The following is a 49,682-nucleotide window of genomic DNA, read 5'->3' as shown; positions in this document are numbered from 1 at the left end:
TTCGTGACCGTGACTTGGGGAGTACTATTGCTGATGCACAGAAAAAAGTGGCTACCATTGAGCTTCCGGATGGATACTCTGTAGGGTGGACCGGGCAGTTTGAGAATCAGCAGCGTGCTTCACACAGATTGGCCCAGGTAGTTCCGGTAAGTATTCTGATGATCTTTTTCCTTTTGTTTATTCTGTTTGGAAATATGAAGGATTCTCTCCTTGTATTGGCGAATGTTCCCTTTGCGTTGATCGGAGGTATTATAGCCTTACATGTTACCGGTATCAATTTCGGGATCTCTGCAGGGGTAGGAATGATCGCTCTTCTGGGAATCTGTATACAGAACGGGGTTATCCTTATTACTGAATTTCACCAGAATGTTAAAAACGGGCTGGATCTAGATAATGCTATACTAAACGGAGTAAAATCAAGGACCAGACCTGTAATTATGACTGCTCTTATGGCCTCTATAGGATTGATGCCGGCTGCATTGTCTACGGGAATTGGATCTGAGTCCCAAAAGCCTTTAGCCATTGTAATTATTGGAGGCCTTATAACTGCTACCGTACTTACATTGCTTATTTTTCCCATCATTTTCTGGATTTTTAACAGAACTAAAAGGCTAAGCCAAGCCTGATTATCTTTCATTTTATATATTAATTGAGCCTGAAATATTCTGTATTTCAGGCTTTTCTGTAAATGGAGCTGTAAAAGGTTTCACAAAGATTTTTTCAATCCGGAAAATTGTGTAAATTTGCAGTCTCAATGCATCGAAATATAAGGTTTGTCCTTCATCGGATGAGAATATTGAAAGTTTTTTTAATAAAAAGTTTTTGGTATTTAAAAATTCATTATATTTGCACACCGAAAATTTGAAAAACAATAAATAAATAATTTTAAATCATGGCAAAGGAAACGTTTAATCGTAACAAACCACACTTGAACATTGGTACTATTGGTCACGTTGACCATGGTAAAACTACTCTTACAGCTGCTATTTCTGCTGTATTAGCTAGCAAAGGTCTTGCTGAGAAAAAAGACTTCTCTTCAATTGACTCTGCTCCAGAAGAAAAAGAAAGAGGGATCACTATCAATACTGCTCACATCGAGTATGAAACTGAAAAAAGACACTATGCTCACGTTGACTGTCCAGGTCACGCCGACTATGTTAAGAACATGGTAACTGGTGCTGCTCAGATGGATGGAGCTATCGTAGTATGTGCTGCAACTGATGGTCCAATGCCTCAAACTAGAGAACATATCCTACTTTGCCGTCAGGTAAACGTACCTAAGATCGTTGTTTTCATGAACAAAGTTGACATGGTGGATGATCCAGAATTGTTAGAGCTTGTTGAAATGGAACTTAGAGATCTATTAGCTACTTATGACTTTGATGGAGATAACTCTCCAGTAATCCAAGGTTCAGCTCTTGGAGCACTTACTGCAGCTACTGAAGGTAACTCAGATGATAAGTGGTTCAAAACTGTTGAAGCATTAATGGATGCAGTTGATGAGTGGATTGACGAGCCAGTAAGAGATACTGAGAAGCCATTCTTGATGCCAATCGAAGACGTATTCTCTATTACAGGTAGAGGTACTGTAGCAACAGGTAGAATCGAGTCTGGTGTTATCAATACTGGTGATCCAGTTGATATCGTTGGTATGGGTGAAGAAAAATTAACTTCTACTATTACAGGAGTTGAGATGTTCAGAAAAATCCTAGACAGAGGTGAAGCTGGTGATAACGTAGGTCTATTGTTGAGAGGTATTGAAAAAACTGACATCAAGAGAGGTATGGTTATCGCTAAGAAAGATTCTGTGAAGCCACACAAAAAATTCAAAGCATCTGTTTATATCCTTTCTAAAGAAGAAGGTGGACGTCACACTCCATTCCACAACAAATACCGTCCTCAGTTCTACGTAAGAACTACTGACGTTACAGGTGAGATCTTCTTACCAGAAGGTGTAGAAATGGTAATGCCTGGTGATAACTTAGAGATCACTGTAGAATTGTTACAACCAATCGCTCTTAACGAGGGTCTTAGATTCGCGATCAGAGAAGGTGGTAGAACAGTTGGTTCAGGTCAGGTTACTGAAATCTTAGACTAATCATCTTAAAATAAATAAGCTTCCGAAAGGAAACTATCGGAAGCTTTTTAACTACGGGCATCGTCCAATGGTAGGATACCGGTCTCCAAAACCGTTGATCAGGGTTCGAATCCTTGTGCCCGTGCAAATATAAATTATGAGTTCATTTGTCGATTTTTTAAAAGGTTCTTATAACGAATTCAGACATAAAGTTGAATGGCCAAAATGGGCTGACCTTCAGTCGTCTACAATTGTAGTGACTATTGCGACAGTGATTCTGGCATTATTTACTTTTGGAGTTGATGAATTGTTTTCCAAAGCAATCAGCAACATCATTGGAATGCTAATCAACTTGTTCAATTAATTAAAAGTATTTTCCCATAATGAGCGAATTGAAATGGTATGTGCTGAAAGCAATCAGCGGACAGGAAAATAAAGTGAAAAACTATATTGAGACAGAAATCAAACGTCTAGGGTTTGAGCAGTACGTTACTCAGGTGGTTATTCCTATGGAAAAGGTAATCCAAATTAGAAACGGTAAAAAAGTTCCTAAAGAAAGACCTTATTATCCTGGATACTTAATGATTGAAGCTGACCTGATGGGAGAGATTCCTCACGTAATCAAAAACATCCCTGGAGTTATTTCTTTCTTAAGTTTAACAAAAGGTGGAGATCCTGTTCCAATGAGAAAATCAGAAGTGAACAGAATGCTTGGAAGAATGGATGAACTTTCAGAATTTGCAAGCGATGTTGAGATCCCATATGTAGTAGGTGAAAACGTAAAAGTGATCGATGGTCCTTTCAACGGATTCAACGGTACAGTTGAGAAGATTCTTGAAGACAAAAAGAAAATTGAAGTTTCAGTATTGATCTTCGGTAGAAAAACTCCAATGGAGCTAAGCTACATGCAAGTAGAAAAAGTATAATAATTACTTACATAATATAAAAAGACTGCTATTAAGCAGTCTTTTTTTGTTTACTACTGCTACTATTAAAGTTGCGATAAGTTAGTTCGCAGGATATAATAAGTACATAATTTATCCTATATTCCCTTTGAGAATAATTCATTATTATTAAAAAAAGCATTGTTTTTCTCTTTTTAATTTAATTTTTGATAAAATTTATGTAATTATTTTATTAAAAATAGAATAAATAGATCGTGGTTAACCGCTTCTATATGGTGCTTTGCCTGGATTTAATTTTCACTTTCGGGGGATAAGCGTTTGTTTAAGGTTTTTTAAGGATTAATCTACTTTTGCTGGCATAATTCTTGTAACTTATTCGGCAATTACCCATAAAACTTATTGTTTTTCTCATTAAGTGCACTTTTACAGATGCACAGCAGATCTTTTGTGTTTTTAATTAAAAACCTGAGTCGTGAATAATGAGATGTGGTGAATAAAGACCTATAGCAAACACATAACCGAAAAATGACAAAAACTATTTCGATGATCCTTTCATTGGGTTCAGCAGTATTGATTAATGCCCAAGTGGGAATTAATACTGCCAAACCCGAGAAGGAACTAACAGTGAACGGAACAATGAAAACATCCGGTATTGTTTTCAAAAAACCAATGGAAAAACTGGGGGCAGATGAAAATTATACTTTTATTATTAAATCCCCGGCACCGGAAAATAAAATTACGGCTTACAATGATTCTTTTGTACCGAATTCTCCTGCTCCCATCAATATCATTCAGTTTAAAATAACCTGTGACCCTTCCAATAAGGACTGGGTTAGGGAGTTTGATACAAAAATCAATGCTAGTAAATTCTTAGTGGTAATTTCTTCTTTCGGATTTACTCAGCCTGTAAGAACAAATACAGCAGACTGGCTGACACCTGTTCCACAAATCTTTGCATATTCTACAAATGGAACCTGGAAATTAAAAGCGGATTATGAAGGATTCTCTCCAACTTCAAATTTGCCTACCGGAGAATGGACCTTGAACCTGTTGGTGTATGACAGATCCTATGCAAAAGAATTCAATTCCACTCAGGATCTTAGATCTTCTACAACCGGTGCTGCTGCAGCTCCTTTAATTCAATAAAAACACTAAAATGAAAAAAATTATATCGCTATTCTTTGTAGCTGCTGCCACTTTAGGTTTGAAAGCCCAGATAGGAATTAATACAGCTAATCCAAAAGGAACTCTTGATGTAGAAGGAGAAACTCTTGTAGAATCTTATTTAATTGATACCGAAAATACAACAGCAAGAGGAAATTATTTATTGCTTACCCGCTCAAAAGATTCTTCTCCTGTAGGAAAAGTAAAGCTTCTTGATATTACACTTCGAAATGTGGCACCGGTAAATATGTATACTGTAGTGTTGAAAAATGCAAAACAGGATGAAGTAGTAAACCTGAATACAGGTTTAGATGCTGATAAATATGTTGTAGCAATTACAGGGGCTGTTTTTAGTGATGCCGTTTCTGCTACAACAACATCCACTTCAAGACTGTATGGAGCTTATTCTACTGAGGTAACAAAAGTACAACAAGGAGGAAAGAATTATCAGGCCATTAACTTAAGTTTTAAAGGTGCAGGGACAGTAAATGCACAAAACGGAACCTGGACATTGACATTAAATGTATTTGAAAAATCACTCGTAAAAGACTGGGGAACATTTGAAGGTTCAGTCTCAGCTGCGGCTTCTTATTCCGGAGTATCAACCAATACGCCTCCTGGGCTTCAATAATAAAAACATGATAAGAAAAATTTATATTACAATGATGATAGGATTGGGTGTACTTTTGAACGCTCAAACCGGGAAAGTAGGAATCAAAACAGATACACCTACAGAAACGCTTGATGTAAACGGAAAGACATATACCAATTCTCTATATCTTAGAAATCCGGGAGAGCCTACCATGACAGGAGGTAGCTTTCTGGCGACATCTGAAAATGCATTACAGCTTTATGATCCGAATTTAGAAAGCAGCGGGCTATTCAATTACATCAAACTTAGCTTAACCAATGTATCGGGAGATGGAGTTACAGATTATGATACTAAAATAGATGCCAATAATTTCCTGGTTGTGCTTCATAATTATTCCTTCAAACTTAGTAATGGAAATACTAACGTAATGCTTGATTATGGAAATAATGGAGTGAATGACAATAAACAGGGATCTCCGGATGTGGTTGCATTTAAAAGTAATGGAACCTGGCATGTAAAAGCCAAATTTACAGACAGCAGGATTATTGCTAATACCTCTACGGGGCTGGCAAGAGATTATAATAATTTTACGTTAGACCTTTATCTAATGGCCTACAAAAGGCTTATCACAAAGCATAATATCAGTGATGTTAATGCGGATTTAGGAGGAACTACCGGTTCTACACAAACAATTAATAAGCCATCAGGGTTTTAATGTAGCAAAGAAATATTTGATTTTAAGGGGCCAGACTATTGAAAAATGATAGTCTGGTTTTTTATTTTGATGATCTTTAAGGATACTATCTTACCAGATTATTAGCTTTGGTGGTGATTTGTTTCTGTTTTTTCAAATGATTTTATAATTTTATATGGAATTATATTTGAAATGGGAAAAAGACTACCTTTTACATGGTTGCTATTGCTTTCATTTGTACTGTACTTCGGACAGGAGAAAAAAGAATATGAGCAATATTTGAATGCTGCCAACCAATTAAAGTTTAAGGACTGGAAAAAGGCAGAAGCTAATATACAACAGGCAAGAAAAAGTGTTGGTGATAATGATCTGGGAGACTTTTACCTTGAAACAGCGAAAATCTATAGCGATGTCAATTATTTTGATCTGGCCCTGGATTATGCCAATAAAGCATACCATATATTCTGGGGAAAAGATGAAGGAAAAACGGCAAAGATAGATGGTGTTTTTGCCTATACCTATTCGCAGCTTAACGATACCAGAAAAGCCATTACTTATTACAGGAAATTATTGAATTTTTATCAGAAAAAAAAGCAGCAGACAGAAACCGTCAAGGCTCTTAATAATTTAGGGAACGCTTATCTGGTTTTGTCAAAACTGGACTCATCAAGATATTATTTTGAAGAAGGATTAAAAGCTATTGAAACGTATGATAATCCTGTTTTAAAAGCATTCGTCTTTTCAAATTTTGGTAAGCTCAATTTTCTCGAAGGAAACCATATCAAGGCCGAAGATTATCTGTTGGAAGCCAATACCATTTTAGAAAAAAATGGTATTGAAGATCACAAATCAAATTATCAGGTGAATTACAACCTTGCTAATTTTTATATCGAAACACAAAATCCGGAAAAAGCTTTGCTCTATGCCCAAAATGTGGGAAAATATATAACCTCTGATGGAGTGAATTTTGATAATACCAATTATTTAAGAACCCTTTATAAAGCCTATCAGCTGAATAAGGATTATAAACATTCTGCAGAAACCTTTAAAAAATATGACTCTATCCGGGATTTGCTGAATATAGAAGAAAAAGCAGTTAATGTAGAGCGTCTCAAAGTGCAGCATGACTATGAACTGCAAAAAAAACTTGATAAAATAGAACAGGATAAAAAGAACATGCTGTATGTGGTAATGTTTATTATTCTCGTTTTGGTTATAGTAATCAGTATTTTATTACTTATTAATTTCAGGAACAAGGCAGAAAAGCTCCGTCTTGAGAAAAAGTTAATAGAAAACCGTGAAAAGCAACTGGGAATAGATAACCAGATGAAAGAAAAAATGCTGGTTTATAAGTCTATGGAGCAATCTAAAATTGAGGAGATCTTTAAATCATTACTGGAGCAGGTAAATGTTTTGAAATCTAAGCTTAAAGACAGCGAGCTGAATGAAGTCTCAAGAATTATTAACGAAATTAAACTGAATACTAAAAATGATTCATGGGGAGATTTTGAATACCATTTCCTGAATATTCATGAATCTTTTTACGAAAATCTGGATAAGAAACATCCCGGATTAACCAATTATGATAAACGGCTTGCAGCCATGCTGAAGCTCAAATTATCCACAAAAGAAATTTCAAACCTGCTGAATGTAACTCCCAAAACCATTGAAAATTCAAGAACACGGTTAAGAAAAAAAATGAATCTTACCAATACAAAAGAAGATCTTGCTCAATATTTGAATGAATTATAATTAGTTGTATTGTAATGGTTTATGTTTTGGTGTGTGGAAATAATGTGGTACTTTTTTTCTGTTATGTGGTAATTGTGTGGGGTATTTTTAATAAGGTTAAAGGACATTGTATTCCTTTGTTTCCTATTTAAAACAATACCACAATGAAAAAATTACTTACTCTTTTTATAGGGCTTTCCATAGGTTTTATGGGAAAAGCACAATGGAATCCTGCACTGGATCAGAATCTTCTGGTAACAACGGCACAAGGAAGCTCTTTTGCTGAAACAATGAGTGATGGGAAAACATATATTGGATTCTGGAAAAGTGTACCGGCACCCGTGAATTTTGAGCTTTGGGTTCAGATTCTGGATCAGGCTGGAAATAAACAATTAGGGCCTAATGGAATTAAAGTTTCCGATCAGATTCCTATGGGAACTTATACCGTTATGGAAAAAACGGCTGTAGATGCATCAGACAATCTTTATATTGGGGTTACGGGAACAGGTGCCGGCACTCCCGGATTTGTTTTTAAAATTACCCCTCAGGGAGCATCAGTTTGGCCTAATGGAATTAGTTTGGGTGAAGCTTATCTGCCTGCAATTCTTCCATTATCTGATGGAAATATTGTGGTAGCCTATTTTCCTCCAAGCCAAAAATATACTAAAGTTCAGAAGTTCAGTACAACCGGTCAGGCATTATGGACAACACCAGTTCAGATGATTTCTGATGATGCTACTAAAAATACAATTCCTGCCGATCTCTTTAAACTGGATGGAGATGAGTGCGAACTTATTTTCCATAAACAAGTCTCTTTTGGTACTACAAGCTATTTGTTTGCTCAGAAGCTCAATCTGAACAACGGAGGATTGATTTGGGAGAGAGCCCGGCAGATTACCACTAAATCTACCGCTTATAATGCGAAATATACTGGAGCAGTGGATGGAAGTGTAGTGTATTACGGATACAGTACCGGTGAAAATATGAGATTTGACGGCTACCTTCAAAGAGTGAATACAGATGGTACTCTTCCATGGGGTGTTTACGGAGTAGATTTTGATACCAATCAAACCTTTTTTGAAAAAGATATGAAGATTGCTTTTGCTCCTGGCTCTTCTTATGTATGGTCTATTGCTAACTACAGCTCTTCATCTCAGGGAGAAAATGGCGAGTTTGTGCAGAAATTTGATAAGAATACCGGGGCCAGATTATTTACAGATCATGCCAAACAGGTATTTCCGGTAGATAATATATCGATGTACCATTACAGCAACCTGCAGTTGGTAAATGACAAACCCTATTTTGTGGTACAGAAAAAAGAAGGTACTGCGTTGAATGTATCTCTGAATGCCGTTCTGTTAAAAGATAACGGTGATTTTGAATGGCCTCAGCAATATCTTCCTATGGCAACCTTTCCTGCATCTAAAGCATATACAACGGTTTTAAGACCTACCAATGGACAGGGGGTGATTGTATTTCAGGAAGCCAAAAATACAGAAGGCGTACCTATGGGAGTTTATGCACAGAATCTGATTTTGCCTAATGGTACAATGGGGACAGATGATATTTCAGTAAAAAAAGCCAATGTTAGGGTGTATCCGAATCCTGCTGTAGATGTTATTCATATAGATGGATTGAAAGATCAGGATTTTAAAATTTATAATATAGCAGCACAATTGGTGAAATCCGGACTGATGAAACAAGGAGTAATTGATGTTAAAGATCTGATTAAAGGAACTTATATTATAAAGATAAAAGAAGAAAGTATAAAGTTTATCATAAAGTAATTTCATAATAGTAATAGTTCAATGAGGAAGAAGGGGAGCAGATATCTGTTCTCCTTTTTTATTGCAGGACAGGAAAATGCATTCATCAGCCTGAAAATATGAAATCTGAATTTATGAATATCAATTATTTTTTTAAAACTTTTTAAAAATCAGTGATATCCGTTTGTAGTTTCAAAAATATTTTATACTTTTGCAGTCCAAAAAGTAGGCTTATCATAGGTGAGTGCGATAACCTGCTGAATAATAAATGCTTCCAAACTCATTAATTATTCAAATTTAAAAAACAAACAATGGCTAAGAAAGTCTTTAAAATGGTAAAGCTTCAGGTGAAAGGTGGCGCAGCTAACCCTTCTCCACCAGTAGGTCCAGCATTGGGTTCTGCAGGTGTGAACATCATGGAGTTTTGTAAGCAATTTAACGGAAGAACCCAAGATAAGCCAGGGCAAGTTTTACCTGTAGTAATTACAGTATACGAAGACAAATCTTTTGAATTCGTTATTAAAACTCCACCTGCAGCAATTCAGTTAATGGATGCGGCTAAGATCAAGGGAGGTTCTGGTGAACCAAACAGAAACAAAGTAGGTTCTGTAACTTGGGAACAAGTAAAGAAAATCGCTGAAGATAAAATGGCGGATCTTAACTGTTTTACAATGGACTCTGCAGTTTCTATGGTTGCAGGTACTGCTAGATCTATGGGATTAAGAGTAACAGGAACTAAACCAACTTTTAACGCTTAAAACTATTAGAAATGGCAAAATTGACTAAAAAGCAAAAGGAAGCTTTAAGCAAAGTAGAAAAAGGAAGATTCTATAACCTTGAAGAAGGTTCAGCTCTTGTAAAAGAAGTGAACACTGCAAAGTTTGATGCTTCTGTAGATATCGCTGTAAGATTAGGTGTAGACCCAAGAAAAGCAAACCAAATGGTAAGAGGTGTTGTATCTCTTCCTCATGGTACTGGTAAAGATGTTAAAGTTTTAGCTTTAGTAACTCCAGATAAAGAAGCAGAAGCTAAAGCTGCTGGTGCTGACTATGTAGGTCTTGACGAATATTTACAAAAAATTAAAGAAGGTTGGACAGACGTTGACGTTATCGTAACGATGCCAGCTGTAATGGGTAAATTAGGTCCATTAGGTAGAGTATTAGGTCCAAGAGGTTTAATGCCAAACCCTAAATCAGGAACTGTAACTATGGAAATTGGTAAAGCAGTAACTGAAGTAAAAGCAGGTAAAATTGATTTCAAAGTAGATAAGTATGGTATCATCCATGCTGGTATTGGTAAAGTATCTTTCGATGCTGCTAAGATCAAAGAAAATGCTCAGGAATTAATCCAGACATTGATCAAAATGAAACCAACTGCTGCTAAAGGAACTTATGTGAAGTCTATCTATTTGTCTTCTACAATGAGCCCAGGTATTGCAATTGATACTAAATCTGTTAACTAATATTTAATCCTAAGACAATGACAAAAGACCAAAAAGTTGTAGCGATACAAGAGATCAAAGATTTGCTTCAGGATGCAAAAGTAGTATACGTAGCAGATCTAGAAGGTTTGAACGCTGGTAAATCTTCAGATTTCAGAAGACAGGCTTTCAAACAAAATATCAAAGTAAAAGTTGTAAAAAATACACTTTTACAAAAAGCAATGGAGCAAATTGAAGGAGTAGATTACTCTGAAATGTTCCCATCTTTCAAAGGAAATTCAGCATTAATGATTGCTGATACAGCTAACGCTCCTGCGAAACTTATCCAAGGATTCAGAAAGAAAGAAGAAAAGCCAGCTTTAAAGTCTGCTTTTGTTCAAGAAACTTTCTATATTGGTGACAACAACCTAGATATGTTGGCTAACATCAAGTCTAGAGAAGAAATGATCGGTGAAATCATCGGATTACTTCAGTCTCCAATCCAAAGAGTTGTTTCTGCTCTTCAAAACAAACCTGAAACTGTAGAAGCTAAAGCTGAAGAAGCTGCTCCTGCGGTAGAAGAAACTCCTGCTGAAGCTCCAGAAGCTGCTGCAGAAAGCACTGAAGAAACAAGTGCTGAATAATTATACTCAAAAAATTAAATAAATAATCAACAAAAACATTACAACAATGTCAGATTTAAAAAATTTAGCTGAAACGCTAGTAAACCTAACTGTAAAAGACGTAAACGAATTAGCTGCTATCCTTAAGGATGAGTACGGAATTGAGCCAGCTGCTGCTGCTGTAGTAGTTGCAGGTGGAGCTGCAGGTGAAGCTGCTGAAGAAAAGACTGAATTCGATGTAATTCTTAAGTCTGCAGGTGCTTCTAAATTAGCTATCGTTAAATTAGTAAAAGATTTAACTGGTGCTGGTCTTAAAGAAGCTAAAGATATCGTAGACGGTGCTCCTGCTCCATTGAAGCAAGGTGTATCTAAAGACGAAGCTGAAGCTCTTAAGAAGCAATTAGAAGAAGCTGGTGCTGAAGTAGAATTGAAATAATTTCAATTTTATTATAAATATAAGAAGCCTGAGCATTTGCTCAGGCTTTTTTGTTACTCTTTGTAATTAAACGTAAATTTTTATCTATAAATGTATTTGAATATTTTTGCATTGTATCATATTATATTTTGTTATAATTATTTATTATTCATATTTTAATATGTTTTATTGTTCTTATTTTTATTGTTGAATATTTTTATTTGTTTTTTTTTATTAAAATATTGTTTTGTTTGAAAAATTGTTATATTTGTATTAATAAAAAACACAACAATTGGATAGAAATTATTTTCTTTCCTATGGCCAAATAGTATTTCTTCTATTACTGTCGGCTATAGGAAAACTAAACGCTAGCATTATATCTGCAACGGTAAATGAGCCTGAGTTGCTCTGCCATAATGATGCAGCTGATACCGATCTTTACCCGTATTTATCTGGTATATTTTCACAGAAACTTGTCAGTTCACTGGATTACATGAATTCTCATCATATAAACTATAGTGATCATGTTCCTTATGTCGCTTTTGAAAATTCTTTACAAAGTAGTTTACCAGTTGTCAATGACAAGGATTTCTTTCTTTTGCCTATGAAGGATTTAGAATCTATTCCTACCTGGCATAAATGGAGGTCCCTAAGTTTTGCTGGTCATATTGATATATTAAGTATTATCAGGCAAATAAAAAGATTTTACATCAGTTCCGTTAAACTTATTGATGGGTTTAAGTTCATCATTAAGATCCCTGATAAACTAACCATTTTCCCTATATACTAATTTTCTGATTTTTTCGATCCTGGTAGAGTTTCATTTACAATTTTAAATGAAATAGTCATCGGATTATCCTATCTAAAAAACAAACACAACAAATATCAACTAAAGAATGAAAAACAAATTATTCACATTGGCACTTTTATCTGTCGGATTTTCTTTGTCTGCACAGGTTGGGATTAATACAGGACAACCCCAGGCTACATTTGATGTGGTGGGTTTCCCATCAGATGCTGCTAAACTTGACGGAGTTATTGCTCCAAGGCTTACGGGAGTGCAGTTGAAAGCTAAGAACTATACTGTTGCTCAAACCGGAGCTATAGTGTACGTTACCGTTGCTGAGGCGTCGCCTACCGGGCAAACTGTAGATGTTATAACTCCTGGGTATTATTATTTTGATGGTACTAAATGGGGAAATTTGAATGCAGATTGGCGTACAGTAGGAAACAGCGGTACGGTTGCCACTTCTGCAACGTTAGGTAAAGATATTTCTACAGGAAATTATCTGGGAACCAGTGATGGACAGAATCTGGTTTTGGCTACTCAGAAGAATGTAAAAGGTATACTTGATGTAAATGGAACCCTACAAGGTGGAAATGCTAACGATGCATCAGGTCCTTATGCAGCTTTTTCATGGGGTTCAAACAATATAACCAATTCAACCTCTTCCAATGTTGCCATTGGAAGAAATAATACAGCTACTGCAATTAATGCCAATTTTCCGGCTTTGGCTATTGGTGCCAATAACTCGGCTACAAGTGGCGCAAAGATCATTGGAAATTCCAATACAGCATCAGGAGCTAATCATTTTGTATTTGGAAATTCCAATACAGTGAGTGGAGCAACAGGACTTACATTAGGAAATCTACATAATAACAAGGGAGGGATCGCGATAGGAAGTGGAAATACAGTAGACCCCAATAGTATTGCAGTTGGTTCTGCAAGCTCAGCTGTGGGAGGGAAGGCATTTGTAGTAGGATTTTCCGGAACTGCTAATTCAGGGCAAACAGTATATGCAAACGGGACTCAGGTTTTTTTTGATGAGAATAATGCTGCAACCACTAATGTGGGAATCAATATGGTTCCAAGCTCGGTAAACTTTGCAGATCTTGAAGTAAGTAAAGCCATACAAATTAAAGCTAATGCAAGACCAACCTGTGATGCCTCAAATGCAGGAACTATTATATATGAAGTCTCCTTATCAGTAGGAAACTTTGTGGGATGTAAGCAAACTGGAGCAGGAACTTTTACATGGCAGATCCTTTAACCAAAATTAGAAACACAAACTTTATAAAACAATAAAAAATGACCAAAAAATTATTCGAGAAACTAGCTGTAATGCTTATGACATTAATAATGTCTGCAATAGCATTTGCACAGCAAGGTTATGAACCAATCCGAGGAATGGGGGTAGAAGCAAAACCGGTAAATAATTCCGGGATTTGTCTGGCATGTTATAATGGAAGCATGAATCCGGTGGTGGATGCCAATCTGGATAACAGTGTAAGTATGGGAAATTTTGCTTCTTTAATAAGTGGAAATGGAATCTCTGTAAAGAATAACAATACCATTTATCCGGCAGGGTATATTACCGGATTTAATGTAGATCTGGGAACGAGCTTTATCACGATTGATCTTTTAAGCTCATTAAGAATCAGTACTTATAAAAATGGTGTTCTTCAGGAGACCAGCACAAGCAGTACACTTTTATCAGTACCTGCATTTGGAGGCAGTAAAAACAGAATATTCTTACATTTTAAAACCTCTAAAGAGTTTGATGAAGTAAGATTGTATCAAACCAATGTTCTTTCCGTATTCAGCGCAATGAATGTATATTATGCATTTGCATTTGATCCAACAAGAGTTCCTACAGATAACAATGGGATTTGCGATGATATCATTGCAGGAAGTGGTGTAGATGGTAATGTATCCGGAAGCAGCAGTTTCCTGGCTCCGCTTTCTTATGTTCAGAATAAAGAAAATATTGGTGACGGAAATAAAAATTCTTATGGAAAAATAGTTCTTCCGATAGGATTGTTAGGATCTTATTCGGTAGGTGTTTTAGATAAAAACCAAGTATATCCTGCAGGAAACAGAACAGGGTTTGTTATTGAACCGGACGATCAGGGAAAACTGCTAAGTGCTGAGTTTTTAAAGAATATTACCATTGAAACTTATTTATTTGGTCAGCTTCAGGATTCAAGACAGCTTTCAGATGGTGGTGGGCTAATTAATATTAAGGTTCTTGGATATGGTTCCGGAAAGCAAAAGGTTACTTTAACAACCACTAAGCCTTTCAATGAAGTAAGATTGAAAATTACTCAGACAGTAGGATTCAACCTGGGAGCGCTTAAAGTATATTATGCTTTCGAAGAACCTATTTCTTGTGAATGTGATGATAAAATTCAAACCAGCGGATCAGCGGTACCCGGAAATTTAGTAACTGGATCAAGCTGGACTTCAGGGCCTGGATTCTTAGGTCTTATTTTGGCTAAAATGACAAATCCGGAAGCTATTGTAGATAACAATCCATCCAATTATGCAACAGCAACAGTTCCGGCTGCATCTATCTTCAGTATTTTCTCCGCATTTGCAACAGTAAGCAGTAACACTATGCTTCCTGCTAATACAATGGCTGGATTTACGGTAGAAAAAGCTGGAAATCTTTTGGGAGTAAGTGTTCTGGAAAACATTACAGTAACATTGTACAATGGAAATTATGCAACAGAGACCTTTACAAGTTCAGGAAGTCTTATCAGTGGTAACTTTTTTACCACAAACTCTAATAAATTTTATGTAGGCGGGAAAGCTACTAAACCTTTTAACAGAATGAAAATTACTTTCAATAGTGGTACCGCAGTTCGTATTCCTCAGAGTTACTATATCTATAATGCATTTGCCAGCAAAGATGATGATAATGACGGGGTTCCGAATTGTTTTGACCGTTGCCCGGGAGGTGATGATAGTATTGATAATAATGGTAACGGTATCCCGGATTGTGCAGAAGGATGTACAGTGGTAAATGATAAATCGCCAACATTGGATACAGATGGAGATGGTGTGGTAGATGCCTGTGATTTTGATTCTGATAATGATGGTATTCCGGATTCTATAGAAGATTTTGATAAGAATGCTAAATTTGAAGATGATGACCTGGAAGGTGATATTTTAATTACTCCTATCCTGGGAGATGCTATTCCGAATTATCGTGATCTGGATTCTGATAATGATGGAATTTTAGATCTGTTTGAATCAGGTATTCCTATCTCGGTAATCAACCAAATTGATGCGGATCATAATGGAATTATAGATAACGGGGTTGCTGTAGGTAAGAATGGTTTGGCGGATGTATTGGAAACTTATCCGGATTCCGGAACTCTAAAATATCCAATTAAAAATACAGATGGAGATAATATGCCGGATTTCCTTGATGTAACTTCTAACGGTTCAGATTTTGATCTGTATCAGATAGGAAAAGGCAACTTGGATACATTAGGAGGAGGATTTATCTCTACAATCAATGACAGTGATAAAGATGGTATTCAGGCTGTAGTTGATACGGATCTTGTAAAAAGAGGAGCGCCTAATTCTCCGCTTTCACCATATGCTTCATTGTTGAAAAATGCATTAACAAGTACGGCAAGAAGTACAGGAACTTCAGAAATAACACAAGCTGCCAATGATGTGAAGATCTATCCTAACCCTGTAAAAGCTGGAGAAAACCTTATGGTTACAGCAGCAGAAGAAGGTACTTACACATTGTTCTCTGCAGAAGGAAAAGCTGTAAAATCAGGTAATTTCTCTGCACGTGCAGGTATTGATACCGGTGGATTAGTTACAGGAATTTATATCATTAAGGTAGAAACTAAATCGACTGTGAAGTCTTATAAAGTTATTGTGAAATAATAATAAGGAAACCTAGTGTTAACGAAGGGTTGCTCAGAAATGGGCAATCCTTTTTATTTTTAACTGCCTAAAAATGAGAGAGATTATTTGTAATTATGGATATTTTTTTGTATATTTGCCCCTCTTTTGGCGCGAAAAATTGTTTGTAAATTTATAAAATACTGAAAATCAACTCTTTCATTGTGTAATAGCATGGAAGGGATTTTGTGTTTATAGATATTATGAGTAATACCGTCTCAAAAGTAAGAAAAATATTTTGCATTACGCTGTGAAAAGATATACCAGTGTTGCAGTTAGAAAGAGCCAAGTGCAAAGTTAAAAGCCTTTAAGGTCCTTCGTGAGCGCCAAAAACACTTTTACCTTTTACTTTTACCTTGTTTCTTGCCCTTTTCTGATATTTTTAAATGAATCAAAATATTTTTTAACCCTTTCTTAAAAGTTTTATGAGTAAAACAAAATCAACAACTCAAGGAAATCCGAGAATTAATTTCTCATCAGCGAAAGGAAAAATTGTAACTCCAGACTTCTTGGACATCCAGATCGAGTCTTTCAGAGAATTTTTCCAGCTTGATACACTTCCTGAAGCCAGAAAGAACGAAGCTCTTTACAAGACTTTCCAAGAGAATTTCCCAATTACGGATTCAAGAAACCAATTCGTATTAGAATTCTTAGACTATCTGGTAGATTCTCCACGTTATTCAATTGATGAGTGTGTGGAAAGAGGACTTACTTATTCAGTTCCTCTAAAAGCAAGACTTAAACTGTACTGTACTGACCCGGAACATGAAGATTTCCAAACAGTGGTTCAGGACGTATATTTAGGTCCGGTTCCTTACATGACTCCTTCTGGTTCATTCATTATCAATGGAGCAGAGCGTGTAATCGTAACTCAGTTACACAGATCTCCGGGGGTATTCTTCGGACAGACTTACCACGCTAACGGAACCAAACTTTACTATTCAAGAATTATCCCTTTCAAAGGATCTTGGATGGAATTTACAACTGATATCAACAGCGTAATGTACGCGTATATCGACCGTAAGAAAAAGTTACCATTAACAACTTTATTAAGAGCTATCGGTTACGAATCTGATAAGGATATCCTTCAGATCTTCGACCTTGCTGAAGAAGTAAAAGTTTCTAAAGCTGCCCTTAAAAAAGTAGAAGGGAGAACATTGGCTGCGAGAGTATTGAACACTTGGTTCGAAGATTTCGTAGACGAAGATACAGGTGAAGTAGTTTCTATCGAAAGAAACGAAATCATCTTAGATAGAGAGACTATCCTTGAAAAAGAACACTTAGATCTTATCCTGGATGCTGGTGTGAAATCTATCCTGATTCACAAAGAAAACAGCAATGAATTCTCTATCATTCAGAATACATTACAAAAGGACCCTACAAACTCTGAAAAAGAGGCAGTAGAGTACATCTATCGTCAGTTAAGAAACGCAGATCCGCCAGATGAGGAAACTGCAAGAGGAATCATTGAAAAATTATTCTTCTCTGAGCAGAGATACTCTTTAGGTGAAGTAGGACGTTACAGACTAAACAAAAAGTTAGGTCTTAACATCCCTACTACAACTGAGGTGCTTACAAAAGAAGATATCATTGCGATTGTAAGACACTTAATTGAGCTTGTAAACTCTAAAGCAGAGGTGGATGACATCGACCACTTATCTAACAGAAGAATTAAAACTGTTGGTGAGCAATTAGCAGGACAGTTCGGAGTAGGTCTTTCAAGAATTGCAAGAACAATCAAGGAGAGAATGAACGTTAGAGATAACGAAATCTTTACTCCACTTGACCTTGTTAACGCTAAGACTTTAACATCTGTAATCAACTCATTCTTCGGTACCAACCAGCTATCTCAGTTCATGGACCAAACCAACCCACTATCAGAGATCACTCACAAGAGAAGATTATCTGCACTAGGGCCTGGTGGTTTATCAAGAGAAAGAGCAGGTTTCGAGGTTCGAGACGTTCACCATACCCACTACGGAAGAATCTGTCCGATTGAAACTCCGGAAGGACCAAACATCGGTTTGATTTCATCTTTAGGTATTTATGCGAAAATCAACAACCTTGGTTTCATCGAAACTCCATATAGAAAAGTAGAAAACGGTAAGATTGATCTTAACGCTGCTCCTATTTATCTTAATGCAGAAGACGAAGAAGCTAAAGTAATTGCTCAGGCAAACGTTGAATTGAGTGATAATGGTGAATTCGAAACAGACAGAATTATTGCAAGACTAGATGGTGATTATCCGGTAGTAGAACCTAACCAGGTTGACCTTATCGATGTAGCACCAAACCAGATTTCCGGTATTTCCGCTTCGTTAATTCCATTCCTGGAGCATGATGATGCGAACCGTGCATTGATGGGATCTAACATGATGCGTCAGGCCGTTCCTTTATTGAAGCCACAGGCTCCAATTGTTGGTACAGGGCTTGAGCAGCAAGTTGCAAGAGATTCAAGAATTTTAATTAACGCTGAAGGTACAGGTACTGTAGAGTACGTAGATGCTGACAAAATCGTTATTAAATATGAAAGAAGTGAAGACGAAGATTTAGTACAATTCGAGTCTGCTACTAAAACATACAACCTTACTAAGTTCAGAAAAACTAACCAGAGTACAACCATTACCCTAAGACCAAACGTAAGAGTAGGTGATGTAGTGGAAAAAGGACAGGTACTTTGCGACGGTTATGCTACTGAAAAAGGAGAATTAGCTCTTGGTAGAAACTTAGTGGTAGCGTTCATGCCTTGGAAAGGATACAACTTCGAGGATGCGATCGTAATCAACGAAAAAGTTGTACGTGAAGACTGGTTTACTTCAATCCACGTAGATGAATATTCATTAGAAGTTCGTGATACTAAATTAGGTATGGAAGAACTTACAGCTGATATTCCAAACGTTTCTGAAGAAGCTACTAAAGATCTTGACGAGAACGGTATGATCAGAATCGGTGCTGAAGTGAAGCCTGGAGATATCATGATTGGTAAAATTACTCCAAAAGGTGAATCTGACCCGACTCCTGAAGAAAAACTTCTTAGAGCAATCTTCGGTGATAAAGCTGGTGATGTAAAAGATGCATCATTAAAAGCTGACTCTTCATTAAGAGGGGTAGTTATCAACAAGAAATTGTTCTCTAGAAACATTAAAGATAAAAAGAAAAGAACTGAAGAAAAACTTAAACTTGAAGAAATTGAAAACACTTACAAGGCTAAGTTTGACGAGTTGAGAAACACTTTAATTGAAAAATTAAATACACTGGTAAGCGGTAAAACTTCTCAAGGGGTACAAAATGACCTTGATGAAGAGATTATCGGTAAAGGTGTGAAGTTCACTCACAAGCTATTAACTTCAGTTGAAGATTATGTAAACGTTAGCGGTTCAGACTGGACAGTAGACGCTGACAAGAATGAATTGATCAAGCAATTGATTCACAATTACAAAATCAAATATAACGACATCCAGGGAGTTAAAAACCGTGAGAAATTCGCCATTTCAATCGGAGATGAGCTTCCAGCTGGTATCATGAAGTTGGCTAAAGTTTACATCGCTAAGAAACGTAAACTGAACGTAGGGGATAAAATGGCAGGACGTCACGGTAACAAAGGTATCGTATCAAGAATCGTTCGTGAAGAAGATATGCCATTCCTTGAAGACGGAACACCAGTAGATATCGTATTGAATCCACTTGGGGTACCTTCCCGTATGAACATCGGACAGATTTATGAAACAGTTCTTGGATGGGCTGGTCAGAAATTAGGAATGAAGTTCGCTACGCCAATCTTCGATGGTGCTAGCCTTGATCAGATTACTGAGTACACTGAGAAAGCAGGTCTTCCTAAATTCGGCCACACTCACCTTTATGATGGTGGTACCGGAGAAAGATTTACACAGGCAGCTACGGTGGGTGTTATCTACATGCTGAAACTAGGACACATGGTTGATGATAAGATGCACGCACGTTCTATTGGTCCTTACTCATTGATTACTCAGCAGCCGTTAGGAGGTAAAGCTCAGTTCGGAGGTCAGAGATTCGGAGAGATGGAGGTTTGGGCACTTGAAGCATTCGGTGCATCTAACATCCTGAGAGAGATCCTTACTGTGAAGTCGGATGACGTGATTGGTAGAGCAAAAACTTATGAAGCAATTGCAAAAGGTGAATCTATGCCTGAACCAGGTATTCCGGAATCATTCAACGTATTACTTCACGAGTTACAAGGTCTTGGATTAGACGTAAGATTGGAGGAGTAAGATATCAGATGTCAGACACAAGATGTCAGACTATGGCACTCTAAGAATTTTATAATCCTTGAATTTGGAATGATGATTTCGTCTGAAATCTGAAATCTGAAATCTAAAATCTAAAAAAAATTATGTCAAATAAAAATAAATCAAGTAGATTTAATAAAATAACCATCGGTTTAGCTTCACCGGAGTCTATTTTACAGGACTCAAGAGGGGAGGTTTTAAAGCCGGAAACTATTAACTACAGAACTCACAAGCCTGAAAGAGACGGGCTATTTTGTGAGAAAATCTTTGGTCCTGTAAAGGATTACGAATGTGCTTGTGGTAAATACAAGAGAATTCGTTACAAAGGGATCGTTTGTGACCGTTGTGGAGTAGAAGTTACTGAGAAAAAAGTAAGAAGAGAGAGAATCGGGCACATCAACCTTGTAGTTCCAATTGCACACATCTGGTATTTCCGTTCATTACCAAACAAAATCGGATACCTTCTTGGAATTCCTTCTAAGAAATTAGATATGATCATCTACTACGAAAGATATGTAGTGATTCAACAAGGTATTGCTAAGAAATTAGACGGTTCTGATTTCGAGAATATGGAATTCCTTACAGAAGAAGAGTACCTTGATATCATGGAAACTCTTCCAATCGAGAACCAATATCTTGATGATTCTGATCCGAACAAATTCATCGCTAAAATGGGTGCTGAAGCGGTTGAAGAATTATTAAAGAGAATTGACCTTGATGCATTGTCTTTCGACTTGAGACACAAAGCTCACAATGAAGGATCTAAGCAAAGAAGAACTGAAGCTCTTAAGAGATTGAACGTTGTAGAAGCATTAAGAGGTGCTAATACAAGAATGATCAACAGACCAGAGTGGATGATTATGCGTGTTCTTCCAGTTATCCCACCGGAACTAAGACCATTGGTTCCATTGGATGGAGGACGTTTCGCAACTTCTGACTTAAATGACCTTTATAGAAGAGTTATCATCAGAAATAACCGTTTGAAGAGATTATTGGAGATCAAAGCTCCTGAAGTAATCCTGAGAAACGAGAAGCGTATGCTTCAGGAATCAGTAGATTCATTATTCGATAACACAAGAAAATCTTCTGCAGTAAAATCTGAATCAAACAGACCATTGAAATCACTTTCTGATTCATTGAAAGGTAAGCAAGGTCGTTTCCGTCAGAACTTACTAGGGAAAAGGGTTGACTACTCTGCGCGTTCGGTAATTGTTGTAGGTCCAAACTTACAGCTTCACGAATGTGGTATCCCTAAAGATATGGCAGCTGAACTTTACAAACCATTCATCATTAGAAAACTAATCGAGAGAGGAATTGTAAAAACAGTAAAATCTGCGAAGAGAATTATCGATAGAAAAGAACCAGTAGTTTATGATATCCTTGAAAACGTGATGAAAGGTCACCCGGTACTATTGAACAGGGCACCTACTCTTCACAGACTGGGTATTCAGGCTTTCCAACCTAAGATGATCGAAGGTAAGGCAATCCAGCTACACCCGTTAGTAACTACGGCCTTCAATGCCGATTTCGATGGTGACCAGATGGCGGTACACTTGCCGTTAGGACCAGAAGCGATCCTTGAAGCTCAGTTATTAATGCTAGGTTCTCAAAACATCTTGAACCCTGCAAACGGTTCTCCAATTACAGTACCATCTCAGGACATGGTTCTTGGTCTTTATTTCATGACTAAAGAATTAAGTTCTACAGAAGATATGAAAGTAAAAGGGGAAGGTCTTGCATTCTATTCTCCTGAGGAAGCGGAAATCGCTTATGCAGAAGGAAAAGTTTCTCTAAATGCTAAGGTAAGATGTAAATTGCCTGTTAAGGAAAACGGAGAAATCGTAACAAGACTGATTGAAACTACTGTAGGTAGAATCTTATTCAACCAGATTGTACCAAAACAGGTAGGATATATTAATGAGCTTCTTACTAAGAAATCATTAAGAAACGTTATCGGTAAGATTCTTGCTGATACGGATTTCCCTACAACCGTGAAGTTCCTGGATGCAATGAAAGATCTAGGGTATTCAAACGCATTCAAAGGAGGTCTGTCTTTCTCACTTGGAGATATTGTAGTTCCTGTTGAGAAAAAACAGATGATTGCACAATCAATCGAAACTGTAGACGAAATTAGAGCTAACTATAACATGGGTCTAATTACCGATACAGAACGTTATAACCAGGTAATCGACGTTTGGACTAACACCAACGCCGGATTAACTGAAATGATCATGAGCAGAATGAAAACTGACCAAGGTGGTTTCAACTCTGTATACATGATGCTTGACTCTGGGGCGAGGGGTTCTAAGGAACAGATCCGTCAGTTATCAGGGATGAGAGGTTTGATGGCGAAACCGCAAAAAGCTGGTTCTACCGGTGCGGAGATCATCGAAAACCCGATCCTTGCAAACTTTAAGGAAGGTCTTTCCATCTTAGAGTACTTTATCTCTACCCACGGTGCTCGTAAGGGTCTTGCGGATACCGCTCTTAAAACTGCCGATGCTGGTTACCTAACCAGAAGATTGGTAGACGTTGCACAGGACGTTATCGTTACAGAAGATGACTGTGGAACATTAAGAGGAACTGAAGTTACTGCACTTAAGAAAAATGACGAGATCGTTGAAAAAATCTCTGAAAGAATCTTAGGTAGAGTATCTCTTCACAATATCTATGATCCTGAAACTGATGAGTTAATCACTGAAGCAGATCAGGTAATCACTGAGCAATTAGCTAAGAGAATTGAAGAAGCAGGATTAGAAGCAGTTGAAGTACGTTCTCCACTTACTTGTGAAGCTAAGAAAGGTATCTGTGCGAAATGTTACGGTAGAAACTTAGCAACAGGTAAGATGATCCATATGGGTGAAGCGGTAGGTGTAATTGCAGCACAGTCAATTGGGGAGCCAGGTACTCAGCTTACGTTGAGAACCTTCCACCAAGGGGGTACTGCAGGAAACGTATCAGAAAACCCATCTATCGTGGCAAGAAGAGACGGTATCGTTGAAATGGATGAAGTAAGAACAATTACTTCTGAAGATGAAAACGGTAATACAGCTGAGGTTGTGGTTTCCCGTTCAACAGAATTTAGATTAGTTGCTGACAATGATTCCAGAACTCCATTAATGGTAGCTAACGTACCTTACGGATCTATTCTATCTGTGAAACCAGGTGATAAAGTGAAGAAAGGGGATACGATCTGTAGATGGGATCCGTATAACGCGGTAATTATTGCTGAAACTTCAGGTAAGGTAGAATACGAGGATATCATCCAGGGTATTTCATTCCAACTTGAAATTGACGAACAAACAGGATTCGAAGAGAAAGTAATCTCTGAATCAAGAAATAAGAAAGCCGTACCTACCTTGAAGGTGGTAGACTCTAAAGGAGTTGAGCAAAAAGCTTACAACTTACCGGTAGGAGCCCACTTAATGGTAAACGATGGTGAGAAAATTAAGGCTGGTAAAGTCCTAATCAAGATCCCAAGAAAATCTGCAAAAGCAGGGGATATCACCGGAGGTCTTCCGAGAGTTACCGAATTATTCGAAGCAAGAAACCCTTCAAACCCAGCGGTTGTTACTGAAATCGACGGGGTAGTTTCTTACGGAAAAATTAAGAGAGGTAACCGTGAATTGATCGTTGAAGCTAAAACTGGAGAAAGAAAAATTTACTTGGTTAAATTATCCAACCAGATATTAGTACAGGAGAATGACTTCGTGAGAGCTGGTTCGCCACTTTCTGACGGTTCAATCACTCCAGACGATATCTTAAGAATTAAAGGCCCAACAGCTGTTCAGGAATACTTAGTAAATGAGATCCAGGAAGTTTACCGTCTACAGGGGGTAAAAATCGACGACAAGCACTTCGAAATCATTGTAAGACAAATGATGACCAAGGTATCTATCGTGGATGGAGGTGATACTCAATTCCTTGAAGGAGCTCTTGAGCATAAGTATGACTTCTTGGAAGAAAACAACAGAGTATTCGGTCTTAAAGTAGTAGTAGATGCTGGTGATTCTAAAGAATTCAAGCCAGGTCAGATGATTACTGCAAGAGAATTAAGAGACGAAAACTCTAAGTTGAAGCGTGAAGATTTAGCGTTGGTAGAAGTAAGAGAAGCTCTTCCTGCTACAGCAACTCCTGTATTACAAGGTATTACAAGAGCGGCCCTTCAAACGAAATCTTTCATGTCTGCAGCATCATTCCAGGAAACAACTAAAGTTCTTAACGAAGCAGCAGTTGCTGGTAAGATAGACGATCTTAACGGTCTTAAAGAAAATGTAATTGTAGGACACAGAATTCCTGCAGGTACAGGTCTTAAAGAGTATCAGAACGTTATTGTAGGTTCTAAGAAAGAATTCGAGGACCTTAACTAAAATTAATGATTTGAAATTTGGGATTTGAAATTATTTTTATATTTTCACAATCTCAAATTTCGAATTTTAAAAACATAATTTATAACAATGGACAACAATCAAAATCCACAAGACGGAAACATCAACATCGAATTAAACGAAATGGTAGCTGCTGGTATCTATGCTAACTTAGCTTTAGTAAACCACTCTCCATCTGAATTTGTAGTAGACTTTATTCAGTTGATGCCAGGTGTTCAGCAGGCTAAAGTAAGATCAAGAGTAATTCTTGCTCCACTTCACGCTAAAAGAGTTTTAAGCGCTCTTCAACAGAACATCGCTAACTACGAGCAGCAGTTTGGAGAAATCAAAGAAGTTGAGCCTTTCGTATTAGGAGGAAACAACGTACAAGCTTAAGATTTTTCTTACAATAAAATAAGAATGCCCTGGTTTTTATCAGGGCATTTTTTTGTGGTATTTTGTTTACGGAGGAATTGCCAAATAAGGTATAAATAAAATTAATAGATTAATTATTGTTGAAATCAGATGCGTTAATTGATTGAAAGTTTTGGTACTTAGCTTTTTTAAACGAATAATTAATTCACAAAGTTGTTCTTTTTTATGAATGATTGCGTTTTTCATAATTCTACCTCTGATATAGACTTATAAAATATTCAAAATGCAATGCTTTTTAATTTTATTCATTTTAAATATAAATTGAATGAATTAAGTTAATATGGGTTAAAATATTTGATTTTTCTTAATTAAATTTGCGAAAAATTGAAAGGAATGAAACTCTATCCTATTGCAGCTGCTTTACTTTGCATTAATATGTATGCTCAGCAGCAAAATAAGCCTCAGGCTAATCAAAAGCACTTGCAGGAGCTTTATGTTAAATATGAAAAAGACATTAAGAAAGCACATAAGAATGCTAAGTTAATGGGAACTCCTCCGGATTTATATAATGAGGAGGATTATAAAAGAACCATGGATCCTGTTACGGGAAATGTTAATTTTGAAAAACTGGCAAAGGTAAACAAGGATATTTTAACGGGACAGTACAAAGCTGCTCAACCCATGTCTTTTATTTCCGGAAACCAGGGATCGGCTACAGGAAAAATAATTAATGAACCCTGGATTGAGAGAGGGCCTTATAATGTAGGAGGAAGAACAAGAGCAATCATGTATGATCCTAATGATCCTGCAGGTAAAAGAGTTTTTGCAGGTGGAGTGTCAGGAGGCCTTTGGGTAAATCAGGATCCTTCAGTGAGTACAAACGAGTGGCAGCCTTTAAGTACATTCTGGGCAAATACCTCTGTGGTATGCATTACTTATGATCCCAACAATTCCCAGACATTTTATGTAGGTACGGGAGAATCATCAACTACTGATGTTGTAGGCTCAGGAATCTGGAAAACTACAGATGGCGGCGCTACATGGACTCAGATTTTTACCGTTCCGGTTACTTATTCTGCTAATGGAGTAAGAAATGGAAATTTTTACATCAATGATATTAAAGTAAGAAATAATAACGGGGTTTCAGAGATATATGCAGGAGTAAGCGGTTCTTATGTTGGTATATCCTTTAATGATGGATGGCAAGGACTAAGCCAGGCAGGATTGTATAAATCTGTAGACGGCGGGGCAACATTTACCAAAAATACCAACCTGCTGGCAATGAATACAACAACAAATGTAGTAAGTACAACAGGATATTCTATCCAGCAAATAGAAATTGCCGCTGATAATTCTATATGGCTTTCTACAAGGAGTTCCAGATTTACAAATATAGATTCAGGAGGTAGAATTTTTAAATCTACTGATGGAAATACTTTCACTCAAATCTATAATGTAGGAAATACTGGCTCAAGAGTTAATTTTACGCTTTCGAAAACGGATGCCAATAAAGCTTATGCTTTTATGCAGGGAGTAGGAACTGCGGAGCCTATCAGAATTGTGAAAACTGCTGATGGCGGAGCTACATGGCAGTCTACTTCTGATGTACCACAGGTTATTAAATTACCTACAGCTACAGATGCCAGTATTCCGGCCAATGACTTTACACGAGGACAATCTTTTTATGATCTGGTTATAAAAGCAGATCCTCTGAATGATAATACACTGTACATTGGAGGTATTGATTTATTCAAATCCACAGACGGCGGAATGAACTGGACGCAGATTTCAAAATGGTCCAATAACAATAATATGGCTAATTTGGCTGTTTCTACGGTACATGCCGATCAGCATGCTATAGTATTTAATCCATTCAATAATTACGGTACAGGGCAAATGATGTTTGGAAATGATGGAGGAATCTTTTTTGCCGCAAATAAAGAAAATATTGGTGCTGTTGGAGGTATGGTTGCAAGGAATACAAGATACAATGTAACCCAGTTCTATGGGGCTGTACTTAACCCTACAAAAACACCTGCCAATGAAGAATTATTGGCTGGAGCGCAGGATAACGGATCATGGTGGCTGTATGGTGTACCTCAGGCTAATAATTTCTTAACTACACAAGCCGCTACCGGAGGAGACGGAATGTATCCTGAATATGATGATCAGGATAATTATGAAATTTCCAGCTATACCAATAATAGTCATTATTTACTGAATTCCACACCATATGCCAATTATCTGATTACAACTTCTGCCAACAGAAATATGGGACATTTCGTAAACGAAATTGCATTGGATAGAATGAATGATGTTTTCTATTCTTACCGCTCAGGGCTTACGCTTTTCAGAACAGCCGGGCTTAGCAGTACCGCGACTACATTCACCAATGATCAGATTAATGTAGGAACAGCACAGACTGGCGAACAAGTTTCGTGGCTTAAAATTTCTCCTCATACAAAAACATCCTCTACACTCTTTGTAGGAACTAACCTGGGAAGACTTTTTAAAATTACCAATGCCAACACTCCATCATATACATCTACTGCTTTAACATCACCTGCTGCAGGAACAATTTCAGATATAGAATTTGGAGCTAATGAAAATGAAATTTTACTAACCTTATCTAATTATAATCAGATTAGCGTATTCTATTCAACAGATGGTGGAACATCATGGCAGAATAAAGAAGGTAACCTGCCAGATATGCCGGTAAGAACTATCCTAAGAAATCCGGATGATCCTAATGAAGTATTAGTAGGTACAGAGTTGGGAGTATGGGGAACAGGAAATTTCCTTTCCGGAGCACCTACATGGTCATCAGTAACAGGAAATATTGGGAACGTAAGAGTAACAAACCTGGATTACAGACCTTCCACAAAAACAGTTTTGGTTTCTACTTATGGAAGAGGAGCATGGACAACTCAAAATACCAATACTAACCTGGCGACTTCAGAAACTACAGCGGTATCTCCAAGAACGGCGAACAGAGTTTATCCTAATCCATCCAAAGGAATTGCCCGTTTAAGATTTAATAATACCAATCATAGTACTGTAGATATCAGCATATTTGATAAGGCTGGAAGATTGGTATATAGCAAGAAGAATGTAAAGTCTGATGAAGAATTCGGACAGAAAATGACTCCGGGAACTTATATTCTGAAAGCTGAAGATAAAGGAGAAATCATATTTAATGGTAACTTCCTGGTAATTGGACATACCGAAGGTGATGATGATTAAAAAAAATGAATAATCCATTATTATTAATATTATTTTGGATACTGGCATCCTGTGGAATGCCAGTATCCAATTTTCAGGATAAATCTGTTTCTTTACTTTCTGCTGAAAGAACAGTATGGTCGGGCGGAAGAGCAGGAGTAAAAGGAATTATTTACACCGTAAAACTGAGCGCAAAAAATAATGTTATTGTAAAAAATCTGATGGCAGAAGGAAGTAAAGTTCCGTTCAGTCAGAATACTTCAGGAAATGTTATTGTGATACAAGGAAACCTGCAGTATAAAAATAGCCATGATGTAAATGTTGAGGACCTGCCGGTAGGAGGATCTGCTGAAAGTACCGGGAAGAAGGCTAATCTCAAAGAAAGTTGGGTAGAATATACCTTGAAAAATTCTAATAAATCCTATAGAATCAGTATTCCAAAGTTTAGTTCGGTTGAAACTAAGGAAGAACTGGCTCCTTAAAATATTGTTTATTTTTGAACAGAAAACTATTTTTTATCTTTTTATGCATTCCGGTGATCATGTTGTTTAATAATATGGCTTACACGGTTGTTTCTCATGTAAAAAGAAAACTATACGAACATACGCAGTATAATATTGCCCGGAATCCTTTAAAGAAATCAAAAACGGTATGTTTTACAGAAGAAGATTTAACAAAAGCAGAATGGAAAGAAGATAAAGAATTTGTGCTTGACGGATTTTCTTATGATGTCGTTCAGGTGACTACCATTAATGGGGAAAAGCTTTTCTTCTGTTACCTTGACAAAAAAGATATTATCATCAATTCTTTGGTGGACCTTTCTAAAAAGCTAATCGTTAAAAGAAGTAATCTTAGAACTCAGATCGATCTGCCGGGACTTAAGAAAGATTTGCTTAAAACATCCAGATTTATCATTCTTGTCGAAAAAGAGGTTCCCTTTTTTTTAAGGCTGAATCTAAATATAATACCCAATCACTATTACCTATCAGAAAGTACTCATTATTTATCCATTAGTATTCCTCCTCCGGAGATTCAACTTGTTTAAAGAGAATATAATATTAATGGTAACTAATTTTTAAATAATGAAAAAATATATATGCATGGCAGCAATGTTAGGTTGCGTTATAGCTCATGCTCAACAGGTGCAGGAAGGATCAATTGATGAAGTTAATATCCTTGGTAGAAAAAAAATAAAACAGGAACGCGCAGAATTTAAAAGACACGGACAATCCGTAGAAACGCTTTCCGAAGAAGATCTTAACAGAAATAATCCTGCGGCAATTGATCAGACATTGTCTACAATGCCTGGACTTCAGGTAGATAAAAGAACCAATTTTGGTGGACAGAGACTTGTTCTTCGTGGATATGGAAACGACCAGAAGTTCAATAACTGGGGAGTGAAAGCTTATTGGAATAATATGCCGTTAACTAACGCTGAAGGGGTAACTGTTCTGGATGATGTTGATTTCGCCTATGTAACCAATGTAGAAGTTATTAAAGGTCCCGCAGCAACCATGTATGGTGGTGGAGTTGGAGGTGCTGTTCGTTTTTATACCCGTCCGGATTTTACAAAAGGTGCATCTATCTCAGAAAATGCCATGTTTGGGGCATTTAAAACATTCCAGTCCAGAACACAATTGAATGTTGCAGATGAAAATTACTCAGTAAGTGCAGCATACGGACATCTTGAAACGGATGGATACAGGCCTAATGGTGGCGGATTAAAAAACTTTTTTAATGTGAATGGTACCGTTAAGCTAGGGAAAAAAGACCAGTTAAGTTTCTTTGCAAGCCAGGCTTATTCCTATGAACATACTTCAGGGCAAATTTCTTACGAAGATTATTATGCAGGAATAGATAATGGAAATACGGCATATATTCGTAAAAATTCCGGAACAAAGATAAAATCAACAAGAGTTGGATTAAGCAATATGGTAAGCCTTACGTCCAATTTAAGAAACTATACTACCTTGTTTTATTATAATGGAAATACAGAAAGTGTTTCCGCAGGGGCATATGGAGTTACCAGTTCTCCGAATGTAGGGCTACGTTCAACATTCACCCTTAAAAATGAATTTAAAGATTTTGAAAACCGTTTAGACTTCGGTGCTGAAATACAGAACTCCGTTTCCACTACATCAAGCTATCGTTTTACAGGCTCAATAACAAATCCTTTAGAGACAGCAGGGATGGTGAACGCGTCGTATTTTAAATACAACAGCAATCAATCCACTTATTTTGTAATAGACTACCTTACCTATAAACCTTGGGGGCTTACGTTATTGGCTGGTTTAAGTGCCAATAGAACAAATTATGACAGAAAAGATCTTTACGCATTACCGGGATTAATAGCAGGACATACAGATCAATCATTTGAAAAGCAATACAAAACAGCTTATACTCCGCATTTTGCCTTACAGAAAGAATGGAAACATCAGATCTTTAATCTAAGCTATAGTGAAGGGTATAATTCTCCTACAGCAGCTTCATCATACATTACCGGTACCAATACTATGAATGATGATTTAAAACCTGAGCGCGCAAAAATGTTGGATTTCAGTGTACATGGGCTTTTAATGAATACAAAATTAGATTATCGTATCTCAGCATTCAGAATAGATTATTCAGATAAACTCACGCAATTGTTAATCCCTGGAAATACTGCTAATCAGACATACTGGGCTAATACAGGGAGTCAGAAAAATACTGGATTGGAGTTTAGTGTGGGTTATCAATACAGAACAGATAATTCTTTTATAGAAAGAATTGTTCCGTTTGTAAACCTATCTTATTATGATGCAAAATACAAAGATTTCTCTGTTTATGATCCCAAATATCAGGATCCTGATACCAAGAAGCTAGGAAAACTAATGGTATATGATCATAAAACAGTCGTAGGAGTTCCAAGAAATAAATATGCACTAGGTTTAGATATTTATACAAAACCAGGTTTTTATCTCTTAAATACATTTAATTATCTGGGGCAGGTATATACTAACTTTACTAACGAAAGACTTGTGAAAGGTTTTGGGTTGTTGAATGCAAAATTGGGATATAAGAAGACCTTTGGAAAGTTTGATGTAGATCTTTATGTAATGGGTAATAATCTTACCAACCAGATCAATTATACATTCTTATTCCTGGGTAATAATATCAATGATTCAGATAAAGGAAGTAATTATTCAGTTCCTACAGATTTAAATCCGGGACCTAATACGTCTTATTTCTTTTATGGTGTTAACCTGAAATATAGATTCTAATCAGAAATATAGACTTTTATAAAAACTGTTTCATTTTTATGGAACAGTTTTTTTATTGCAAATTGTTAATACAGTGAATTATTTTATAGCAAATTTTTATATAAATAGATTTTAAAATTGTTTTTATTTATTAATAATTAAAGTTTTTTGTTTTTTATTGAATAATAGATCTTGTTTTATATATTTGTTTCAAAATATTGAAGAAAATAAGAAATGAACAATCAATTTATTATTCAGAAATTCGGGTTCTTGGGAAACGATTTTTTGAATGAATTTCAGAAGCATGCTGTTTTAGCAGATATAAAATCAAAGACTGAAATTGTAAGAGAAGGGCAGAAAAATAAATATGTCCCTTTTTTGATCAAAGGATCTATAAAAGTTTTCACGTTAAACGATGGAAGAGAACTGATCTATTATTATATCAAAGAAAGTGATAGCTGCCTGATGACTTTTTCATCTATTTTTACAGATTACATAAGTAGGGTATATGCTGTAGCAGAAGAAGATTCCGAGGCATTGCTTATTCCTGTTTCTGTTATGCATGAATGGCTGCTGAGGTTTCCGGAGATAAATAAACTGTTTTACCGTGAGTATGACAAGCGGTTTTCAGAAATCATGAGCATGGTAAATGATGCCGTTTTTCATCGTCTGGATAAGAGAGTGCTTAATTATATCAGACAACAGATTTCCGTTACAGGAAATAATCCTATAAAAATTACCCACAGAGAAATTGCCAACAATCTTGGAACTTCCAGGGAAGTTGTAAGCAGGGTTTTAAAAAAAATTGAAAATGATGGAGATATTCTAATTACAAAAGAAGGAATAAAAGTAGCTGTAAATGAAAATGTTAGATTGATCTAATTTATATTGTTTTAAAACTTTTAAATTTATGATTGATAAAAACGATTTTCTTGGTGACTTTTATCACATATTTTTGAATTGAGAACACGATAGATTTGTTATATCATAATTTAATATAAATTGTAATATGACAAAAGCTCTCTTATTTTTTTCAGTATTTTCATCAGTTTTTGCCTTTGCACAGGAAGATCTGCTGAAAGATATTGATACTGTAAAAACCAATACGGACGTGTCACAGCCGGCATTCAAAGCTCTGCAGATTGTGACCGGCCAATCCACTAAACTTGCCGCCAAAAAAGAATGGTATATGGTGGTTGCACACCGTTTTGGTGATGTAAGCGCTGGATTTAAAGATTTCTTTGGCCTGGATAATGCTTCTACTAAATTAGGTGTAATCTATGGAGTTACAGATGCCATCTCTTTAAGCCTATCCCGGGAAACCAATATGAAAACCTTTGAAGGAGGCATTAAATATAGATTGGTAAGACAAAATGAGAACTTTCCGGTAGATGTTGTAGGATATCATGTAATGGGCGCCAATACAGCTTTGGATAAAGATACCTATCCCCACCTTAGATTCAGTGACAGGCTGTCTTATCTTACACAGGCTCTTATTTCCAGAAGATTTAGTGATCAATTTTCATTGCAATTTACCCCTTCCTATGTACATAAAAATCTTTATGAACCTACTACGGAAGATAAAAATCAATTTCTTGCCGGTCTTGGCGGGCGCTATAAAATTTCAAAAAGAATTTCTATAAATGCCGAATACTTTGTGAATTTCGACAATCACAGTTTTTATAAAAATCCCTTATCGTTAGGTATGGATATAGAAACCGGGGGGCATGTTTTCCAGCTTTTATTTACGAATTCCCAGATCAATTCAGATATCGGATACCTTACAAATGCATCAGGAAATTGGGGAAAAGGGCACATTTTCTTTGGGTTTAATCTTTACAGAGTTTTTTAATATGAGAAAAGGAATATACATACTGACCCTATCATTTGCAGCAATCATTACTTCTTGTGAAAGCAGAACTTATGAAGAAATTTCAGAAAATAAGCCCATCATCTTACCTGTAAAATATACAGCAGATATAAAGCCGATAATGGATAATAACTGTATTGGATGTCATTCTGCAGGCAGTTTTAAACCTTTAGCCACTTATGACCAGGTGAAAAATAATATAGACGGAATTTTAGACCGGATTCAAAGAGCAAACGGAGATCCGGAGAAAATGCCTAAAGGAGGTTCATTATCTTCTACTCAGATTAATACTTTCATTAAGTGGAAAGCAGATGGATTAACTGAAAATTAAAAAGATTTGATATGAAAAAACTAACATTATTAAGCATATTACTGCTTTTTGCCGGTTATGCCTCAGCCCAGAAATACAGCTCTAAAACAGGTAAACTAACATTTGAAGCATCAGTGCCTCTCTTTGAAGATATCTACGCACAAGATGATGCCAATCTGGTGATTCTTAATGCTGATACCGGAGAAATGGCATCCGTTTCTGTGGTTAAAAACTTTCATTTTAAAACCAAATTGATGGAAGAACACTTCAATGAAAGCTATGCCGAATCTGCCAAATTTCCTAAAACTACATTTAAAGGAAAAATTATAGGCTTTGATAAATCAAAATTGACCGCCAGTCCCCAGAAATATACTGTTCAGGGAACTTTAAACTTTCATGGAGTAGATAAAGCAATATCCTCTTCTGCTTCAATGTATGCAAAGGATGGAAAGATTTATATGCAGGGAAGCTTTGTAGCAAAACCGGCAGACTATAAAGTAACAATACCTAAAGTGGTTACTAAAAAAATTGCCGAAAATGTAAATGTTGAATATAACTATATCCTGGTAAAATGAGAAATCTTATTATAATGGTAAGTATATTTCTGGGATCATTGCTATGGGCTCAGGAAAAAGCAAAATCAATATTTGATATTGCCAGAAGCGGAACGGTTTCCGAAGTAAAAGAACTGATGAAGCAGAATCCGGATATTATTAATCAAATCAATGAAGGAGGGTTTTCACCGCTTATTCTTGCTTGCTACAGAGGAAATGTAGAGGTGGCAGAATTTTTAATAGACCATGTAAAGGATGTCAACTACAAAAGCAAAGAAGGAACAGCATTAGCAGGTCTTTCTGTGAAATATAACAAAAAGCTGGTAGAAGATTTACTGAAGAAAAATGCAGATCCAAATATTGCAGACGCTACAGGTTCTACACCGTTATTTTGGGCAGTGAAATTTGGGAATAAAGAGTTAATTGAGCTTTTACTTAAATATAAAGCCGATAAATCAATAAAAGATTCAATGGGAATGACTCCTTTTGAATATGCCTTACAGACTCACAAGGAAGAAATCATTAATATCTTAAAAAAGTAATATGAAAAAAGCTTTACTTACATTCAGTATAGCCCTTGCCAATTTTGCATGGGCTCAGTTTTCATCAGGAACGGTAAATCTTCCGGTTACCGGTATGACGGTGAAATTAGATACAACCCCTACAGGAGTAACACTTACATTAACTGGGGATAGCAATTCAATGCTTGGAATTGGGTTTGGAAATACAGGCATGGCCTCAGGGTCTGACGGATTTATTTATAATTCTACAGCTAACAGAGACTATACATTTATAGGAAAGACAATGCCTAATGCAGATCCCAGCCAGGATTGGACGGAAACATCAAATACAGTGTCAGGAAGTACAAGAACTATTGTAGCAACAAGAAGCCTTTCCGGAGGAGCCGGTGATTTTGCCATCCCGAATGCTGCCGGAACAATCAATATCTTTTATGCACGTAAGACTGGTAATACTTTGGGGTATCATGATGTAGGAAGAGATTATGCTGTTTTAACAATGACTTCCAGTACTCTATCCACAAATGAAGTTGCCGCAGCAAGTAAAAAGGTTAGTCTTTACCCAAATCCTGCTAAAACAATTGTGAATTTAAAAAATATTGACAGGATAAATTCTCTTGACATTTATGATGCAACAGGTAGAAAAGTGAAATCTATAAAACCGGAAGAAGAAAATATAAATATTGAAGACCTTAAATCAGGAACCTATTATTTTGAAATTAAATTAAAAGATGGAAGTCTATCCTATGAAAAGCTAATCAAAGAATAAAAGAACACATCCAAATATTTTTAATAATACCTCTGTTTTTTCAGGGGTATTGTTTTTTATTTATTGAAAAAAAGTTTAAATAGCGTTTATTCAGGAGCTCTGCTTTATTTTTTTATATTTGTGTAGTAAGTGGATGCCATGAAAATTACTTTTGAACAATACAATCCATTCTGGAAAAATCAGTTTGAATCCATTAAAAATGAACTTGAAGAAAGTACGGGCTTTTTAAATCCCCGGATAGAGCATATCGGAAGTACCTCTGTAGAAGGATTGTCAGCAAAACCTGTTATAGACATTATGATAGGTGTAAAGGATGAAGATGAACTTAATAAAATTCCTCCCTTATTGCAAGGAAAAGATTATGTCTATTATGAAAAATATAATGAAGATATGCCATATCGCCGTTTTTTCATTAAGCTGATAGACAAGCCTCATCATTTAGGATTTCCGGAAATTATTCATTCAAAAGATGAAATTCCGGAAGAGCTTCACAACCATCATCTTCGGATCGCCCATATCCATACCATCCCTGTTTCTTCTGAACATTGGCTTCGTCATATTGCATTCCGCGATTATCTTCGTGCACATCCTGAAGTAAAGAAGGAATATCAGCAATTAAAGGAAAGGCTTAGTACGATGGAATGGCTGGATGGAAATGATTATAATGATGGAAAAGATCCGTTCATAAAAAGAGAAGAGAAAAATGCCGTTCAATGGTATATAAATAATCATCAACCTTAATATTTTGCTCAATGAGAAAAGATTTGAAGGAGATTGCCAGTCAATTTGCAAAATCCATAAAGCTGAATGGCTTTATAGAATATGGCGGAGTTGCTGCTGCCATTGAAACTGCGGATGGAAATGTATATACAGGAATAAGTATTGATACAGCCTGTTCTATGGGGTTTTGTGCTGAACATAGTGCTGTAGCAGAAATGCTGAAGAATGGTGAGCGATACATAAAAGCAGTAGTAGCTGTGGGAAATGATGGAAACGCAGTTCCACCCTGTGGCCGTTGCAGAGAATTGATGAGCCAGCTGGCCAAAGAAAATCTTAATGCCATAATAGAAGTGAAAAACGGAATATTTGTAACCTTAAAAGAACTAATGCCTTACGACTGGAAAGAAGATCTTGACAGAGAATGGTAATTGTAGAATGATAATTAAAAAAAATAAAGATCTATGGAGTTTAATACCTTAGCCAACGTTGAATTAGACGACCTTTTAGCAGTATTCAATCTTTCTTTTTCCGATTATATTGTCCCTTTTCACTTAACAAAAGAAGTACTTGAGGCAAAAATTATTGCTGAAAAATTAGATTTGAATATTTCAGTAGGTGCTTTTGAAGAAGGAAAATTAGTAGGCTTTATCCTGCAGTCTGAAAAGCTGGAGAATGGACAGAGAGTTATTTACAATGGCGGAACTGGAGTAGTACCTGAAAGCAGAGGAAAAGGATTGGTAAGGAAAATGTATGATTTTATTATTCCTGTTTTAAAAGAAAGAGGCGCAGAGATATTGCTGCTTGAGGTTATTGAAGGAAATACTGCAGCCATCAGAGCTTATGAAAATCTAGGCTTTAGCATCGTAAGAAAATTACTTTGTTTTAAAGGCAGTATCAGTCCAGGAGTGGAAAGCTCTTCAATCACAATAAAAGAAATGAAGGATTTTCAATGGGATAATCTTCGTTCTTTCTGGGATATTGAACCCTCGTGGCAGGGATCTGTGTATGTATTGAACCCGATGCCGGAAACATATCAGGCCTTGGGAGCTTATTCAGATGGAAAGCTGGTAGGTTATATCATTTACAATCCGGGAGCAAGAAAAGTGCTCCAGATTGCTGTACATACAGATTATAGAAAGCAGGGAATAGGTTCCGGATTATGTAAAGCCATTGCTGATGGACAGCCTCTGGCTATCAATAATGTTGACGATACCTCTAAAGAGACAAAGCTATTTCTGGAGAAGAGAATAGGCCTTCAACACTGGTTGTCTCAGTTTGAAATGACCCGAAGTATCTAATTGAAAGTAAAAATAAAGGTTTTTAATATACTTTTAACCTCTTAAACTTTTCAGGGAGCAATAGAGAATGTAACTTTGCCGAAAATTTTAAAATAATGAAGCGAGGAATACATTTTTTACTGCTTTTTCTTTCCTTAACGGCTTTTGCCCAGCAGGGAATGATAGACACTGCTCAGGTAGTGGTACCAGGCCGTCAGAATAGCGCTGAAGCTCAGTCGAAACCCTATGTGATTATGATTTCAACCGATGGTTTTCGTTATGATTATGCTAAAAAATACAATGCCGAAAATCTGTTGATGCTTTCCGATAAAGGTGTAAAAGCAGAAGCTATGATTCCAAGCTATCCGAGTATTACTTTTCCCAATCACTGGAGCCTTATCACCGGACTCTATCCTTCTCATCACGGTTTAATTGATAACTTTTTCTATGATTATAAGAGAAAGGAAAATTACGCAATGAGCAATAAAAAAAATGCAGAAGACGGAAGCTGGTACGGCGGAGTTCCTCTTTGGGGATTAGCTGAAAAGCAGGGAATGGTATCTGCATCTTTAATGTGGGTTGGGTCTGCCAGTGATGCTGGTGGAATGAGACCTACCTATTACTATCCTTATCATGAAAAATTTACACCATCCGAAAAAGTAGAAAAAGTAGTAAACTGGCTGAAGCTGCCTGAAGATAAAAGACCGCATTTTATATCATTGTACTTCCCGGAAGTAGATGGAAGCGGGCATCACTTCGGTCCGGATACCAAAGAAACGGAAACTGCTGTTCATCTGATTGATAAGGCTGTTGGAGATCTTGTTCAGAAAGTAAATGATTTAGGATTAAAAAATGTCAATTTCATTTTTGTTTCAGACCACGGAATGATTAAGGTTGATGGTGGAACTCCTCTTGAAATTCCAGCCCTTCTTTTTGATAAGAACAGATTTGATTTTTATAACTCTCAGACCCTTTTAAGAGTGTATGTGAAGAATCCGGATGAGGTAAAAACAGTTTATAAAGAATTAAAAGCTCATAAAACAGATGATTATGAAGTTTATTTGGATAAGAAATTACCAAAATATCTTCACTTTGCTACAAGAGACGATAAATATAACAGGATAGGGCAGATTCTTCTCCTACCCAAAGCTCCGAAAATATTTCTTGAAAAAGGAAAGAAAACTTCTGTAGGGAAGCATGGGTACAATCCAAGAACAGTTCCTGAAATGAAGGCCACTTTTTATGCATGGGGTCCTGAGTTTAAAAATAACATGGAGATCGGCGAATTTACTAATATCAACGTTTATCCTTTAGTTGCTGAAGTTTTAGGATTGAAAATAGACCAGCCTATTGATGGAAAAATTAAGGTTTTAAGAAAGATCTTAAAAGAAAAAAAATAAATTTTAACTAAATAACCGCAATACGGTAAGTCTTACGGTTTTTTATAAACTTTCATAACAGTTTCGGCGCACCAAAGGTGCGCCGAAACTGTTTATACTATAATGTTTTTTGAAAATAAATACATAAATATTAATTAAAATAATTATAGATTAGATTATTCGTGAGCTTTATATTGATTTTTTATCATTATTTATATTGGATTTTTCATATATTTAAAAAGTGAATTATTTTGAGTTTTATGAAAATTTTTGCCACCATAATAATAATGCTCTTGATTTGCTGTAAACCTTCTGTTAAAAAAGGTTTTGTAAGTAATGATATGGAAAATAAGTATTCCAAAAAACTGAGCCCCGATAATCGGTTTATTCTTTTCTATCGATTTGAAGATAATCCCCTTGACCCTGGCAGATGGCTTACCTATTATGTAACTGAAGCCCAAACAAATATTCTTAAAAAAGAAAAAACAAAAATCCTTGCAGATTCTATTTATTGGAGGCAAGATAACGTTCTTGTCATCATACCTTATCGTAAAGTAATGAAAACAGAAATAGAAGTAGAAGATAAAGAAAATGATAATAAAATTTTAATACCTATAAAATAACAACACATGAAAAAAAACTACATCAGAAATGGGGCAATTGTAATAAGCGCTGTTTTTTTATTGAATGCCTGTCAGCATTTCAATACGCAAGCAGACACAAGCCGCCCGCCATCGTCAAACACAGACGGAATAGTTAAGAAGAAAGAAAAAGAATCAACGGAACAGGACAAAATTAAAGTTTCAGCTGATAAAAAAGTCTATGCGCAGGTACAGAAAGAACAAAGCTTGAAGAAAATACTTGCTTATAATGATCCGAAGTTTAATAAAGTCTTTGAAAACCTGGGTGATGGTGCTGAAGAAACACAGCTTAGGAAAGAACTGTTGATGAGCATGGCAAAACCTGGAGAAATGGTTATGGGCCACCGTGCTGATAAAAAATTAAGAGAACAGGAAGCAGGAGTAAAAGAGAAGAAAGGGATTGAAGAAATGGCAGAGTACAGACGTCAGATCACAATGCCTATTGGTACGAACAAAATGCTGTATGAAGATGGAAATTTGCTGAAAGAATATAATAAAGCGCTTAACAGTGCTACTCTTAAGCAGGCTAAACAGAAATCTTCCATTGCTGCTAAAAACGGAGCCTATTCTATTAACAATGTTGTGTTTACAGAAAGAGGTCCTAATAATATTCCCGGTAGAGACAGAAGTCTAGTAGTTTCACCTCAGAATCCTAATAAATGGTATGTAGGATCAGTAGGAGGTGGAGTCTGGATTACTGATAATGCCGGAACAACCTGGAAAAATACTACAGATTTTGCCGTTCCTAACCTGGCTACTTCTACAATTGCCATCTCTGCACAAAATCCGGATGTTGTTTATGCGGGAACAGGAGAACCATTTGGTAATTTAGATAAGATTACAGGGACAGGTCTTATAAAATCTACGGATGCAGGAGAGCACTGGACTAGATTATTGAACACTGCCTCTTTTGGTGATGTAGGAAGATTATTGGTAAATCCTGCCAATTCAAACCATCTGTTGGCAGCTACGTCAAAAGGAGTCTATGTAACCCAGGATGGTGGAACTACCTGGAATCAGACCTTTACAGGGTCAACTGTGAATGGAACTGCTTACGTTTCTACCCAGGATCTTGTTGCGACGAGTGATTTCAGTGCAATATATGCTTCTGTTAATACTTTAGGAGTTCTTAAATCTACGGATGGTGGAGCAACTTGGACAAAAGTATTTGATGCACTGGCCCTGAATAAAGCGATAAAAAGAATTGAGATTGCTGTATCTTCGGTTAATCCAAGTAAAATATATCTGAGCTGTCAGGAAGGAACAACTACAGGAATATATATGTCTGCCAACGCAGGAACCAGCTTTCAGGCTCTAACCTATAAAACCGGAAACAGTAAAGAAATCCTTGGAGATCAGGGATGGTATGATAATGCTATTGCAGCCCATCCGTTTAATGAAAATATTATTTACGTAGGTGGAGTTTCTGTTGCAAAGGTTACAGTAGATACTACGGATAATTCATACAATGTACTTTCCATTGCAAGTGGTTATAATACGGCTTATCTAAATACAGCTGTGCATCCTGACCAGCACGGAATCGTTTGCCAGGTTGATCCGGCAAACCCTGCACAATTTAGATTATTGTTAACTAATGACGGTGGAGTGTATTCCACACAATATAAAACAAACCCAGGGGAAACTCAGGGAGATTGGGGTAATCCTGTGACAGGACTTAATACAACACAGTTCTACGGCGCTGACAAAAAGAATGGTGCAGATGCCTATGTTACAGGAGCTCAGGATAACGGATCTTCAGCTACCATTACAGCTCCGTCTTCAAGCACATCAAACTACCTGTCTTTATTGGGGGGTGATGGTTTTGAAGCCCTTTGGAACTATAATAAGCCTAATGAAATGATATTTGGCTCGCAGTACAATAACTTTGTAAGAACAGAGCAGGGAGTAAGTACTACAGGCCGTTTTGTAGCCAGAAATGCAGATTATGGATCAGCATTATCTCCGTTCTATTCAAAATTAGCCAATGCCAATAATAACCCTGATGTTGTATTTACAGTATCTGCCAATGGCGTCTGGAAATCTCCGGATTTTGGACGAACATGGGGACTGACTAGTTTTACAACTGCAAACAATGGAACCTGGAATGGGAATGCTTCATTTGCCACTGTTAAAGTATCAGTTGCGAATCCTGATGTAGTATGGGCCGGATCTGCTGTTTCAGGAGGAACAGGAACTACGTTTAAGATCAACGTTTCAAAAGATAATGGATCAACGTTTACCAAAACTACAGGAAGTATGCCTACAACAGGTAACTACTATATCAGTGGAATTTCACCTTCCAGTACTACTGAATCCAGAGCCTATGTGCTGTTCTCTGTAGCCAGTCAGCCAAAGGTGGTTAAAACCAATGATTTTGGGGCAACATGGACAGATATTTCCGGATATAGTACAGGATCTGTATCCACAGGTTTCCCGAATGTTCCGGTACATAGTTTAATTGAAATGCCATTTGATGACAAAATTCTTTGGGCTGGAACAGATATAGGAATATTTGAAACGGTAGATAGTGGTGCAACCTGGTCTCTTGTAACTACTATGCCTCCGGTTTCTATCTGGAACATGAAAATTGTGAATGACCAGGTAGTTCTTGCCACTCATGGTAGAGGAGTATGGACCGCCACTATTCCTGAGCTGGCAACTTATGTACTTCCTGAATATGTTGCACGCCCAATTATAAAGAGTGCCAATCAGGTAGCTATTCATGATATGAAAGCTAAGGCAGTATTTAATTATACAAACCCACAGATTACAAGTCTTAAGGTGTATGTTGATAATAATTATGTATCAACAATTTCAAGTACTCAGCCTAATACCGATTATACATTTACTACAACTTCAACTTTAACAGAAGGGGTTCATTCTATTTCTGTTACCGGAGTATATGCTAACGGAACCAAGGAAACTATCAAGGATACAAAATCTTTGGATATTATCAATTTTAATAGTGGAGCAGCTGCTATTAATGTTCCTGCCTTTACTACCAATGATGTATATATTGGAGCCGGTAAATTTGTAGTAGATAATGTGTCTAATAAATTTACCTATAATGTATTGAATAATGTTGGACATCCATATGCCAACTTAACAAATTATCAGACTTATATAAAAACTCCGGTAATTGTAGGACCTGCATCTGCAATGACAATGAATCATATGGCCCTTACAGAAGCTGGTTATGATTTTGCCTATGTAGAAGGATCTAAAGACCTTGTTAATTGGACAACCATGGGTGTTTATGATGAAGCTTCATTCAGTAACTGGAACAATGGAGGAGCAGCTCTTACGGCGGCTAACGTGAATGAAACTTTATTCCAGAACAGTTCTTTAAATTTAGGAGCATTTGCCCCTGGAGATGAAATTGCAGTGAGACTTCGTATGACCAGCGATCCGGGTACTGTATCTTATGGATGGCTTATTAAGTCCATTATTCCTACTGCTTCTCTAGGCGTAAAGGATATTGTAAAATCAGAAGAAGGAATAAGGCTGGCGCCTAATCCTGCCGACGATGTTACAGGGATTATGCTTCCTGCCAATAATAAAGGAGATGTAGATGTTTATGTGTATGATGCTTCCGGAAGACAGGTAATGTCTCTGAAAAAACAGAAAGGGCCAAAAATTGATATGGACGTAAAAAGTCTTACAAAAGGTCTTTATCTGGTGCTTGTAAAAACAGGTACAGAAAATAAAGCACTGAAATTAATTAAAAACTAATTATTATCCCTGTTTTTTAACCTGCAGACTTTTTAAGAGCTGCTTGTTATGAAATAAAAATAAAAAACCGCTTCAGTTAAGAAGCGGTTTTTTATTTTATAATGCTGTAGAAAATTATAAGGATTGCATATCAATCACAAAACGGTATCTCACATCGCTTTTCAGCATTCTTTCATAAGCCTCATTAATATCCTGCATCTTAATCATTTCAATTTCCGATACAATATTGTGCTCTCCACAGAAATCCAGTAATTCCTGAGTTTCTGCAATACCTCCAATGACAGATCCTGCCACTGATTTTCTTCCCAAGATCATAGGAACCGTATTCAAAATAGGTTCTAAACCTCCTAAATATCCAACCAGAACATGTGTTCCGCTGATATTTAAAGTGGTAACATAAGGATTTACATCATGTACATAAGGAACAGTGTCAATAATCACATCAAATTTTCCTTTTACAGATTCCATCTGTTTTTCGTCAGTAGAAATAATAACATGATCTGCTCCTAACTGTTTAGCATCTTCCGTTTTTCCAGGAGTTCTTGAAAATAAAGTCACTTCAGCACCTAAACCTTTGGCAAGCTTAATGGCCATATGTCCCAATCCGCCTAAACCTACAACGGCTACTTTAGAATCAGGGCCTACATTCCAGTGTCTTAAAGGTGACCATGTTGTAATTCCTGCACAAAGAAGAGGGGCTACAGCAGCCAGATCAAGATTTTCAGGAACTTTTAATACATGATGAGAGTCTACCACTACTTTTTGAGAATAACCACCAAAAGTATGACCTCCCGAATGTTTGTCTTTTCCATTATAAGTTCCGGTGAATCCATTTTCGCAATACTGTTCAAGATCATGCTGGCAGCTGTTGCAATGCCCACAAGAATCTACGATACATCCTACACCGGCAAGATCACCAACTTTGAATTTGGATACTTCGCTTCCTATCTTTGTAATTCTTCCTACAATTTCATGTCCCGGAACAGCAGGGTAGATCGTTCCGCCCCAATCGTTTCTTGCCGTATGAAGATCAGAATGGCATACTCCGCAGTATAGAATTTCAATTTCTACATCTTTGGAGGTAACCTCTCTTCTTTCAATATTCATTTCTTTCAGGTCTGCTGTGGTGGACTCTGCCCCATACGCTTTTACTGTAAATGTGTTCATTTGATTATTTATTTTATTTGAATTAATAAGTTGATATTATGAATTGCTATACTTCTCATCTGATACAGGATCAGCCACTGGGAAGTTTCTGTAACGGTACAAAATTCGAAACTTTCCGGTAAACATAACTTATACAGATTACCGAATTACTTACCAATTTTACATACACGATATCTGTTATGCCGGAAATTGGTAATTTTGAACTGTAAAAAAAATATACTTCATGGAAAATCAGGAGGTTGAAATCTATAACAGCGTTTCGGAATATAATAAAATGGCCAATCATGAAACATTGCATCCATTGGTAAGTGTGATTGATTTTTCCCAATCTGATCCCATTTGCCAATACAGGAGAAAATTTGGCTTTTATACCGTTTTTCTGAAAGATGTAATGTGTGGAGACATGCAGTACGGAAAACATAGCTATGACTATCAGGAAGGAACATTGGTTTTTATTGCACCAGGGCAAACGTATGGAATTTACAATAAAGGAAAATCTGTTCAGCCGGCAGGATTTGCTTTGATTTTTCATCCTGATCTCTTAAAAGGAACCAATCTTGGAAAAAATATAAAAGATTATAATTTCTTTTCTTATGATGTACATGAAGCATTACACCTTTCGGAAAAAGAAAGAGAGATTATCCTGGACTGTTTCAACAATATAAAGCATGAGCTGGAACAGGCAATTGACAAGCACAGTAAATCATTAATTGTAAATAATATTGAGCTGTTTCTTAATTATTGCATGCGTTTTTATGACCGTCAGTTTATTACCAGAGATCATATCAATCAGGGAGTCATCGGGAAATTTGAAAACCTGGTTGATGATTATTTAAAATCTGAAAATCCTAAAAATATAGGGTTTCCTATGGTGAATTACTTTGCTGAAAAACTGAATCTTTCAGCCAATTATTTCGGAGACCTTATCAAAAAAGAATTAGGAATCTCTCCACAGGAATTTATCCACAATAAGCTCATCGATATAGCCAAAGAACAGATTTTAGATCAGGGAAAATCAATTAGTGAGATTTCCTATGATCTCGGCTTTAAATATCCACAGCACTTTACAAGATTATTCAAAACGAAAGTAGGCGTTTCTCCAAGTGAATACAAAACTTTGAATTGAGTTTGAACACAATAGCACAAGTAAATTTGTGTATTCATTACAGTCATTTGTGTTTATTAACGGCATAAATTTTCTATTCTCAAAAAACAGAATTATCTTTATTGTAAAGTTTTCACAGTTTAAAAATGAGCTCACAGCATATAGAAACAGTGGTTCTCAATACCCAATTCGGAAAAATTACAGCATTCAAAGAAAACGGAGTCATCAAAGCAAAAAGCATTCGTTATGCCCGTTCGGAACGATTTCAGAAACCTGTTCCTGTAGAGCATTTTGTTTTTGACAGCAGGTTTCAGGAGAAAACTCCGGTGTGTCCGCAAAAACTCAGTCCGCTTGTGGAAAAGATGATTGGGGTAACACCTGTTGAAGAATTTGAACCGGATGAATCTACCCAATATCTTTCTATAACCCGCCCTGAAAATATAAATGATAATGAGAAACTTCCGGTAGTTGTCTGGATTCATGGCGGTTCCCATGAAATTGGATGTGGAGATCTTCCTACAGCTGATCCAACCGAATGGGTAAAAGAGCAGAATATCATTGTGGTTACGGTTTCCTATCGTTTGGGACTCTTTGGTTTTTTAGGTGGTGATGAAAAAAGACCTCCCAATCTAGGATTACTGGATATGATTGAGGCTTTGAAATGGATCAAAATCAATATTTCAGATGTTGGGGGAGATCCGGAAAATGTTACCCTGCTTGGGCAGTCTTCCGGTGGGGATGCAATTGCTCATTTAATGATTTCAGAAAATGTGGATAACTTATTTCAACGTGTCATTATTCAGAGTGCTCCGCTGGGATTACGGCATAAAAGACAGAAAATGTCAGCTGAATTTCTGAAGAAAACAGAAGAGATTAAAGATGAGGCTGATATTTATAAAATGATGGATGATTATGGCAAGTTTGTTCCATCTGTAATAAAATTTGGCTTGAAAGCAGCCATGCCTTTTGGTACTCAATATGGATTTCCACCCTTATGCAGTGAAGAAGAATCTGTTGAAAAATGGAGGAAAAATGCCAAAAAATATGATGTGCTGATTGGTTTGAATAATGATGAAACAGCATTTTATCTCAAAACTTCGGAAGCCTTAAATAAATATTTTGGAAAAGGATGGGGCCTGAAAATCATGGATAAAACGGTTGAAAAAACTACAGAATTTATCTATGGAACGCCGGCCAGACAGTTTGCGGAAAATCATGCAAAAGGAGGCGGAAATGTCTATTTATTCAGGATACATTCCAAATTAAAAGAGAATTCAATAGGAGCTCCCCATTGTATTGATCTTCCTCTGATCTTCGGAAATGAATCAGCCTGGAAATCCTCAGAAATGCTGAAGAATATTCCTTGGGAACGTATTCATGAACATGGAACAAAGCTCAGGGCACTTTGGGCAGAATTTGCCAGAACAGGGAAGATTTCAGATCAATCGGAAAGGCCGGAAATTTTAAAAATAGAAAAAATAGAATCGTAAATAAATATACTGAAATAGTTTTTAATCTTAATAGGATTGTTGTTTTACTGTAATTTTATTATTTGATTGTTTTATAGATTGTTATGAGTTAAAATGTTTTTTTATTATATTTATAAAACCAAATTCTAAAACATTGAACTATGAAATCAAAAATGCTTCAATATGCAAGTAAAATTAACAGAGAGGAACTTAAACACTTAAAAGGAGGAATCATTATCAGAGACAGAATATGCTGTTTTTATAACGAAGACAATTACTGCTGTGAATGGGCACAGGATCTGTGGAGCTGTCGTGGAATTAAATGCTGATATTCTGTATGATATAGAAAAATAAAGCGTACATCACTGATGAACGCTTTTATTTTTGATGTATTATTGGTTTTATTCAGGAATCCAGACGCTTACATTTCCCGCAGGAACAGGAAAATCTCCCCAGCCATTTTCATCAATGGTTACTTTAGTTTTGAATCTTTTCAGCAGGTCTTTGAATTTCTTTCCAGCATATCGTTTTCCAACTTCCATTGGTTTATTATAAGAATCTTTATTGCTGAGCACTACGGCACAGCCTGTATGATCATCATCTCCGGTGCGTACCCATCCGAGACAGTTGGCATCCTCAAAATAATCCTTCTGTTCACCATAAGCGTGATCTTTTCTCGCCTTTAAAAGCTCTTCAATGCCATCTACTTTCGGCATAAAAATTTCCTGGTCATGTCCGCTCCTATCTTTATCAATATAATGAGCCCCATATAAATCCGGATAAAATACACATGGATATCCATCTTTCCGCAATAAAATCAAAGCATAGGCAATAGGCTTGAACCATGCTTCCACGGGAGCTTCCAGGTCCTGAAGCGGCTGGGTATCATGGTTGGCCACAAGGCTTACTGAGTGTAAAGGATCTGCCTGAGTAAGTGTTTCATCAAAAATTCTTCTGAGATCATAAGAATCACCTTCTTTGGATGCATTATGGAAATTATTCTGTAGTGAACTGTCAAAAAGACTCATACAGCCTTCAGTAACTTCAATATATTTTTGAAGCAGATGAAGATACCCCGGAGCCCAATATTCCCCCACAGCAAAAATGTTTTTCCCGGAATTGGAACGGAGCAGTGTAAGCCATTCTTTATAAAAATCAAAAGAAATATGTTTTAAGGCATCAAGACGAACTCCGTCAAAATCAGTTTCATCAAAATACCATTTTGCCCAGTTGTTGAGTTCCTCCCGAACAAAAGGATTCCTGTGTTCAATATCATTATACATCAGGTAATCATAGTTTCCCTTTTCATCATGGATCATTTCCTCCCAGTCGTCACCATATTCAGATAAAATTTTATAAATATGGGATTCCATACCTTCCGCATAATCCACGCCGCTGAAGCAGGTGAAATTCCATTCAAAGTCAGAATATTTTTTGTTTCTTCCTGGAAATGTGAACTTGGTATAGGATTCAATTTCCAAAACATCGGAAATTACTTTTTCCCTGTTATTTTCATCCACCTTTACAGCTTTGAATTTTTCCAGCTCATCACCGCCCGCCTTATGACCAAGAACAATATCTACAATAACCTCTATATTCTGTCTTTTTAGAGCTTTGATGGCTTTTAAATAGTCCTTTTTAGTGCCATATTTGGTGGGGATGGTTCCTTTCTGGTCAAATTCTCCAAGGTCATAAAGATCATAGGTATCATATCCTACCGAATATCTACCATTTGTACCTTTATAAGCAGGAGGAAACCATACAGAAGTTATTCCCAGTTTCGCCAGATACTTGGCTTGTTTTTCGGCTTCTTTCCATAATTTTCCTCCACCTTCAGAATACCAGTGGAAAAACTGAATCATTGTTGGGTTCATATAATTTGCTGGTTTGGTGACTACAAGTTAGCAAAAAAATATAACCTATTCATTTTCGAATTCTTTAAACGGGATTTTTAGTTGAACGGAAACAAGCTTTTTTTCTTCCGTATTCAGGTGAGAAAGAGACAGCCCAAGCAAGCGTACTGCTTTATCGAAAGGACGAAGCTCCCAAAGCTTTTTTCCTGTATTGAAATATTCTTCAGGAGATGTAAAATATTCTTCCCGGGTTATACTTCTTGTGAAAAGAGAGAAATCTTTATACTTAATTTTTAAGGTTAAAGTTCTGCCGAGAATATTATTTTTCTGTAAACGCTGATGGAGCTCCTGGCTTAGGCTTTCCAGCTTTTCATTGATCTGCTGTTCGTCAAAAAGATCCTCAAAAAAAGTTCTTTCTACTGCTACGCTTTTCTGGATGCGATGAGGTTTAACTTCCGAGGTATGAATACCACGAACCACATTGTAATAGTGCTTTCCGGATTTTCCAAAAATTCTTACCAGATCTTCCAGTGACCTTCTCTTTAAATCCCTTCCTTTATAAATTCCTAAGCTAAACATTTTGTTAGCGGTTACCTTTCCAACCCCATAAAACTTTTCCACAGGTAACTCCTCCAGGAAGCTTTCTACTTTATCAGGATGGATGGTTTTTTGGCCGTTAGGTTTGTTGATGTCAGAAGCTACTTTAGCTAAAAATTTATTAACGGAAATTCCTGCAGAAGCGGTTAAGCCTGTTT

At 36.6% G+C, this 49,682-nt stretch carries 41 protein-coding genes and 1 tRNA gene; 39 read left to right on the top strand and 3 right to left on the bottom strand.

Translation table 11 applies throughout. From position 1 onward, the window contains the following. The 36 genes from BBH99_RS06990 to BBH99_RS06810 form a co-directional block, all read left to right on the top strand. A partial coding sequence (locus BBH99_RS06990) for an efflux RND transporter permease subunit (protein ID WP_131799199.1) occupies nucleotides 1-626 on the top strand: 626 nt, incomplete at its 5' end. Nucleotides 627-892: 266 nt separating this feature from the next. Further along, entirely contained in the window at nucleotides 893-2,098 is a 1,206-nt protein-coding gene (tuf, locus tag BBH99_RS06980) for an elongation factor Tu (protein WP_066693859.1), read from the top strand. 53 nt (nucleotides 2,099-2,151) lie between these two features. Beyond that, nucleotides 2,152-2,222 (top strand) — tRNA-Trp (locus tag BBH99_RS06975). Between the two features lie 12 nt (nucleotides 2,223-2,234). Continuing rightward, nucleotides 2,235-2,441 (top strand): preprotein translocase subunit SecE, encoded by a 207-nt coding sequence (gene secE / locus BBH99_RS06970; protein WP_002976410.1) that lies wholly within the window; start codon nucleotides 2,235-2,237, stop codon nucleotides 2,439-2,441. Between the two features lie 19 nt (nucleotides 2,442-2,460). Beyond that, nucleotides 2,461-3,003 carry a transcription termination/antitermination protein NusG gene (nusG, locus tag BBH99_RS06965; RefSeq protein ID WP_002976412.1) on the top strand — a complete coding sequence of 181 codons (543 nt, stop codon included), beginning with the start codon at nucleotides 2,461-2,463 and terminating at the stop codon, nucleotides 3,001-3,003. Between the two features lie 504 nt (nucleotides 3,004-3,507). After that, the gene (locus BBH99_RS06960) at nucleotides 3,508-4,128 is read left to right on the top strand and encodes a hypothetical protein (protein ID WP_066693849.1); all 621 of its coding nucleotides are present in this window, start codon (nucleotides 3,508-3,510) and stop codon (nucleotides 4,126-4,128) included. A 10-nt stretch (nucleotides 4,129-4,138) separates the two neighbouring features. Then, nucleotides 4,139-4,777 carry a hypothetical protein gene (locus BBH99_RS06955; protein WP_066693846.1) on the top strand — a complete coding sequence of 213 codons (639 nt, stop codon included), beginning with the start codon at nucleotides 4,139-4,141 and terminating at the stop codon, nucleotides 4,775-4,777. A gap of 7 nt (nucleotides 4,778-4,784) precedes the next feature. Continuing rightward, nucleotides 4,785-5,453 (top strand): hypothetical protein, encoded by a 669-nt coding sequence (locus BBH99_RS06950; protein ID WP_066693843.1) that lies wholly within the window; start codon nucleotides 4,785-4,787, stop codon nucleotides 5,451-5,453. Nucleotides 5,454-5,624: 171 nt separating this feature from the next. After that, entirely contained in the window at nucleotides 5,625-7,184 is a 1,560-nt protein-coding gene (locus BBH99_RS06945) for a tetratricopeptide repeat protein (RefSeq protein ID WP_066693839.1), read from the top strand. A gap of 143 nt (nucleotides 7,185-7,327) precedes the next feature. Next, on the top strand, nucleotides 7,328-8,950 hold the full coding sequence (locus tag BBH99_RS06940) for a T9SS type A sorting domain-containing protein (protein WP_066693836.1): 1,623 nt from the start codon (nucleotides 7,328-7,330) through the stop codon (nucleotides 8,948-8,950). A gap of 290 nt (nucleotides 8,951-9,240) precedes the next feature. Further along, a complete protein-coding gene (rplK, locus tag BBH99_RS06935; protein WP_047099700.1) occupies nucleotides 9,241-9,687 on the top strand; it encodes a 50S ribosomal protein L11 in 447 nt (148 codons plus the stop codon). Nucleotides 9,688-9,698: 11 nt separating this feature from the next. Then, nucleotides 9,699-10,391: a 50S ribosomal protein L1 gene (gene rplA / locus BBH99_RS06930; protein WP_066693832.1), complete on the top strand. Its 693-nt coding sequence runs from the start codon at nucleotides 9,699-9,701 to the stop codon at nucleotides 10,389-10,391. Between the two features lie 17 nt (nucleotides 10,392-10,408). Further along, nucleotides 10,409-10,993 (top strand): 50S ribosomal protein L10, encoded by a 585-nt coding sequence (rplJ, locus tag BBH99_RS06925; protein ID WP_066693829.1) that lies wholly within the window; start codon nucleotides 10,409-10,411, stop codon nucleotides 10,991-10,993. A gap of 46 nt (nucleotides 10,994-11,039) precedes the next feature. After that, nucleotides 11,040-11,408 (top strand): 50S ribosomal protein L7/L12, encoded by a 369-nt coding sequence (gene rplL, locus BBH99_RS06920; protein ID WP_066693827.1) that lies wholly within the window; start codon nucleotides 11,040-11,042, stop codon nucleotides 11,406-11,408. A 271-nt stretch (nucleotides 11,409-11,679) separates the two neighbouring features. Beyond that, a complete protein-coding gene (locus BBH99_RS06915; RefSeq protein WP_066693825.1) occupies nucleotides 11,680-12,177 on the top strand; it encodes a hypothetical protein in 498 nt (165 codons plus the stop codon). A gap of 106 nt (nucleotides 12,178-12,283) precedes the next feature. Continuing rightward, complete coding sequence (locus tag BBH99_RS06910; RefSeq protein ID WP_066693822.1) at nucleotides 12,284-13,438, top strand: hypothetical protein; 1,155 nt, start codon at nucleotides 12,284-12,286, stop codon at nucleotides 13,436-13,438. A gap of 38 nt (nucleotides 13,439-13,476) precedes the next feature. Continuing rightward, on the top strand, nucleotides 13,477-16,077 hold the full coding sequence (locus tag BBH99_RS06905; protein ID WP_066693820.1) for a T9SS type A sorting domain-containing protein: 2,601 nt from the start codon (nucleotides 13,477-13,479) through the stop codon (nucleotides 16,075-16,077). Between the two features lie 443 nt (nucleotides 16,078-16,520). Next, the gene (rpoB, locus tag BBH99_RS06900; RefSeq protein ID WP_066693818.1) at nucleotides 16,521-20,342 is read left to right on the top strand and encodes a DNA-directed RNA polymerase subunit beta; all 3,822 of its coding nucleotides are present in this window, start codon (nucleotides 16,521-16,523) and stop codon (nucleotides 20,340-20,342) included. 122 nt (nucleotides 20,343-20,464) lie between these two features. Next, complete coding sequence (gene rpoC / locus BBH99_RS06895) at nucleotides 20,465-24,730, top strand: DNA-directed RNA polymerase subunit beta' (protein ID WP_066693816.1); 4,266 nt, start codon at nucleotides 20,465-20,467, stop codon at nucleotides 24,728-24,730. Nucleotides 24,731-24,817: 87 nt separating this feature from the next. After that, nucleotides 24,818-25,123, top strand: a complete 306-nt coding sequence (locus BBH99_RS06890; protein ID WP_027375539.1) for a DUF3467 domain-containing protein — start codon at nucleotides 24,818-24,820, stop codon at nucleotides 25,121-25,123. A gap of 372 nt (nucleotides 25,124-25,495) precedes the next feature. Beyond that, nucleotides 25,496-28,345, top strand: a complete 2,850-nt coding sequence (locus BBH99_RS06885; protein ID WP_083188769.1) for a T9SS type A sorting domain-containing protein — start codon at nucleotides 25,496-25,498, stop codon at nucleotides 28,343-28,345. 5 nt (nucleotides 28,346-28,350) lie between these two features. Further along, nucleotides 28,351-28,806 (top strand): hypothetical protein, encoded by a 456-nt coding sequence (locus tag BBH99_RS06880; protein WP_123873060.1) that lies wholly within the window; start codon nucleotides 28,351-28,353, stop codon nucleotides 28,804-28,806. A gap of 74 nt (nucleotides 28,807-28,880) precedes the next feature. Beyond that, the gene (locus BBH99_RS06875) at nucleotides 28,881-29,369 is read left to right on the top strand and encodes a hypothetical protein (protein WP_123873058.1); all 489 of its coding nucleotides are present in this window, start codon (nucleotides 28,881-28,883) and stop codon (nucleotides 29,367-29,369) included. A gap of 37 nt (nucleotides 29,370-29,406) precedes the next feature. After that, nucleotides 29,407-31,584, top strand: coding sequence for a TonB-dependent receptor (locus BBH99_RS06870; protein WP_066693804.1), 2,178 nt, complete (start codon nucleotides 29,407-29,409; stop codon nucleotides 31,582-31,584). A 213-nt stretch (nucleotides 31,585-31,797) separates the two neighbouring features. Continuing rightward, on the top strand, nucleotides 31,798-32,445 hold the full coding sequence (locus BBH99_RS06865; protein ID WP_066693802.1) for a Crp/Fnr family transcriptional regulator: 648 nt from the start codon (nucleotides 31,798-31,800) through the stop codon (nucleotides 32,443-32,445). Nucleotides 32,446-32,572: 127 nt separating this feature from the next. Continuing rightward, a complete protein-coding gene (locus BBH99_RS06860; RefSeq protein ID WP_066693799.1) occupies nucleotides 32,573-33,415 on the top strand; it encodes a DUF5777 family beta-barrel protein in 843 nt (280 codons plus the stop codon). Between the two features lies 1 nt (nucleotide 33,416). Continuing rightward, complete coding sequence (locus BBH99_RS06855; protein WP_066693797.1) at nucleotides 33,417-33,764, top strand: hypothetical protein; 348 nt, start codon at nucleotides 33,417-33,419, stop codon at nucleotides 33,762-33,764. A gap of 11 nt (nucleotides 33,765-33,775) precedes the next feature. Continuing rightward, nucleotides 33,776-34,318, top strand: a complete 543-nt coding sequence (locus tag BBH99_RS06850; protein WP_066693795.1) for a YceI family protein — start codon at nucleotides 33,776-33,778, stop codon at nucleotides 34,316-34,318. 14 nt (nucleotides 34,319-34,332) lie between these two features. Beyond that, nucleotides 34,333-34,839 carry an ankyrin repeat domain-containing protein gene (locus tag BBH99_RS06845; protein ID WP_228390760.1) on the top strand — a complete coding sequence of 169 codons (507 nt, stop codon included), beginning with the start codon at nucleotides 34,333-34,335 and terminating at the stop codon, nucleotides 34,837-34,839. Nucleotide 34,840: 1 nt separating this feature from the next. Further along, nucleotides 34,841-35,584 carry a T9SS type A sorting domain-containing protein gene (locus BBH99_RS06840; RefSeq protein ID WP_066693792.1) on the top strand — a complete coding sequence of 248 codons (744 nt, stop codon included), beginning with the start codon at nucleotides 34,841-34,843 and terminating at the stop codon, nucleotides 35,582-35,584. A 138-nt stretch (nucleotides 35,585-35,722) separates the two neighbouring features. Next, nucleotides 35,723-36,325 carry a GrpB family protein gene (locus tag BBH99_RS06835; protein ID WP_066693787.1) on the top strand — a complete coding sequence of 201 codons (603 nt, stop codon included), beginning with the start codon at nucleotides 35,723-35,725 and terminating at the stop codon, nucleotides 36,323-36,325. 11 nt (nucleotides 36,326-36,336) lie between these two features. Next, a complete protein-coding gene (locus BBH99_RS06830; RefSeq protein ID WP_066693784.1) occupies nucleotides 36,337-36,732 on the top strand; it encodes a cytidine deaminase family protein in 396 nt (131 codons plus the stop codon). A gap of 33 nt (nucleotides 36,733-36,765) precedes the next feature. Continuing rightward, nucleotides 36,766-37,602 carry a GNAT family N-acetyltransferase gene (locus BBH99_RS06825; protein WP_066693781.1) on the top strand — a complete coding sequence of 279 codons (837 nt, stop codon included), beginning with the start codon at nucleotides 36,766-36,768 and terminating at the stop codon, nucleotides 37,600-37,602. A 95-nt stretch (nucleotides 37,603-37,697) separates the two neighbouring features. Then, nucleotides 37,698-38,981 (top strand): alkaline phosphatase family protein, encoded by a 1,284-nt coding sequence (locus BBH99_RS06820; protein ID WP_066693778.1) that lies wholly within the window; start codon nucleotides 37,698-37,700, stop codon nucleotides 38,979-38,981. Between the two features lie 239 nt (nucleotides 38,982-39,220). Next, nucleotides 39,221-39,583, top strand: coding sequence for a hypothetical protein (locus BBH99_RS06815; protein WP_123873056.1), 363 nt, complete (start codon nucleotides 39,221-39,223; stop codon nucleotides 39,581-39,583). Between the two features lie 6 nt (nucleotides 39,584-39,589). Beyond that, on the top strand, nucleotides 39,590-43,333 hold the full coding sequence (locus BBH99_RS06810) for a T9SS type A sorting domain-containing protein (protein WP_066693765.1): 3,744 nt from the start codon (nucleotides 39,590-39,592) through the stop codon (nucleotides 43,331-43,333). Between the two features lie 114 nt (nucleotides 43,334-43,447). On the opposite strand, the gene BBH99_RS06805 is transcribed toward BBH99_RS06810, so the two are convergent. Continuing rightward, the gene (locus BBH99_RS06805; RefSeq protein WP_073300387.1) at nucleotides 43,448-44,500 is read right to left on the bottom strand and encodes an NAD(P)-dependent alcohol dehydrogenase; all 1,053 of its coding nucleotides are present in this window, start codon (nucleotides 44,498-44,500) and stop codon (nucleotides 43,448-43,450) included. Nucleotides 44,501-44,723: 223 nt separating this feature from the next. On the opposite strand from BBH99_RS06805, the gene BBH99_RS06800 reads away from it, so the two are divergent. The 3 genes from BBH99_RS06800 to BBH99_RS22335 all read left to right on the top strand — a co-directional run bounded on the left by BBH99_RS06800 (nucleotide 44,724) and on the right by BBH99_RS22335 (nucleotide 47,403). After that, nucleotides 44,724-45,626 carry a helix-turn-helix domain-containing protein gene (locus BBH99_RS06800; protein WP_066693763.1) on the top strand — a complete coding sequence of 301 codons (903 nt, stop codon included), beginning with the start codon at nucleotides 44,724-44,726 and terminating at the stop codon, nucleotides 45,624-45,626. Nucleotides 45,627-45,751: 125 nt separating this feature from the next. Further along, entirely contained in the window at nucleotides 45,752-47,095 is a 1,344-nt protein-coding gene (locus BBH99_RS06795; RefSeq protein WP_066693761.1) for a carboxylesterase family protein, read from the top strand. A gap of 140 nt (nucleotides 47,096-47,235) precedes the next feature. Further along, on the top strand, nucleotides 47,236-47,403 hold the full coding sequence (locus BBH99_RS22335; protein WP_165601894.1) for a hypothetical protein: 168 nt from the start codon (nucleotides 47,236-47,238) through the stop codon (nucleotides 47,401-47,403). A gap of 72 nt (nucleotides 47,404-47,475) precedes the next feature. On the opposite strand, the gene BBH99_RS06790 is transcribed toward BBH99_RS22335, so the two are convergent. Next, entirely contained in the window at nucleotides 47,476-48,948 is a 1,473-nt protein-coding gene (locus tag BBH99_RS06790) for an alpha-amylase (RefSeq protein ID WP_066693753.1), read from the bottom strand. 45 nt (nucleotides 48,949-48,993) lie between these two features. Further along, the coding region (locus BBH99_RS06785) for a DinB/UmuC family translesion DNA polymerase (protein ID WP_455550056.1) at nucleotides 48,994-49,682 on the bottom strand (689 nt) is incomplete at its 5' end.

This window comes from Chryseobacterium contaminans, assembly GCF_001684955.1.
In the GTDB taxonomy this organism is placed as follows: domain Bacteria; phylum Bacteroidota; class Bacteroidia; order Flavobacteriales; family Weeksellaceae; genus Chryseobacterium; species Chryseobacterium contaminans.
This window is presented reverse-complemented; position numbering and strand designations above follow the sequence as displayed.

Coding starts and splice junctions, on each gene's coding strand:
- BBH99_RS06870 (WP_066693804.1), top strand. CDS start 29,407: ATGAAAAAATATATATGCATGGCAGCAATGTTAGGTTGCGTTATAGCT.
- rpoB (WP_066693818.1), top strand. CDS start 16,521: ATGAGTAAAACAAAATCAACAACTCAAGGAAATCCGAGAATTAATTTC.
- BBH99_RS06815 (WP_123873056.1), top strand. CDS start 39,221: ATGAAAATTTTTGCCACCATAATAATAATGCTCTTGATTTGCTGTAAA.
- BBH99_RS06830 (WP_066693784.1), top strand. CDS start 36,337: ATGAGAAAAGATTTGAAGGAGATTGCCAGTCAATTTGCAAAATCCATA.
- tuf (WP_066693859.1), top strand. CDS start 893: ATGGCAAAGGAAACGTTTAATCGTAACAAACCACACTTGAACATTGGT.
- BBH99_RS06835 (WP_066693787.1), top strand. CDS start 35,723: ATGAAAATTACTTTTGAACAATACAATCCATTCTGGAAAAATCAGTTT.
- BBH99_RS06960 (WP_066693849.1), top strand. CDS start 3,508: ATGACAAAAACTATTTCGATGATCCTTTCATTGGGTTCAGCAGTATTG.
- BBH99_RS06795 (WP_066693761.1), top strand. CDS start 45,752: ATGAGCTCACAGCATATAGAAACAGTGGTTCTCAATACCCAATTCGGA.
- rplJ (WP_066693829.1), top strand. CDS start 10,409: ATGACAAAAGACCAAAAAGTTGTAGCGATACAAGAGATCAAAGATTTG.
- BBH99_RS06805 (WP_073300387.1), bottom strand. CDS start 44,500: ATGAACACATTTACAGTAAAAGCGTATGGGGCAGAGTCCACCACAGCA.
- BBH99_RS06880 (WP_123873060.1), top strand. CDS start 28,351: ATGAATAATCCATTATTATTAATATTATTTTGGATACTGGCATCCTGT.
- BBH99_RS06800 (WP_066693763.1), top strand. CDS start 44,724: ATGGAAAATCAGGAGGTTGAAATCTATAACAGCGTTTCGGAATATAAT.
- BBH99_RS06840 (WP_066693792.1), top strand. CDS start 34,841: ATGAAAAAAGCTTTACTTACATTCAGTATAGCCCTTGCCAATTTTGCA.
- BBH99_RS06855 (WP_066693797.1), top strand. CDS start 33,417: ATGAGAAAAGGAATATACATACTGACCCTATCATTTGCAGCAATCATT.
- BBH99_RS06865 (WP_066693802.1), top strand. CDS start 31,798: ATGAACAATCAATTTATTATTCAGAAATTCGGGTTCTTGGGAAACGAT.
- rplL (WP_066693827.1), top strand. CDS start 11,040: ATGTCAGATTTAAAAAATTTAGCTGAAACGCTAGTAAACCTAACTGTA.
- BBH99_RS06820 (WP_066693778.1), top strand. CDS start 37,698: ATGAAGCGAGGAATACATTTTTTACTGCTTTTTCTTTCCTTAACGGCT.
- BBH99_RS06810 (WP_066693765.1), top strand. CDS start 39,590: ATGAAAAAAAACTACATCAGAAATGGGGCAATTGTAATAAGCGCTGTT.
- secE (WP_002976410.1), top strand. CDS start 2,235: ATGAGTTCATTTGTCGATTTTTTAAAAGGTTCTTATAACGAATTCAGA.
- BBH99_RS06875 (WP_123873058.1), top strand. CDS start 28,881: ATGGCTTACACGGTTGTTTCTCATGTAAAAAGAAAACTATACGAACAT.
- BBH99_RS06890 (WP_027375539.1), top strand. CDS start 24,818: ATGGACAACAATCAAAATCCACAAGACGGAAACATCAACATCGAATTA.
- BBH99_RS06885 (WP_083188769.1), top strand. CDS start 25,496: ATGAAACTCTATCCTATTGCAGCTGCTTTACTTTGCATTAATATGTAT.
- BBH99_RS06790 (WP_066693753.1), bottom strand. CDS start 48,948: ATGAACCCAACAATGATTCAGTTTTTCCACTGGTATTCTGAAGGTGGA.
- rplA (WP_066693832.1), top strand. CDS start 9,699: ATGGCAAAATTGACTAAAAAGCAAAAGGAAGCTTTAAGCAAAGTAGAA.
- BBH99_RS22335 (WP_165601894.1), top strand. CDS start 47,236: ATGAAATCAAAAATGCTTCAATATGCAAGTAAAATTAACAGAGAGGAA.
- BBH99_RS06940 (WP_066693836.1), top strand. CDS start 7,328: ATGAAAAAATTACTTACTCTTTTTATAGGGCTTTCCATAGGTTTTATG.
- BBH99_RS06825 (WP_066693781.1), top strand. CDS start 36,766: ATGGAGTTTAATACCTTAGCCAACGTTGAATTAGACGACCTTTTAGCA.
- rplK (WP_047099700.1), top strand. CDS start 9,241: ATGGCTAAGAAAGTCTTTAAAATGGTAAAGCTTCAGGTGAAAGGTGGC.
- BBH99_RS06945 (WP_066693839.1), top strand. CDS start 5,625: ATGGGAAAAAGACTACCTTTTACATGGTTGCTATTGCTTTCATTTGTA.
- BBH99_RS06950 (WP_066693843.1), top strand. CDS start 4,785: ATGATAAGAAAAATTTATATTACAATGATGATAGGATTGGGTGTACTT.
- rpoC (WP_066693816.1), top strand. CDS start 20,465: ATGTCAAATAAAAATAAATCAAGTAGATTTAATAAAATAACCATCGGT.
- BBH99_RS06845 (WP_228390760.1), top strand. CDS start 34,333: ATGGTAAGTATATTTCTGGGATCATTGCTATGGGCTCAGGAAAAAGCA.
- BBH99_RS06905 (WP_066693820.1), top strand. CDS start 13,477: ATGACCAAAAAATTATTCGAGAAACTAGCTGTAATGCTTATGACATTA.
- BBH99_RS06860 (WP_066693799.1), top strand. CDS start 32,573: ATGACAAAAGCTCTCTTATTTTTTTCAGTATTTTCATCAGTTTTTGCC.
- nusG (WP_002976412.1), top strand. CDS start 2,461: ATGAGCGAATTGAAATGGTATGTGCTGAAAGCAATCAGCGGACAGGAA.
- BBH99_RS06850 (WP_066693795.1), top strand. CDS start 33,776: ATGAAAAAACTAACATTATTAAGCATATTACTGCTTTTTGCCGGTTAT.
- BBH99_RS06910 (WP_066693822.1), top strand. CDS start 12,284: ATGAAAAACAAATTATTCACATTGGCACTTTTATCTGTCGGATTTTCT.
- BBH99_RS06955 (WP_066693846.1), top strand. CDS start 4,139: ATGAAAAAAATTATATCGCTATTCTTTGTAGCTGCTGCCACTTTAGGT.